This is a genomic window from Streptomyces sp. NPDC002671, assembly GCF_053592475.1.
This window is the reverse complement of record NZ_JBSFVU010000037.1, coordinates 1-57,671: the sequence shown is the minus strand read 5'-3', so window position 1 is coordinate 57,671 and position 57,671 is coordinate 1. Positions and strand designations below refer to the sequence as shown.

Here is a 57,671-nt window from a genome sequence, read left to right as displayed (position 1 = left end):
GCCAATAAGGAGCACACGCACGCCAAGAACGTCGTCGCCGGCCGTGACTTCGAGGTCGACGAGTACGTGGACGTCGTCGTGGTGCAGGAGGGCGACCCCTGCCCGAAGTGCGGCACCGGCCTGAAGCTGGACCGCGCCATCGAGATCGGCCACATCTTCCAGCTGGGCCGCAAGTACGCCGACGCCCTCAAGCTCGACGTGCTCGGCCAGAACGGCAAGCCGGTCCGCGTCACCATGGGCTCCTACGGCATCGGCGTCTCCCGCGCGGTCGCGGCCCTCGCCGAGCAGACCGCCGACGAGCAGGGCCTGTGCTGGCCCAAGGAGGTCGCCCCGGCCGACGTGCACGTCGTCGCCGCCGGCAAGGCCCTGCAGACCGAGCTGGCCCTCGACGTCGCCGAGAAGCTGGCCGCCGCGGGCGTCCGCGTCCTGGTGGACGACCGGGCCGGGGTCTCCCCGGGCGTGAAGTTCACCGACGCCGAGCTGATCGGCGTACCGCAGATCCTGGTGGCCGGCCGCCGCTCCGGCGAGGGCGTGCTGGAGCTGAAGGACCGCAAGACCGGTGAGCGCGAGGAGCTGTCGGTCGAGGACGCGATCGCGCGTCTGACGGCGTAGTACGACTGCGACACAGCCCCGTGCCCGGAAAGGGCGCGGGGCTGTGTCGTATCTGCGGCTCCGCCGCGCGGGCGGCCGAAAGCCGTCCGGAGGCCGTTCTGCGGCCGTCCTAAAGCCACCCGGCGAACTCCAGCAACAGCTCCGCGTCGTTCGGCCGCCCCACGCGAAGCGCCCGCACACCGGACTCCACCGCCCGGAACAGCGTCCAGCCGCGCAGCCGCTCCTGGTCCACCTCCAGCGACTCCGCGAGCCGCTTGATCCGGCGCCGGGTGACGGCCGGTCCGGACGGCGCCGCGATCAGGTCCTCCACCCGGTCCCGCACCAGCCGCGCCAGGTCGAAGGCGCACTCGCCGACCACCGGGTCCGGACCCACCGCGAGCCAGGGGGTCCGCTCCCCGGCGAGCACCTTGCTCTGCCGGAACGTGCCGTGCAGCAGGCGGTGTTCGGGCGGCGCGGCCAGCAGCTCCTCGCGGGCCGCGAGCGCCGCGTCGACCAGCGGCGCCGTCTCGGGAGCGGCCTCCGCGCCCGCCCGCATCGCCGCCGCCTGCCGTTCGGTGCGCTCCGCCACCGTCTCGAAGGTGTGCCCGGCCGGCGGCTCGACCCACAGCCGGCGCAGCGTGCCCGACGCCTCCAGCAAGGCCTTCGGCTCCGGCAGCGACCGCACCGAGACGTCCGGGTGCAGCCGCTCCAGCAGCAGCACGCCCTCCTCGGGCTTCTCCGGGCCGGCCTCCAGCAGCTGTACGGCGCCCACGCCGCCCCAGTGCGCCAGCGCGGCCCGCTCGCTCTCCGGGCGGGCCCGGGGCGGGGCCAGCTTCAGCACGGCCGGGGTGCCGTCGGCGAGCAGCACCAGCACCACCAGGCTGCTCCGGCCGCCTGGAAGCTGGACCCGCTCGACGGTCAACTCGCGCCGGTCGACAGCCCGTTCGGCCGTCCGGGGCAGCTTCGCCAGCCAGTCGTCCCCGGCCGGTGCCGTCTCACCGAGCGCCCGCTCCAGGCGGGGCGGCGGTTCGAAAGCCATGCGCGAGTCGTTCCTTCCTGCAGTTACGGGATGTCGTAGGGGCGCCTACGGGGCCACCGAGGCGGTGGACGACGGTGCCACTCCCGCGGTCGTTCCCGCCGCACCGGTCCCCTCGCCGGAGCGCTCGGCGAGCCCAGGGAAGGCTACGCTCTCCCCGCTCCAGCGCACGGCCCGCACCGCTGCCTCGCGCAGCGCCGCCGCGGCGGAACCGCGCCGCGCGCCCGTCGCCGCCCGCACCAGGTCCGCGTACACCCCGGCCAGCCGCTCCTCCAACTGCGCGGCGAGCCGGACCGCAGCCGCCGAGTCCGGCACCGGGAACGGCAGCGCGTACCCGGCGTTCGCTGCCACGGGCCGGCCGCCCAGGTCCCGGACCTCGCGGGCCAGCGCGTTCCGGCGGGAGCGGTGCGCGTCGTAGGCGGCCCGTGCCTCGGTGCGCCTCGCCTCGCCGATCTGTCCGCCGACGACGCCGTACCCGTACACCGCAGCGTGCTCGGCGGCCAGCGCCGCCTGGAGCGCCGACAGTTCGGCCCGCTTCGCCTCGTCGCTCACTTGGCCCCCTCCGTCAGCAGGTACGCGTGCGCCACCCCGGCCGCCGACACCGACGCCAGCAGCCGCGCCAGCTCGCCCGGCACCTGCAGCAGGTCCCGTGCCCGCCGGTCGGCCACGCCCCGCTCGGCGTCGGCCAGCGAGGCCAGGGCGTCCTTCGGCCGGGGCGGGACGACCGGGGAAGCTGTGGGAGAGGCCGCGGGGGACGCGGACTTCGGGGCCGCGCCCGCGGCCTTGCCGCCGAACGCCTTCACGTGCGCGGCGACCGCCGCGCGCAGCGGGCGCAGCCGCTGCGCCAGCGCCGGATGCGCGGCGAGCACGGCGTCGTACTGCGCCAGCAGCCCCGCGCTGTCCCGCGCCGCACGCGCGCGTGCCCGTGTGGCCGTCGTCGAGCCGCCGCCTCCGGAGTCCGGATCGGCCGTACAGCCGGCCAGCAGAGCGGCCCCGGCGACGGAGGCGAGCAGGGTTCTTCTGCGCGGCCCCGAGGGGGTGCGCGGCGGCGGGGGGTACGGCACTGCAGACGTCCTCGGGGAACTCGTATGAAGGGAACAACAGGAGAAGGCCGGCCAACGGGCGGCACGCCCGTGATCACCGTACCCGCGCGCCCCGTGCACACCACTCACCGGCACCGCCCATACACAGGTGGACGGCAACACTCCCCGCGACCGGATACCCTTTGACCAGACACGCGACCCATCCCACAACAGCACACGCGGCCGAGGAGTCACCCGGATGAGCACCACCCAGAGCGAGAGGCTGCGAGAGCTGCTGGAACCGCTCGTCACCTCCCAGGGGCTGGATCTCGAAGAGATCGCCGTGGAGCTCGTCGGACGCAAGCGGGTGCTGCGGGTCGTCGTGGACTCCGACACCGGAGCGGACCTGGACCAGATCGCCGATGTGAGCCGTGCGCTCTCGGCGAAGCTGGACGAGACGAACGCGATGGGTGAGGACGCGTACGACCTGGAGGTCGGCACCCCCGGCGCGGAGCGGCTCCTCACCGAGCACCGGCACTACGTGCGCGCTGTCGACCGGCTCGTGAAGTTCCAGCTGACCGAGGGCGGCGAACTGGTCGCCCGGATCCTGACGGTGGACGACGAGGGGCTGGAGCTGGAGGTTCCCGGCGTCAAGGGGCGCAAGGCCACGACCCGTCGGCTCGCCTTCCCGGAGATCGCGAAGGCGCGCGTGCAGGTCGAGTTCAACCGCAAGGACAAGAAGGACATGAAGGAAGAGGAGGAGGCGTAGCCGTGGACATCGACATGAGCGCCCTGCGGGGCTTGGTTCGGGAGAAGGAGATCTCCTTCGACCTGCTGGTCGAGGCGATCGAGTCGGCCCTCCTCATCGCCTACCACCGCACCGAGGGAAGCCGCCGCCACGCGCGCGTGGAGCTGAACCGGGAGACCGGCCATGTGACCGTGTGGGCGAAGGAGGACCCCGAGGACCTCGAAGAGGGCCAGGAGCCCCGCGAGTTCGACGACACCCCGTCCGGTTTCGGCCGGATCGCCGCCACCACCGCCAAGCAGGTGATCCTGCAGCGGCTGCGGGACGCCGAGGACGACGCGACGCTCGGCGAGTATGCCGGCCGTGAGGGCGACATCGTCACCGGTGTGGTCCAGCAGGGCCGCGACCCGAAGAACGTGCTCGTCGACATCGGCAAGCTGGAGGCCATCCTGCCGGTGCAGGAGCAGGTGCCCGGCGAGTCGTACCCGCACGGCATGCGGCTGCGCTCGTACGTCGTACGGGTGGCGAAGGGTGTGCGCGGACCGTCCGTCACTCTTTCGCGTACGCACCCCAATCTGGTGAAGAAGCTCTTCGCCCTGGAGGTGCCGGAGATCGCCGACGGCTCGGTGGAGATCGCCGCGATCGCCCGCGAGGCCGGCCACCGCACCAAGATCGCCGTACGGTCCACCCGTGCGGGCCTGAACGCCAAGGGCGCCTGCATCGGTCCCATGGGCGGCCGGGTGCGCAACGTGATGGGCGAGCTGAACGGCGAGAAGATCGACATCGTGGACTGGTCGGACGACCCGGCGGAGATGGTGGCGAACGCGCTGTCACCCGCTCGGGTGTCCAAGGTGGAGGTCGTCGACATGGCCTCCCGGTCCGCCCGGGTCACCGTGCCGGACTACCAGCTGTCGCTGGCCATCGGGAAGGAGGGCCAGAACGCGCGGCTCGCGGCCCGGCTCACCGGCTGGCGGATCGACATCCGCCCGGACACCGAGCAGACCGCGGAGCGCCCCGGCGAGTAGCCGGGAATAGATCCCGGACGGTGCGCGCTGGCCTCGCTGGGATCATGGAGCTTGAATCGAGTAACTGTTCGACTTTTCCCCCGAAGGGGTGAGGTCGGTACGGGGAGGTAGACTAAGGAGTGTCTGGCCGGACGCGTGTCGGCGCATGCCCTGAGCGCACCTGTGTGGGGTGCAGGCAGCGAGCGGCCAAGGACGAGTTGCTGCGCACTGTGGCGGATGGAGAACATTGCGTTCCCGATCCTCGCGGTACGCTGCCCGGCCGGGGTGCCTATGTACACCCCGACCTGGTCTGTCTCGACCAGGCGGTACGCCGCCGGGCGTTCCCACGGGCGCTGCGCGTCCCGGGGCCGCTCGACATAAAGGCGTTGCGCCGGTACGTCGGGCAGGCGGACAGTTGCTGAGCAGGCAACACGATGCTGAGCAGGCAACACAGTAAGAAAGCGTGTCGTACGGAAGTCCCCCGTACGGCCTGGTACCTCGCGAGTCGAAAGCAGGTCGAGATTGCGATGAGCACTCGATGAGTACGCGATGAGTACGCCCATGAACTAGCGACGGTCCGGCTTCACCCGGACCTCAGAGGAGCGAAGTGGCTAAGGTCCGGGTCTACGAACTCGCCAAGGAGTTCGGTGTCGAGAGCAAGGTCGTCATGGCCAAGCTCCAGGAACTCGGTGAATTCGTCCGTTCGGCGTCTTCGACCATCGAAGCGCCCGTAGTACGTAAGCTGACCGACGCCTTCCAGGGTGGCTCCGGCAAGTCCGCCGGCAAGCCCGCCCCGCGCAAGGCTGCCCCCAGGCCCGCCGCGCCGTCCCCGGCGCAGGCGGCCCGTCCGGCTGCCCCGAAGCCGGCGGCCCCCAAGCCTCCGACGGCCCCGCAGCCCGCCGCTCCGGCGGTGGCTTCGACCCCGTCGGCCCCGTTGACCCCCACGCCGGTGACCCCTGCGCAGGGCCCGCGTCCGGTTCCGGGCCCGAAGCCCGCGCCGCGTCCGGCTCCGGCCGCCCCGGAGTTCACCGCTCCGCCGGCTGCCCCTGCCGCTCAGGCCCCGCAGGCTCCGGCCGCCCAGGGCCCGCGTCCCGGTGCCCGCCCCGGCGCCCCGAAGCCCGGTGGCCGTCCGGCCGGTCCGGGTCAGGGCCAGGCCGCGGCCCGTCCGGGCCAGGGTGGCCAGCGTTCCGGTGGTCAGGCCCCGCGTCCGGGTGCCCGTCCGGCCGGTCCGCGCCCGGGTAACAACCCCTTCACCTCCGGTGGCTCCACCGGCATGGCCCGCCCGCAGGCCCCGCGCCCGCAGGGCGGTCCGCGTCCGGGTGGCCCCGGTGCTCCCGGCGCCGGTCCCCGTCCGCAGGCGCCCGGCGCCCAGGGCGGCGGTCCGCGTCCGCAGGCTCCGGGCGGTTCCCGTCCGAGCCCGGCGGGCATGCCCCGCCCGCAGGGCGGTCCGCGTCCCGGCCCGGCCGGTCCGCGTCCGAACCCCGGCATGATGCCGCAGCGTCCCGCTGCGGGCCCGCGTCCCGGCGGCGGTGGTCCCGGTGGCCGCGGTCCCGGTGGCGGCGGTCGTCCCGGTGGTGGCGGCGGCGGTCGTCCGGGTGGCGGCGGCGGCTTCGCCCGTCCCGGTGGCGGCGGTGGCGGTTTCGCCGGTCGTCCCGGTGGTCCCGGTGGCGGTGGCGCCGGTGGCGGCTTCGCCGGCCGTCCGGGTGGTCCCGGTGGCGGTGGCGGCGGTGGCCGTCCCGGCTTCGGCGGTCGTCCCGGTGGTCCCGGTGGCCGCGGTGGCACGCAGGGTGCCTTCGGCCGTCCCGGTGGTCCCGCGCGTCGTGGTCGCAAGTCGAAGCGGCAGAGGCGCCAGGAGTACGAGGCCATGCAGGCCCCGAGCGTCGGCGGCGTGATGCTGCCGCGCGGCAACGGCGAGGCCATCCGTCTCTCCCGCGGCGCGTCGCTCACCGACTTCGCGGAGAAGATCAACGCCAACCCGGCGTCCCTCGTCGCGGTCATGATGAACCTCGGCGAGATGGTCACGGCCACGCAGTCCGTCTCCGACGAGACGCTGCAGCTCCTCGCGGGCGAGATGAACTACGCGGTTCAGATCGTCAGCCCCGAGGAGGAGGACCGCGAGCTGCTCGAGTCCTTCGACATCGAGTTCGGCGAGGACGAGGGCGACGAGGGCGACCTGGTGGTCCGTCCGCCGGTCGTCACCGTCATGGGTCACGTCGACCACGGTAAGACCCGACTGCTCGACGCCATCCGCAAGACGAACGTCATCGCGGGCGAGGCCGGCGGCATCACCCAGCACATCGGTGCCTACCAGGTCTCGACCGAGGTCAACGACGAAGAGCGCAGGATCACCTTCATCGACACCCCGGGTCACGAGGCGTTCACCGCCATGCGTGCCCGTGGTGCGAAGTCGACCGACATCGCGATCCTGGTCGTCGCGGCCAACGACGGCGTCATGCCGCAGACGGTCGAGGCGCTCAACCACGCCAAGGCGGCCGACGTCCCGATCGTCGTCGCGGTCAACAAGATCGACGTCGAGGGTGCCGACCCGACCAAGGTGCGCGGTCAGCTGACCGAGTACGGCCTGGTGGCCGAGGAGTACGGCGGCGACACGATGTTCGTCGACATCTCCGCCAAGCAGGGTCTGCACATCGACTCGCTGCTGGAGGCCGTGGTCCTCACGGCCGACGCCTCGCTCGACCTGCGGGCCAACCCGGCCCAGGACGCGCAGGGCATCTCGATCGAGTCCCGTCTCGACCGCGGCCGTGGTGCCGTGGCGACGGTCCTCGTCCAGCGAGGCACGCTGCGGGTCGGCGACACGATGGTCGTGGGCGACGCCTACGGCCGAGTCCGCGCCATGCTCGACGACAACGGCAACAACGTCGCCGAGGCGGGCCCGTCGACGCCGGTCCAGGTCCTGGGCCTGACCAACGTCCCGGGTGCGGGCGACAACTTCCTGGTGGTCGAAGAGGACCGTACGGCCCGTCAGATCGCCGAGAAGCGCGCCGCCCGCGAGCGGAACGCGGCCTTCGCCAAGCGCACGCGCCGTGTCTCGCTGGAGGACCTGGACAAGGTGCTCAAGGCCGGCGAGGTCCAGCAGCTGAACCTGATCATCAAGGGTGACGCTTCTGGTTCCGTCGAGGCCCTCGAGTCCTCCCTGCTCCAGCTGGACGTCGGCGAAGAGGTCGACATCCGCGTGCTGCACCGCGGCGTCGGTGCGGTCACGGAGTCCGACATCGACCTGGCGATGGGCTCCGACGCCATCGTGATCGGCTTCAACGTCCGCGCGGCCGGCCGCGCGGCGCAGATGGCCGAGCGCGAGGGTGTGGACGTCCGGTACTACTCGGTCATCTACCAGGCGATCGAGGAGATCGAGGCGGCCCTCAAGGGCATGCTCAAGCCGGAGTACGAAGAGGTCGAGCTGGGTACGGCGGAGATCCGCGAGGTCTTCAAGTCGTCCAAGCTGGGCAACATCGCCGGTGTCCTCATCCGCTCGGGCGAGGTCAAGCGCAACACCAAGGCGCGCCTCATCCGCGACGGCAAGGTGGTCGCGGAGAACCTCAACATCGAGGGCCTGCGTCGCTTCAAGGACGACGTCACCGAGATCCGCGAAGGCTACGAGGGTGGTATCAACCTCGGTAACTTCAACGACATCAAGGTCGACGACGTCATCGCGACGTACGAGATGCGCGAGAAGCCGCGGGCGTAATCGCAGGCGGTGTCTGAAGCTGGCCGGCGGGACCTCGGTCCCGCCGGCCAGCGCCGCGTTCCTGGAGGCGGAGCCCCCAGGGCGGTGCGCGGGAAACCCTGTCGAGCCACCGGCAGGTAAGCGGTACGGTTCTTGATGTCCCCGGCCACACGGACCCGGGGCCATCGATCCCGTACCGGCGGGTGAACCGGTTACACACATGTACGTGGGGACTCTGTCCTTCGACCTCCTCCTCGGCGACGTCCACTCGCTGAAGGAGAAGCGTTCCGTCGTCCGCCCGATCGTCGCCGAACTCCAGCGGAAGTACGCCGTGAGCGCGGCCGAGGTGGACCATATGAACCTTCACCGGCGGGCCCTCATCGGCATTGCCCTGGTCTCCGGTGACGCGGCGCACGTCATCGACGTACTCGACCGGTGCGAACGGCTGGTCGCCGGGCGCCCCGAAGTGGAGCTGCTGTCCGTACGACGGCGGCTGCACGGCGACGACGACTGACCACAGAACCCACAGAACGCAGACAGGAAAGAACGGGAGACGGACCAGTGGCCGACAACGCGCGGGCGAAAAGGCTGGCGGACCTCATCCGAGAGGTGGTGGCCCAGAAGCTGCAGCGCGGGATCAAGGACCCGCGGCTCGGCTCGCACGTCACCATCACGGACACTCGGGTCACAGGTGACCTGCGGGAGGCGACCGTCTTCTACACGGTCTACGGGGACGAAGAGGAGCGGACGGCCGCCGCGGCCGGACTGGAGAGCGCCAAGGGCATCCTGCGCTCCGAGGTCGGCCGCGCCGCCGGCGTGAAGTTCACGCCCACCCTCACCTTCGTCGCGGACGCCCTGCCGGACACCGCCCGGACCATCGAGGACCTCCTCGACAAGGCCCGGCAGTCCGACGCGAAGGTCCGCGAGGCCTCCGCCGGCGCGGCGTACGCGGGCGGAGCCGACCCGTACCGCAAGCCGTCCGACGAGGACGCGACCGAGACGGACGGCGACGCCGCGGAATGACCCAGAAGCACACCACGCCCGACGGCCTTGTCATCGTCGACAAGCCGTCGGGCTTCACCTCTCACGACGTCGTCGCGAAGATGCGCGGGATCGCGCGCACGCGGCGCGTCGGTCACGCCGGCACCCTCGACCCGATGGCGACGGGCGTTCTCGTCCTCGGCATCGAGCGCGCCACCAAGCTCCTCGGGCACCTCGCCCTCACGGAGAAGGAGTACCTGGGCACCATCCGCCTGGGCCAGAACACCCTCACCGACGACGCCGAAGGGGAGATCACCTCCTCCGCCGACGCGTCCAAGGTGAACCGGGCCGCCATCGACGCGGGCATCGCCAAGCTGACCGGCGACATCATGCAGGTGCCGTCCAAGGTCAGCGCCATCAAGATCGACGGCGTGCGCTCGTACAAGCGGGCCCGCGAGGGCGAGGACTTCGACATCCCCGCCCGGCCGGTGACCGTCTCGTCCTTCGCGGTCTACGACGTCCGCGACGCCGTCGCCGAGGACGGCACCGCCGTGCTCGACCTGGTCGTCTCGGTGGTCTGCTCCTCCGGCACCTATATCCGCGCCCTCGCCCGCGACCTCGGCGCCGACCTGGGCGTCGGCGGTCATCTCACCGCACTGCGCCGGACCCGCGTCGGGCCGTACAAGCTCGACTCCGCGAAGACGCTGGACCAGCTCCAGGCAGACCTGACCGTGATGCCGATCGCCGAGGCCGCCACGGCCGCGTTCCCGCGCTGGGACGTGGACGCCAAGCGCTCCCGGCTGCTCGTCAACGGCGTCCGGCTGGAGATGCCCGAGGAGTACGCGGGCGCCGGACCCGTCGCCGTGTTCGACCCCGAGGGGCGCTTCCTCGCGCTCGTCGAGGAGCACCGGGGCAAGGCCAAGAGCCTGGCCATCTTCGGCTGACGCCAAGGCGCACCCGCCTCCGCCCGTGGAGCGGCGGCCGGCCGCGGGGTGGGCCCCTGCCGCCGCTCCACGGTCCCCCCTCGGTTCCCCCATCCTTAAGGTGTATCCAGCCGCCCCCTGCTGTTCACCCGTCCGGGCAGGCGCTCGGAGTGAACCGGGGGAGCGGAAGGGGGCGCTTTCGCCGCGCGACCTGTCCCGCTGATCACCGCGCGCCTACCGTCGAAAGACAGAGCACGGCGCGTGTGTACGGGCACGGGGTGCACGGGCGGGGAGGTACGGCCATGGCGGGACGCGGCCCGCGGACCGGAGGCGGTCGCCGGGCGGCGGCGGACGGGACGCGGGAACAGACGAGCGGTGCCGGCCCTGCGGGCGGCACGACGCGGACGAGCGGGACCGCGCGGATGCGCGGCGCCGGCCGAACTGGCGGTGTCGGCCCGGTGGGCGGCACCGGCCCGGTGGGGGGTGCCGCATCGGCCGGCGGCAGCGCCGGGACGGCCGACGCCGTCGCCCTGGTCCGCATCCACGATCTCGCCGGACGCCCCCGCGGGGTCGGTTTCCTCGCCGACCACCAGGGCACCCTCCTCACCAGCCACGAGACCGTCGACGGTCTGCCCCGGCTGGTCCTGCACGCCGCCGGGGACCGTACCTGCGTGGTCGACGCCGACGCCGTCACCCCGCTGCCCGCCCTCGACCTGGCCCTGGTCCGCACCGAGGGCCTGGACGTGGAGCCGCTGCCGCTGACCGTACGGGAGCGGATCGCGGCCGGCACCTACGTACGGATCCTGGCCGGCTGCTGGCGCGAGGCGCGGGTCCTGGCCGCCACCCAGGTGACGTACACCGCCACAGACCGCTTCCACCTCGTGGACGACGCGCTGGAGCTGGCGATCGGCACGGCCGGCCGGGACGCGCTGCGACTGGGCGGCGGCGCGGCCGGGGGGCCGGTGCTCGACGCCGACACCGGCGCGGTGCTCGGCGTCCTGGGCACCGCCCTGCACTCCGCCCAGCGCGACACGGGCTTCGCGGTGCCGCTGCGGCCCGCCGACGGCCCCCTCGCCGAGCTGCTCGCCCGCAACGCGGCCACCGTGCCCGGGTACGGCGCCGACCTCAACCTGGCCGGCGTGCTGGAACTGACCGCCACCTCGGTCGGCCAGGACGGCTCGCCCGGCGCCCTCGCCCGCTCCGCCGGCCGGACCGGGGGCGCCGTACCGTGCCCCCTGGAGCCCGTCGAACGAGCCGATGTGGCAAGGGAGTTGGACGCCTTCGGCGACGGCGGACGGGCCGTGCTCGGCCTCGTCGGCGCCCCCGGCAGCGGTCGTACGACGGAACTCGCCGCCCTCGCCGCCCGCCGCGACCGGGCCGAGCGGCCCGCCCCTACGCTGTGGCTGCGCGGCGCCGATCTGCGGGACGCCGACGACTCCGTGGCCGACGCGGTGCGCCGCACGCTGGAACGCGCCGCCCGGATCGTCGTCGCCGCCCGCTCCGCCCACCCCGCGGACGTCGGCGACCTCGCCCCCGAGCGCCTGGCGCGGCTCGCCGCGCGGGCCGGCCGACCCCTGCTGCTGCTCCTCGACTGCCCCGAGGAGATGCCACCCGTCCTCGCTCACCGGCTGCCCCAGTGGACCAAGGGGACGGCCGACTGGTTGCGGGAGACGGGGGCGCGGCTGGTGGTGGCCTGCCGGGAGGAGTACTGGGAGCGAGCCGGGGCGGAGTTCCCGGCGGGGCTGCTGCATACGCCTGCCGGCGCGTTGCCCGCCTCTGACGGCTTGTCAGGCGCTCCTGCCGGCTCGCTGCACGCCGCCGGTGGCCTGTCGCACGCCGCTGTCGGCGCACCGCACGCCCCTGCCGACCTGTCGCATGCCTCCGGTGGCTTGTCGCACGCCGCTGTCGGCCCGCCGGACGCTTCCGGTGGCTTGTCGCGTACCTCTGTCGGCGGGCCGCAGGCCTCCGCCGATCTGTCGCAAGTCTCCGGTGACTTGTCGCAGACCCCTGCCGACCCGCCGCACGCCCCTTCCGGCCCGCTGCACGACCTCGCCGGCCCGCTGCACGACCTCGCCGGCCCGCCGCACGCCCTCGCCAGCCCGTCGCACACCTCCGCCGACCAGCCGCACGCCCCCGCCGACCCACCGCACGACCCCGCCGACCAGCCGCACGCCCCGCCACACCTGCCCCGCACCCCAGCCGAACGGCACGGCCCCCTCCCGCCCTGCGTGCGGCTCGCCGACCTCACCCCGGACGAGGCCCGTCGGGCCCGCTCCCGCCACGACGTCCCCGACGGTGCCCTCGCCGACCGGGACGCCCGGCATCCGCTCACCCTCCGGCTGTACTCCGAGGTCCGCGCCGCACTCCCGGACGCCCAGGCCGCCCGGCCCGTCGACCGGCATGAGGTCTTCGCCGCCTACCTCGACCTCATGTGTCTGCGCATCGCGGTGCGCCTCGCCGTAGAGGGCGGCCTGCGTGGCACGGCCGTACGGCGGCTCGCGGCGCGGGTGGCCGGGCAGGTGCACGAGGCCGCCCGGCGCAGCCTCGGCCCCGGGCAGGGCGAACTGGACCGTGAGTCCTTCGAGGCCGTGTTCCCGTGGGGGCCCGCCCCGGCCCGGCTCGGCGGCGGGACCGGGTGGGCCTCCGCCGTGCTCACCGAGGGCCTCCTGGTCCCGGCCGGCGGCGGCTACCGCTTCGCCCACGAGGAACTGGCCGACTGGATCCAGGGCATGCACCTCGACCTGGACGAGGCCCTGCACGCCCTGGTCCACCGCCCCCGCGGCCCCCGGGGTGCCCACCCGGTCCCCGTGCCGTACCACCGCGTCGGCCCGGTCGTCCAAGCCCTGCTTCTCCTCGGCCGCCAGCACAGTCCCCGCCAACTCTCTTTCAAGCTGAGGGACTTGGTGGAAGCCCTGGACCAGGATCCCGGCTCCTGGTGGGCCGCTCGGCTACTCGCCCGGACCCTGCTGCAGGTGCCCGACGCGACCCCGTACACGGAAGTGCTGCGCCTGCTCGCCGACCGTGTCGTCGCCTGGAGCCGGGAGCAGCAGACCGTACCCGCCGAGTTCGGGCCCGTCTTCTGGACCGCTCTGGCCGTCTCCGGCACCGAGCGCCTCGACCTGCTGCGCCGGCTCGTACCGGCCGACCAGGCCCCGTCGGAGGCCCCTGCCCAGGCCGAGCGCTACCTCGACGCCGTCGCCCGACTGCTCGCCACCGAGCCCGCCGCCGTACAGCCACGGCTGACGGGATGGTTCGACGACGAGCGCCCGCTGCCCGCGACCCCGCACGCCACCGTGGCGACCGCCGCGCAGGCGCTGCTGCACACCCACCGGCACGGCGCCCTGGACGACCTCACCGAGGCGCTGGTCGACAGCGCCCACCGGCGGGCCGACGAGCTGCTCGACATCCTCGCCGAGGAAGAGCCCTCGGCCGTCTGCCGGGCCGTGGACCGCTGGGCGCACGACGAGCGCCCCGCCCGCCGGGTCGCCGCGGTCGCGTTCGGGCTCCGTACGGCCCCCCACGTCCGCTCGGCGGCCGACCGCGAGCTGCTGCGCTACGCCGCGCTCGCCGCGCTCGCCCACCCCGCCGACCGCGCCCTGCACGGCGGCGCCCTCGCCCTCCTGGTGCACGATCCGCGCACCCGCGACCGGTATCTCACCGAGGCCCTGCGGCACTTCGCCGACGGCGACCCCCGGTTCCCGCCCGCCGCCCTGGTCCCGGCCCTGGCCACCCACACCGGACCGGTCCTGGAGGCCTTCCGCGCCCGGCTGCGCGGCCCGGAGGCACCCGCGGCGCTGCGCACCCTCGCCGACGTCACCACCCCCGACCTGGCCCGCCGTATCGCCGCCCTCGTGCGGGAGGCGGTGGAGCTGCGACCGGAGACCGCAGGGGACGTCGCCGCCCACGTCGACCGCCGCCTCGAGCAGGGCCCCACCGCGCGTCCCGTGCTGCTGCCCCTGGTCACGGGGCTCCTGGACGGCGGCCCGGAACAGGTCCGGGCGGCCCTCGCCACTGTCCTCAGCGCCCCCGGCACGCCCGCCTCCCGCCCGGTGCGCCGCGAACTCCTGGAGGTCCTGCTCGCCCACGAGCGGGAACCGGCCGTCCTGGCCGCCGTGCTGCAGACGGCGGTCCGGCATGTCGACACCTGCGTGGACGAGGTCCGCGGCCTTGTCCACCGCACCGGTCTGCTCCTCGTCCGCACCCCCGACGGCGCCACACGCTTCGACCGCGGCCTGGTCGATCTTGGCCGCCAGGTGCCCGGCTTCGCCGCGCTGATGGCCCGCTGGCTGGCCGACGCCCCGGACGACTGGGCCGCCGTGGTGGGCCCCAGCACCTGCCGCATGATCGAGAACCTGGCGGGGGCGGGCGTACCGGCCTGAATCGATGCGCCGAACGTGCCCCCCGTCACAGCGACGATGCCGATGCCGACGCGGGCCACCCGGCATGGCACCCTTAGACCTGCACAAGAGGTCAAGGTAGGCACGAGCACGGGTTCGAGGAGCGGTGACAGTGCAGCGCTGGCGTGGCTTGGAGGACATCCCCGAGGACTGGGGGCGCAGCGTCGTCACCATCGGTTCCTACGACGGTGTCCACCGAGGCCACCAGCTGATCATCAAGCACGCGGTCGACCGCGCCCGCGAGCTGGGCGTTCCCGCCGTCGTGGTCACCTTCGACCCGCACCCCAGCGAGGTCGTCCGCCCCGGCAGCCACCCGCCGCTGCTCGCCCCGCACCACCGGCGCGCCGAGCTGATGGCGGAGCTGGGCGTCGACGCATGCCTGATCCTCCCCTTCACCACCGAGTTCTCGAAGCTGTCGCCCGCCGAGTTCGTCGTCAAGGTGCTGGTCGACAAGCTGCGCGCCAAGGCGGTCGTGGAGGGCCCGAACTTCCGCTTCGGCCACAAGGCGGCCGGCGACGTGGAGTTCCTCGCCGAGCAGGGCAAGATCTACGACTTCGAGGTCGAGGTCGTCGACCTGTACGTCACCGGGGATGCGGGCGGCGGCCGTCCGTTCTCCTCGACCCTGACCCGGAACCTGGTCGGCGAGGGCGACGTCGCGGGCGCCCGCGAGATCCTGGGCCGCCCGCACCGGGTGGAGGGCATCGTCGTGCGCGGCGCCCAGCGCGGCCGTGAACTGGGCTTCCCCACGGCCAACGTCGAGACGCTCCCGCACACCGCGATCCCCGCCGACGGCGTCTACGCCGGCCTGCTGCACGCCCAGGGCGAGGTCATGCCGGCCGCGATCTCCGTCGGCACGAACCCGCAGTTCGACGGCACCGAGCGCACGGTGGAGGCGTACGCCATCGACCGCGTCGGCCTCGACCTGTACGGCCTGCACGTCGCCGTCGACTTCCTCGCCTATGTGCGCGGCCAGGCCAAGTTCGACTCCTTGGAGGCCCTGCTGGAGCAGATGGCCGTGGACGTCCAGCGGTGCCGGGAGATCGTGGCCGCGGAGAAGTAGGCCGACGGAGCAGCAGGCCGAGGGAGCAGCAGGTCCTCCTCGCGCAGCGAAAGGGCGGCCGGTGCGGAAGACGCACCGGCCGCCCTTCTTCATGCCGCCCTACTGCTGGGGCGGCTGCTGCCCCTGAGGAGGCTGCGGAGGCTGCGGGTGACCCTGCTGCGGCGGGTAGGGCTGACCGGGGGCCTGCGGCGGGTAGGGCTGGCCCGGGGCCGGCGGGGCCGGCGGGGCCGGCGGGTGCGGCTGCTGCGGCTGTGCCGGATAGGGCTGCGGCGGCCCGGTGTACAGCTCCTGGACGGGGACCGGCGCGTACGGCTGGCCCTGCTGAGGCGGATACGGCTGTCCCTGCGGATAGGGCTGACCCGGCATCGGCTGGCCCGGCATCGGCGGGGCGGCCACCGGTGGCGGGTTGCCGTCGCTGGTCCACAGCCCGTGCGACTGCTGGTGCCGTACGAAGTCCTCGGCGACCATGGCCGCGAGGTTGAAGTACGCCTCCCGCACCTTGGGCCGCATCATGTCCAGGTCCACCTCGGCACCGGCGGCCAGGTGCTCGTCGAACGGCACCACGACGACCCCGCGGCAACGGGTCTCGAAGTGCGCCACGATGTCCTCGACCTTGATCGTCTTTCCGGTCTCGCGGACCCCGGAGATCACCGTGATGGAACGGGAGACGAGGTCGGAGTACCCGTGCGCGGACAGCCAGTCCAGCGTCGTACTGGCGCTGCTCGCACCGTCCACCGACGGCGTCGAGATGATGATGAGCTGGTCGGCGAGGTCGAGCACGCCGCGCATGGCGCTGTACAGCAGGCCCGTGCCCGAGTCGGTGAGGATGACCGGGTACTGCCGGCCGAGCACGTCGATGGCGCGCCGGTAGTCCTCGTCGTTGAACGTGGTCGACACGGCCGGGTCCACGTCGTTGGCGATGATCTCCAGACCGGAGGGCGCCTGCGAGGTGAACCGGCGGATGTCCATGTACGAGTTGAGGTACGGGATCGCCTGGACGAGGTCACGGATGGTGGCCCCGGTCTCCCGGCGAACCCGCCGCCCGAGCGTACCGGCGTCCGGGTTCGCGTCGATGGCGAGGATCTTGTCCTGCCGCTCGATGGCGAGAGTGGAGCCGAGGGCGGTGGTGGTGGTCGTCTTGCCGACGCCACCCTTGAGGCTGATCACCGCTATCCGGTAGCAGGAGAGCACCGGCGTGCGGATCAGCTCCAGCTTCCGCTGCCGTTCGGCCTCTTCCTTCTTCCCGCCCAGCTTGAACCGGGACGAGGCGGCGGTAGGCCGGCCGCTCCTCGCCTTCTGCCTCTTGTTGTTGAGCAGCCGGTCCGAGGACAGCTCCACGGCCGCCGTGTAACCCAGCGGCGCGGCACCGGGGTTGGTCGGCTGCCGCTGGTCGTGCTGCATCGGCTGCGGCCATGCGGCACCGGCCCGGGGGTCGACCGGTTGCTGCGGGGCCTGAGGGGCCTGCGGGACGGCGGCGGCGTCGACACCCTGCGGGTTCTGGGGGTTCTGGGGGGCCTGAGGGGCCTGCGGGTTCTGGGGTGCCGGGGCCTGCGGGAAGCCGTATCCGCCGGGCTGGGGCTGGGGGTTGGGCATGCCGGGCTGCGGGAAGCCGTAGCCGCCTTGCGGGGTGGGGCCGTTGGGGGCCGGCTGGGGCGCCGGGGGCTGGGGGAAGCCGTATCCGCTGGGCTGGGGCTGGGGCTGGGGGTTGGGCATGCCGGGCTGCGGGAAGCCGTAGCCGCCTTGCGGGTTCGGGCCGGCCGGGGGCTGCTGCGGTCCCGGAGCGGGGGCACCGGGGACGGGAGTGCCGGGGGCGTACGGCTGACCGGGCTGGCCCGGCTGGTTCCAGGCGGCGGGCGCGGGCTGCGGCGCCTGCGGCTGGAACGGCGGCTGCTGGCCGGGCACGCCGCCGGGACCCTGCGCCTGCGGCTGCGGCTGCGGCTGCGGCTGGGGCTGAGCGGGCATCGGGCCCGGCTGCTGCGGCGCGGGCTGCGCGGGCCACTGGGCCGCCGGGCTGGGGGCGGCGGGCTGGTAGGAGGGCGGCAGCGGGGGCACGCCGGCCTGCGGCGCGGGCGGCGGCGTCCACGCCGGCACCGCGTCCTGGGGCACGGGCGGAGCGGGCTGAGCGGGCGGTACGGCGGCGGCCTGCGGGACGCTGTCCTGGGGCGTGCTGTCCTCGGGCGCGCCGGTCTGCGAGGCGAGGGCCGGGGACTCCGGTACGGCCGACTCGGTGACCTCGGCGGAGTCGTCCTGCGACACCGCCGCCTCCGGAGCCTCGGGAGCCCCGGCCGCGGCGGCGCCATCGGGCTCGCCCTCGCCCTGGTCCTCGCTCGCTTCCTCGGCGTTGTCCTTCTCGGCGTCCTCGACGGTGCCGTCGGCCGATGCGGCGGCCTCGTCGGCCGTGGTGACGTCCTCGGCCTCCTCGGCGCCGTCAGCGCTCTCGGCGTCCGCGTCCGCATGCGCGTCAGCGATCGCCTCGGCGGAAGCCTCGTCCTGCGCCGGGCCCTCGCCCGCCGCGCCCTTCTCCATGGCGGCGGCGCGCTCCGCGATCTCGGCGATCTCACGCTTCAGCGCGACCGCGGAGAACCGCATGGTCGCCCCGCTCTCCAGGTCCCCGTTGCTGGACTCTGCCTCGGCCTCACCCGAAACAGAAGGCACGGAAGGCACGGAAGGCGCAGACGGCGCGGAGTAGGCGGACGGAGCCGGAGCCGGAGTCGGACTCGGAGCCGGAGTCGGAGCCGGAGCCGGAGCCTCCGGCTGGGGCACCGGCTGCTGCAGCTCGAAGCCCTCGGGCAGCTTCGGCATCGGGACCGGGTTCCCGACGGGCGGCGCGGGCGGCGCGGGCGGCGCGGGCGCCACGGGCGGTGCCGGGGGCGCCACGGGCGGTGCCGGGGGCGGCGGGGCGTACGGAGTCCCGGAGGGCGGCGTGCTCTGCTGCTGGGCAACGGGTGCGCCCGGGAACGGCGTCATACCGGAACCGTTCGAGTCGCCCATACCGCCCGCGGGCGTCCCCGGCTCGCCGGACGTGCCGGACGCGTTCTGCGTGTACCAGGCCGGGGGAGCGTAGTCGATGGTGAACTCGCCGGTGGTCTCGACGGCCTCCGCGTCGGGCTGGTCATCGCCGGGTGTGGCCCAGCCCCCGCGCATCCCGTCCCGATCGCTGCTCACAGTTCCTCCTGGTGTGGTCGAGCACCCTCATGCCGTGCCGGGGCGACCATGTCGTGTCGTTCCGAGTCGTCCGTAGTCGTTTCGAGGCAGTCCGCATCCACCGGTCTTCCCCCTGGGACACCGACGCCCGGTCACGGGTTCTGGCATCGCTCCCGATCCCAGCCTAATCATCCGGAGCCGTACCCCGGCAGGCCCGCCCACCTCTCGGCATGCACCCACCGGTCACAGCGCAGGCCGAAGTGCCCTGCACGCCTTCCGTATTGTCGACCGGATCGCCGAAGGAACCGTAAACAAATCGTGGAGCAAATCGGGTGGCAGTGGTGGACAGGCGACGAAACCAGACCTGCCCGACCAGCGAACAAACGGGACGGGAAAGGTCAGTTCAGTCCATCCGGCGCGGCGTGCCCAGCAATCCGGTCTCGGCGTCGGTGGGTTGGGTCAGCACGTACTGCCGGTCACGGTCCGTGCACCACAGCGTGACGCCGTCGGGCAGCGCCGGCAGCGACTCCACCTCGGTCCGGGACAGCCCCATCGTGCGCCCGAGTTCCGCGGCCTCGTCCGGTGAGACCCGCTGGATACCGGTGAGCCGCGACTGTCGCAGCAGCCGGGGCGCGACCGGGCTCAGATACGGCAGCAGGGTCAGCACCGACTGCCACGGCCCCGACACCACCCGGCCGCGCGGCGGACGCATACCGCAGTCCCGCACCACCAGCACGGGCGTACCGGCCGAGGCGCCCTGCGGCGGCACCCGGCCCACGTCGTACACCGAGAGGCCGTTCTGGCCACCGCCCATGGCGTGCACCATCTGCATCCAGGCCTGTGGCCGGCCCGTCTCCACCGCGACCCGGGCGCCCGTGGCCGCCGTACGCAGCGCCAGCACCTGCGCGGTCCACAGGCCGCCGATGAGCACGACGTCGTACGGCGTGGGCCGGTTGATGCCCAGGACGGCCGGCTGACCCTCGGCGTCGACGCCGGCCACCACACCGTCGTCCCCGATGGGCAGGGCGAGCGACTCCAGTTGCGGGACGGGCAGCGAGTGCCGGCCGTGCCGGGGGCCGATCAGCCCCAGCCCGTGCCGCAGCCGCTCCACCGTCCCCCGCAGGCCGGACGCCGCCGGTGCCTGTCCCGGGCCGGCGCCGGGAGCGCCGGGGGCCTGGGGATTCATCGTCGGGATCGTCGTCACCGCGCACCTCCGAGGGGCAGCGTGGCCAGCATGCCGGGCAGTTGCTCACGGTCGAGCCGGGCGAGCCCGGCACCGGCCTGGCGTGCCGCGGCCTCCAACGCCCGCCGGGCGGCCACGAGTTCGTCGTCGCTGCGGCCGGTCACCCGCAGGTGCCCGCACAGCGAGACCTCCTGCCGCTCCCCGTGCGCGAGGGTGAGGCTGAAGGTCGTGGCCAGGGCCGGTATCGCCGTGACCCGGGCGACGAACTGCGGGAGCGACTCGCCCCGTCCGCCGCCCAGTTGGGGCCACCGCCGGACCCAGTACGTCGTATGCCGCCGGTTGTCGCAGCGCCAGCTCCGCCCGGACTCCTCCGTGCGCCGCTCGCGCGTCTCGCTGCGGCCCGCCTCCGCGGTGACCAGCGGGTTGGCGCAGGCCGAGGTGGCGAGCGCGGCGACCAGCTCCTCCTCGTCCAGCACGCGCGCGCGGAAACCGGCGCCGCTCAGCCGGCTCGCCAGATGGTCCGCGGTCCGCACTACACACTTCTGCGCGCCGAGCAGACCGCCCCCGCGCGCGGCCACCGCCTCCGCACACAGCTCGGGGTCGAGCTTCAGCGCGATCCAGGTGATGCGCACCGCCGGGGCGCCCGTCTGCTCCTGCAGCGGCTGGTAGTTGGAGACGGCCACGGACTGCTGGGGCAGATGCAGCGCGGGCGCCGGCTGCGTGTGCAGCACGATCTGCGCCGACTCCAGCCGGATGCCGTCCACCTCCAGCGCGTCGCGCACCAGGCCCAGCGGCAGCGGCTGCCGGCTGCGCTCGGCGCGCAGCGCGGTCGCGTCGGCCTCCACCTGGAGCACGGCCGTGACGAACGTCCCGTCCCCGACGATGCCGACCGGACGCCGGTCGCGGACGCCGTACGAATGGGTGCGCAGGGCCGGCTCGCACTCCACCGCCGGGACCAGGCCGGGCTCCGTGCCCGCCGGTATCGGCGTGCTCGCGGCCCGCTTGCGGCGCGCGCGCAACTCCCGCGCGGTGGAGAGCCACTCCGGCACGGAGCGCCCGCGCCGCGGCACGAAGGCCAGCAGCACCAGCGCCACGGCCACGACACCGGCCGGCACCAGCGCCAGCGTCCCGATGACCCAGCCGACGAGGAGGACGGCGAGCGCCAGCTCCACCAGTACGAGCCGTTGCAAACGGAACGAACCGGCCTGACCCGGCCGGGACCTGAGGCCGGGCGTGACAGCCGGCGACGCCGCGCCGCGCTGCTCCGGCCCTCCGCCGGGCACCGGCGCGGACCCGGCCGTACGACCGCGTGCCGCCGAACGGCCGCGCGCTCGCGTCCGCGTTCCGGAAGCCATCACTCCATCCCCCCGATTTGCTCACAACTCCTGGGAACCAGGCCACTGATCAAGGCCCTTGAGGGCCCAGGTACCCTACCCGCTCCACGAGACTCGCTCTGTACCAGGCATAGTAGGGGCCGGGTCCGACAACGGAGGGCGGGGGAGCGTGGTCCCCGGGCGCGCTCCGCTTGAGACACGGGGAGAAACAGGCACAGATGGCATCTCGGCGGGACCAACTCAACGCCTACACCTTCGCGAAGCGCCGCATGCTCGCGTCGTTCGTGCAGTCGTCACCGGATGCCTCGGACGAGGGGGCGCCGCGACCGCTGCGCGCGATCGTGCCCGGCGCGATCGTCGGCGCGGTCGTTCTCGCGGCCTTCGGGGCCTGGGGCATGTTCAAGCCGACCGCACCCGAGGGCTGGGACGAACCCGGCCAGAAGGTGATCATCGCCAGCAAGTCCACCACTCGCTATGTGGTGTTGACGACGGACCACAAGACCCAGCTCCACCCGGTCCTCAACATGGCGTCCGCCAAGCTCGTCCTCGACACGCAGGGCGGCGGCGGTGTCGACGTCGTCACCGTCGACGAGTCGATCCTCGACAGCGGCAAGATCCCGCACGGGGTCACCATCGGCATCCCGTACGCCCCCGACCGGCTGCCCTCCGACAAGGAGGCGGGCGCCAAGAAGCACTGGGCCGTCTGCGAACGCCCCAGCGGCAGCGGCAGCTCCATCCAGAAGGCCGCGTTCGTCCTGGCCAAGCGCGACCTGGACCGGACCGAGGGCGCCAAGCAGAAGCTGCACGGCGGCGAACTGCTGTACGTCACCACCCCGTCGGACGGCAAGCAGTACGTCGTGGACGCGCAGGGCTGGGCGTACCAGGTGGACGGCACGGACACCCTGCTGCTGCGCACCCTCGTGGGCGACGACCGCCGGCCCCAGAAGGTGACGCAGGCGTGGATGGCGACCCTGCACACGGGCGAGGAGATCAGCTTCCCGACGATCCCCGGCGCCATCGGCGCCCCGGCGAACGCCCCCGGCCAGCTGGACAGCACCGCCAACCGCGTCGGCATGGTGCTCCGGGCGCCGGTCAACGGCCAGGAGCAGTACTACGTGGTGCTGAAGGGCCGCGTCGCACACGTCTCCGACTTCGTCGCACAGCTGCTCCTGGCCAGCCAGGACCTCGTGAAGCTGGGCCAGAACGGGCACCCGCAGGAGGTCAGCTCGGGCGCGATCCAACCGGGGGCACCCTTCGCCACCGACCACAAATGGCCCACCGAAACCCCCAGCGCGGTCAACGAGGCCTCCACGGCCGAGGGCAGCCGCAACACCGTCTGCAACGTCCTGCGCGACGTCGACGGCAAGGACGGCGGTACGACCCTGAGCACCTGGGCGAGCACCGACTTCCCGGCGGTCCTGGCCACCGGTTCCTCCAGCGCGTACGTCACCGCGGGCTCCGGCCAGCTCTACCGCCAGTTCCAGGGCAAGGAGACCAAGGCGGGCCCCGTCTTCCTGGTCACCGACACCGGCCTGCGCTACGCCCTCCAGTCCAACGACGACAGCGCCACCGACGACGCCGGCATCGGCATCACGCCCAAGCAGCGCAAGCAGCTCCAGCAGGAGGCCAAGCTGGCGCAGACCCGCCTCGGCTACGCCGGCGTGGACCCCACCCCGATTCCCGCCGCCTGGTCGGAGTTCTTGCCGACGGGCCCCCGCCTGTCGACGGCGGCGGCCCGCCAGCCGCAGGGCTCGTGAGATGGGGACCCTGACGCGACTGCGATCGCGCTCCACGTATGCGCGGCGCCGTACCGCCCTGTGGGCGGCGGCCCTGGCCACGACGGCCACGACGGCCACCGTGCTCTCGGCGCCGGCGGCGTCCGCGGACTCGGTCTCCGACGAGTGCACGTTCTCCAAGTCGAACCACAAGTACACGGGGACCCCCTGGGCCCTGCAGCGCGTCAACCTCGACGAGCTGTGGACCCAGTCGAAGGGCAAGGACGTGAGGGTCGCGGTAATCGACACGGGCGTAGACACGACGAACCCCCAACTCACGCACGCCGTGTCGTCATCCCTGGGCGCGAACTACCTGCCCGCCAAGGACAGCAAGGGCCAGAAACTCGAGCGCGGCAAGTCCAACGGCACCACGGACACCGTGGGCCACGGCACGCGCGTGGCCGGCATCATCGCCGCCCGCCAGATGACGGGCACCGGCTTCGTGGGCCTGGCCCCCAAGGCCACGATCATCCCGATCAAGCAGAACGACTCCGAGGGCCACGGCACGGCCCTCACGCTGGCCCGCGCCATCCGGCACGCGATCGAGGTCAAGGCCCAGGTCATCAACATCTCGCAGGACACCGCGAACGCCGTGGCCCCTGCGGTCGACCTGCACAACGCGATCAACGAAGCGCTGGCGAAGCAGATCGTCGTCGTCGCCTCGGCGGGCAACGACGGCCTGGGCGGCAACGTGAAGAAGACCTATCCGGCGTCGTACGAAGGCGTCCTGGCCGTAGCTGCCTCGGACCGCAACAACGAGAAGGCGGCCTTCTCCCAGTCGGGCGACTTCGTAGGCGTAGCGGCCCCCGGCGTCGACATGATCTCCACGGTCCCCAAGGGCGGCCACTGCTCGGACAACGGCACGAGCTTCTCCGCGCCGTACGTGGCCGGCGTGGCCGCGCTGATCAGAGCGAAGCACCCCACCTGGACGGCCCGCGAGGTCGTCGCCCAGATCGAGCAGACCGCCGAACGCTCCATCGCCGGCCACGACCGCCTGGTCGGCTGGGGCGTCGTGGACCCGGTCCGCGCCCTCACGGAGGACGACCACCCGATCGAGTCACCCCACCCCGACACAGGCCTCACCCACGCGGAGGCCCCCACCGCCGCCAAACTGACCCTCGGCGAAACCCCCGAGGAACGCAACGCCCGCCTCGCGACGTACGTCGCCATCGGCGCGGGGGTCCTGGTGGCGGGCCTCGGCGGGGGAGCGGTGGCGGTACGGGACGCACGCCGCAGGAAGCTGAGGACGAGCACCGGAGCATGACGAAGATGTCACTGATCGGCTTCGCCGTGGCCGCCGCACTCCTTGTGGCGGCCTGCGTCCCCGACGCGGCCTCGAGGCTGTGACCCAGCGCCGTCAGGATGCTGTTGAGCGGTTCGTTGCCGGTGCCGAGTTGGCCGGAGGGGTTGGGAGCTGCTGGAGTGTGGCTGAGTCCGAGTGAGTGCTGGCATGCATGAGTGTGTGCCGGTGGTTCTGTGTTGCGGCGCGCGAGTGCCTGGAAGGGGACAGAGATTCTTGCGTCGAATGTGTGACCTTTCCGGGCGGTGGTCGTTGGATGCGATGAAAGGATCTTCGGCGCAGGTACGGGGGTGAGGGTTGGGCGGGCTGCGGGAGCTGGCTGCGTCGTTCGTGGTGCCCGGCCCGGCGGGGGTGGCCGTCCGGACCCGGCTGCGTGCGTCGGCGACGGATGCTGCGGTGCTGGCCGAGGTGGGAGCGCTCCTCGGCTCCCTGGCCGCCGCGGATCTCGCGGTGCGGTCCCGGCAGGGCCTGGGCCACGACGCGGGCGCGTGGGCGGCGCGGAAGCGGGCGCTGACGGGGGTCTCGTCGGCCCGCTGGGCGGGCAGCATCACCAAGGCCACGCACGACCAGTGGGCGCTCGCGCGGCGTGGGCAGGCGGTGGAGATGGCCTGGCTGCGCGGGCAGATCACGTCCATTGAGGCCCGCCTCGCCCGGCCGCTGGGCGCCAAGGCCGACAAGCAGGCGGGTCTGCCGCGCGGCTACGGCTCGCGGGCGGAGTGGCATGCCAAGTCCCGGCGCGTGCACGTACTCAAGGACCGGCTGGCCACGGCGGAGGCGGACTGGGCGGCGGGCCGGGTGCACGTGCTGCGCGGCGGCAAACAGCTCGCCCGGCTGCGCCATCACCTGGACCAGGCCGGGCTGGACGAGCGGGCGTGGCGGCAGCGCTGGCAGGCCGCACGGATGTTCCTGGCCGCCGACGGGGAGTCCGGCAAGCGCCTGGGCAACGAGACCATCCGCATCACCACCACTGGGCACATCTCGATCAGGCTCCCCGCCGCCCTGGCCCGTCTCGCCAACGCCCCGCACGGCCGGTACGTGCTGGACGCGGTCGTGGAGTTCAAGCACCGGGCCGGAGAATGGCTGGACCGGATCACCGCCGACCGGGCGGTGGCCTACCGCATCCACCACGACACCGTACGAGGCCGCTGGTATGTGACCGCCTCATGGCAGCGCGCCCCCGTCCCCGTGCTGCCGCTAGAGGCGGCCCTCGCCCGCGGTGTGGTGGCGGTGGACATGAACGACGACCACCTCGCCGCCTGGCACCTGGACGTGCACGGCAACCCCGTCGGCGAACCCCGGCGCTTCTTCTACGACCTGTCCGGCAGCACCCAGCATCGCGACGCCCAGATTCGGCACGCGCTGACCCGGCTGCTGCACCACACCCGCCACAGTGGGGCCGCGGCGATCGCGATCGAGGATCTGGACTTCACCGACGGCACATCCCGGGAGAAGCACGGCCGCAACAAGCGCTTCCGACGGCTGATCTCCCGTTTCCCGACCGCGCGGCTGAAGGCCCGGCTGGTGGCGATGGCCGCCGAGCAGGACATCGCCGTCGTCGCGGTCGACCCCGCCTACACCAGCCGCTGGGGCGCCCAGCACTGGCAACAGCCCCTCACCACGAAGACCCGTAAGACCACTCGCCACGACGCTGCGGCCGTGGCGATCGGACGACGCGCCCTCGGGCACCCGATCCGGCGACGGACGGCACCGCCCCGCAACGACCGGAGTGATCGTTGCGGGCATCGGACCGCCCAGGCCGGACCGGGTGCCCCGGGGCGTGAGGGACCCCGCCCCCGCATTCCCGGACCACGCACCAGATGCGTGCCGCCCGGACGCGGAGCGAAAGCGGGCGACCAGCGTGCCCAACACCGTTCGGAGCACGCGGCTGAGCAGCTGTCCTGGCAACAGGACTCGCTCCCGCTCAGTCTTTAGGAACGGTTGAAGCCGTAGGTGAGTCGTAGTTGCCGTAACGCAGCAGACTGCCGAGTACCTGGTAGCTGTACGGCTTGTTTCATTGCCCCTCTCCCACCCGATGTGCTGGGTACCGAGGCGTCTGAACTCCGCGCCCCAGTTGGCGTAGAGATGTTGGGCAGCCCCGTCTGCGGCCCGCCGAGCCCCTGGCGAACTAACCGTCCGTTCGGCGGAGTTGAAGCGCAACAGCTCGTTGACCTCACGAGGTCCCCCACCACCGTCCGCTGGTAACTGGTTGACGCGCATGTGAGTCGATCGCTGTCCGGCTGCCTGGGCCTTGAGTTGCTCCCGCTCGTCCCATGATGAAAGTTCGGAAGGGGGCTGCATCCGGTGTCTCGAGCAACCTGTGGGTCGAACTGTTCGGCAACGCGGCAACTGCCTGTACAGGGGGAGGTTTTGTGGTTGCAAAGTTCCCATGTTGCCGGGCCGGAGGCGCGGGCCGAACGGGGTGGATGTGAAGCTTCTGCGCAGATGCCTACAAGCTTCTGCCCCGATTGACCCTGTTGTCGGTCTTGAGTGGTCCGGAGTCGGTCAGTTCGGGACGGCATTGCAACTGAACTGTCGCAGAGCTCAGTTGGCCGCGATTTACACAGTGACTACAGTGGTCGACGAAAGATGCGGGGAGCGCGGGTGTGTGCTCCCTGGTCTGTCAAGAGCTGTACAAACGGGGATACGGGGAAGGGATCGCGGTGGGTGACGGTGGCCGCTCGGATCTGAGGCGTGGCGTCGAAGCGCTGTCCAAGTTCAAGGAAGACGTCGACAAGGCCCTGACCAAGTTCGATGAGTCTCCGGGCAGCGCGTCCAAGATCGCGCATCACGCTCTCAGTCGTACCTCGTTCAGTGGTACCCAGATCCCGTTCGGTGAGGCGCACGACCTGCACTCGCAGTACGAACATGTCCACGAGCGCCTCGTGTACCTGTCGAAGACCCTGGGGTTGCATATCGAGGCTCTGACGCTCGCCGCGCACGCGACCGATGCCACGTACGACCTCACTGAGGACGAAGTGAGGCGCCGGTTCTGGAAGATCAAGTCGCAGCTCGACGAGGAGTACCAGAAGGCGACGAACAAGCACGAGCCGAAGGACGAGCAGCCGCGGAAGGACACGAGGAAGCACACTGACCAGAAGTCTGCGGGGGTGAGTACCAAGTGAGCGACAACTGGCAGCAGAAGCCCCAGTACAAGACCGGCCTGAAGCAGGCGAACGCAGAAGCCGTTGCGGCCAACGCGGTCGGCGGCGTCGAGAACTTGCTCAGGGGTACACCGCTCGGCTCGACCCAATTCGATGACACCGATCTCAACGACATGATCGATCTGGTCGAGCACGCCAACCCCGAACATCTGGAGCTGACCGGCAAGGGTCTGTGGGACGCCCGCGACGCCATCAGTACTGCTGCGTCGGACCTGCGCGGGAACATCAGTAAGGTCTTGGCCGAGTGGGAGGGAGAGGGCGCCACACAGTTCCAGACGTGGACCAAGGGCCTCCTCGATTTCGCCAAGGACCTTGAGACCTACGCACACGTGGCCGGCACCGAGATCACCACCGCCGCCTCAGGCCTGGCCTCCGTGCGCAGTTCCATGCCACCCCGGGACACCCGGCCCGCCGACGAGCAGAAGCGGCCCTGGACGTTGCCCAAGGCCAAGCAGGTCGAGAGCAACACGGACTATGTGCTCGCCAAGAAGGTCGAGAAGGATCGTCAGGACGCTATCAATCAGATGGTCCGGTTGGGGTCGTTCTATTCGGTGGCTGCAGGGGGGTTGAGGGCGAACCCTGAGCCGAAGGCGATCGAGGGGATTCCGGATGTGGGGGTGCCCCGGCCGCCATCCTTCTCTGGCGGTGGGCGTAACGCATATGGCTCTGGGGCATCGACACCACGGGCAACGGTTCGAGAAAGCGTGACAGGTGGTCACGGCACGGCAACCGACCCCCACGGCACGGCAACCGACTTCCACGGAACAGCGACCGACCTCGACGGAACAGCGACCAACCCCCACGGCACAGCGACAGGCGGTGTGGTGCCGCCCCTAAAGGAAGTTCACGAGCCCAGCGGGCATCCGGGCATCGATGTCGGTACGGAAATCAACACCGTGAACACATTGCCTCCCCCGGCACACACCACACAGCCTGGCCCCCCTGCGCCCACCCTTCCGACTGTCGGCGGTGGAGGTCAGACGCCTCCGCCGCCCCCCGGGCCAATGGCGCCTCCGATCGCGCCGACCGTCGGACGTTCTCCCGGCTATGGCCCGAGCAACCGCCTGCCCCTGTCCGCGCAGGGCCGAACCGGTCCGACAGGCACAGGAGGCGGGCGAACGCCGCAAGGTCCTGTGGGGCGAGCCACCGCCAGCGGGCGAGTGCCCCAGGAGCCCCTGGGGCAAGCTGCTCGTGCCACTGGACGTGCGACTCCGGCCGGTCAGGCGGCCACAAGAGGGATCACTCAGCAGCCCGGACGATCGCCTGTGGGGCGCAGTGTCACCGGCGGAACGCCAAGGGTGACCAACACGCCAACCGGACGGGCCGGAACAACCGGACCCGTCGGCGCGGCGCGCAGCGGTGTCGTAGGCGGCAAGCCAGTCCCTGGTCGTACGCCTGGAGCGGCGTCCAATACCCGTGTGCCACGCGGTATGGTCGTCGGCTCCGAGGAACCAGTCTCCGCCACGCCGCCGAAGGGCGCTCTTGGGCAGCGAGGGGTTGTCGGGGCGTCCACGGCCAAGACGGAACCTGGTGCGGGCCAGGCGGTGTTGCGCTCGGCAAGCAGTCCCGACGGCGTGATCGGCGCGCGCCGGAACAATGCCGGCTCGACGCTCAAAGACTCCGAGACCAGCGCCGGTGGCTCGGCACTCGGCCGAGATGCGGTCGGCAACCGCCAGAGTCCGAACGGTGAGGCCAGTCGCACCGGTGGGTCTGCCGAGAAGGAACAGTACCGGCCGCCGCAGAAGCAGCGGCGTGATGTGCCACAGCAAGCGACTGAAAACCAGCGAGGACGTACACAGGCATGAAGCCAGGGACCGGCCGACGCGGCAGCAGAACTGCCCTCCTGGCGAGGCGCAATGTGAGACGTCTGGCGGCAGTGTGTTCGGCGCTGGGCACATTGGTCATCGTGTCGACCGGCCTGGCTCCCGGCGCGGCGGCCTCCGATATTCAGTCGAAGCAGTGGTATTTGGACGCCATGGGTGCCGACGAGATATGGAAGTATAGCACCGGTAAAGGGGTGAAGATCGCCGTTATTGACTCGGGGGTGAATCCGGCGACCTCATCGCTCAAAGGTCAGGTGCTGGTCGATGAAGTGCCGAAATCCGTCGCGTACCTTGCTACGAAGGACTACGACGGTCATGGCACTTCCATGGCTGAGGTCATTGCCGGTACAGGTGCGGGCGGCGGCATCAAGGGGCTGGCGCCGGGAGCGAAGATCGTTCCATACCACATCCTGGCGCTTGGGGCGAAGGGCGGAAAAGAGGAGGCGAAAACCGCCTCTTCCGCCGAAGCGATAAGGGCTGCTGCAGACAGTGACGCGAAGATCATCAATATGTCTTTCGGTAGCCCGTACCCCGACTCTGAAGAGGAGGACGCCATCAAGTATGCCGCCTCCAAGGGGAAACTGATGTTTGCCGCAGTTGGTAACGACGGGGACAAAAAGAAACAGGGCAACTATCCGGCCGTCGACCCGTACGTTGTCGGTGTGTCTGCCATCGACAAGTCCGGAACGGTAGGCAAGTTCTCCACGCGCAGCGACTACGTCGACTTCGCGGCGCCGGGCCTCCACATTCCCGGCTGGTGCGACGGCACATTCACCACGTACTGCGACACCTGGGGAACCAGCCCCGCCTCCGCCATCGCCTCCGCCTCCGCCGCCCTGGTCTGGTCGGTGCACCCCGACTGGACGGCCAACCAGGTCCTCCGGACGCTCCTCGACACTGCGGGTCGTTCCTGGCCGAAGGACAAGCCCAGCACGTACCTCGGCTACGGCATCATCCGCCCGCGTCGAGTGCTCATCAACAAGAACATCAATCCGGGCCCGGCCAACAGGGATCCCCTGTACGCCGAGAACGGAACGGACGCGGACGAAGACGTCACGGCCACCCCGAGCCTGTCGGTCGCGCCGTCCGACGGCCAGCCGACCAAGGACATCGGATCCTCCGGCGGTTCCACCTCCGCCGCCGCGAAGGAATCCGGTTCCGGCAGCAACTCCCAGACCTGGGTGATCATCGGCGCCGCAGCAGCTGTACTGGTCATCGGGGGCACCGGTTTCGCCGTGCTGCGGGCACGCCGAAACACCTGAGTGCTTTCCCTAATGCCTGCTCAATCACCGAGTGAGCAGGGGTCCGCTTGCCATCAGTGCTGACGCCTGACTCAGCGCCTGGCAAGGTCAGTTCACAAAGAAAGGCATCGAAATGGCAACAGGGCGCCAGAAGGTAAGTGACAAGGACATTATCCTCCTCGAAAAGGAGCTTCTGCACCGTTTCGAGGGCATCAAGGGCCAGCTGAAGGAACTCCAGGGCATCATCGACAGCCTTGAGGGTCACTGGAAGGGCATCGGTGCCGGCGCGTTCAACGCCAAGCAGACCGAGATCAACGAGCGCATGGTCCGCATCGGCAACATCCTCGCCAAGTTCATCGAGGCGATGACGGCCACCCGCAAGATCAAGGACGGCACGGAAGACGAGGTCCGCGCCCAGGTCCAGTCCATCGACGTGGACTTCGGCGGCGCGCACTCGGCGCTGTCCGGCTACTGATCCCACCCAGGCCACCACTTCTCAGCAACGGAGTAATCATGGGCGTCAACAACAGCGGTGAGCTGGAAGTCTCGTACCACGGTCTCGACCAGACCGCCACGCAGCTCGCCGACCACGCCAAGCGGCTCGAGGAGAGCCTCGAGGCCATCAAGCAGAAGGTCGCCGGTGTGGCCAGCATGTGGGAGGGCGAGGCCCACACCGCGTACACCGAGCAGCAGGCCGCCTGGGACCGCGAGGCCACGGGCATCCACGAGGCCCTGATGGCCATCGGCAAGGTCGTGCACGCGGCCGGCGGTGACTACCTCGGTGGCGACAAGAAGGCCGCCAGCTACTACATGTAAGGCTGACCGGCGGAATGCCGTGGCGGGGTGGGCACGCACGGGAGGTGCCCACCTCCAGTCTTGCCCGTACAGCCGACTGAACAGCGACCGATGAATCAGGATAGGGACACGAGCACGTGCACGCCACGGGTGGCGCCGCAGCCGTAGACGCCGGTGAGGGGAACGGCAGACCCGCCAAGTCACGCCGCGTGGGCCCGTACACCCTCATCACCGCGTTCGACGATCCCCGCAGCAAGATCTCCGTCCCCGAGCGGCGCTACATCGCCCGCAGCGTCGACGGCGTACACACCGTCCTGCTCTCCCTCCCGCACCTCGGCTCCGATCCCCAGCATCCCCAGCGCTTCCTGGCGGAAGCCGAAGCCTCGCGCTACCTCCTCGGCCCCTGCGCGGCCCCCGCCACCGCGGTCGCCTCCTCGGCGGAGCCCGCTGCCTGGTACTCCCATCCCTATGTGCCCGTCCTGCCGCTGCCGACGGCCCTCGCCGTACACGGCGGCCCGCTGCCCGAGCGGACCGTACGCGCGCTCGGTGTCGCCCTCGCCGAAACCCTGGCGATCGTGCACGGACAGGGGCTGACCTTCGCTGGAGTGTCCCCAGCGGCCGTCCTGCTCGCCGGCGACGGGCCGCGTCTCACTTGCTTCGGAGCCGTACGCGCAGCCGCGCCCGACGGCACGTCCCGTTCCGGCCTGCCGGGGCTGGAGGCAGGCAGTCTGCCGCCGGAACAGGCATCTGGCGGGCGCCCGCGCCCCCTTGGGGACGTGTACGCCCTCGGGGCCACGCTCGCCTACGCGGCGACCGGCCATACGACACCTGAACGGGACGAACTTCCCGCCGTTTTCCGCGCGGTCATCGCCCGGTGCCTCTCGGGCGATCCAAGCACCCGCCCTCAACTGGTCGAGCTGATCGACGCCCTGTCCGACGACAGCGGGACGAAGAACCCCTCCGCCTCCCTCCTCAGCCCTGGCTGGCTTCCCGGTCGCGTCATCGCCGCCCTTGCCCATCAGTCGGCGGCCGTCCTGACGGCAGAGATCCCCGTCGCATCCGCGCTCGCCGCCGCTCCCGCCCATCCCTCCCGCAGCCAGAACTGACGACGGCCCATGCCTTCCCCTCTCACCCACGACGACCCACAGGCGTTCGGTCCCTACCGCCCGATCGCCCGCCTCGGCAGCGGAGGCATGGGCACCGTCTACCTCGCCCGTACCGCAGGCGGCCGTACCGTCGCGCTGAAGACGATGCACGCTCGCATCGCCTCCGACGCGGCCTTCCGCACCCGCTTCCGGCTGGAGACCGACGCGGCCCGGGTGGTGGGGGAGCGATTCGGCGCCGGGGTCGTGGACGCAGATCCGCGGGCGGAGACGCCCTGGTTCGCCACCGAATACGTGCTCGGGCCGCCGCTCGACGAAGCCGTGGAACTGTGCGGCCCACTGCCCGAGGCATCCGTACGGGCGTTGGGTGCGGCGCTGTGCGGGGCGCTGGGGCAGTTGCACGCGTCCGATGTCGTCCACCGCGACCTCAAGCCCTCCAACCTCCTCGTCACCGCCTACGGGCCGAAGGTGATCGACTTCGGTATCGCGCGTGCGGCCGGGGACGACCACCTCACCCGGGTCGGGGTCGCCGTCGGCACCCCCGCCTTCATGTCGCCGGAGCAGGCGAGCGGGCAGGAGCACACGGCCGCGGGCGATGTCTTCGCGCTCGCGGGTCTGCTCGTCTTCGCCACCACCGGACGTCCGCCCTTCGGACATGGGCTGGCGGCGGATCTGCTCTACCGGGTGCAGTACGCGGAGCCCGATCTGAGCGGTGTGCCGGACAGTCTCGTGCCGGTGCTCGCGCAGTGCCTGGACAAGAATCCCTTCCGACGGCCGACAACCAGCTGGCTCGCCTCCCAACTGCACGATGGAACCGGCGAGTTCTCCGATCATCTGCCGGACGTTCTCCTGGCCGACATCGCTCGGCGGGCGACCGAGGTCTGGCAGATCACGCCACAGCGACTGCCGGCTCCTGCCGAGGATCCGGACATAGCCGCGTCGGCAGTCCCCGTACGGTGGTCCCGTCGGCGGCTGCTGCTGACCGGCGGAGGCGCGGCGCTCACCGTCGCGGCCGGGACGGCGGGAGCGCTGACCTGGAGCGAGTGGACCGGTGGCCCGAAGACACAGCCTGTGCCTGGGCCCAGCAACAACCTGCTGCCAAAGAAGCAACTGGACTCCCTCTGGCAGATCCAGGTGGCCGACCCGGACAACGGATATTTCTCAGAGGAACCTTTGTCCTCCTTTCAGGCGCAGTTGCACGCCGTTGCCAACCTGGTAGTACTGATGGCCGGGAGCAGCCTGAACGGTGTCATCGCGCGAACCGGAGAGGTCGACTGGAAGTCGGACGACTCGGAGTGGACCTGGCAGTCCACCTCCGACGGTGATCGCATCATCCTGACAACGGACGTAGACGACGGTTACATCGGATCCGACCTCGAAGACGACGCTTCCCATGCGAACCCGCTGGCCCTGGCCTCGGTCGACATCCTCACCGGCAAGGCGAAAGAGCCTTTCGCGCAGTTCTCCGACCTCAATGGCCTGCCGGTCAACCAGGCACTGTGCGTCGCGGACGGGGTGGCCTACGCGGTCGCGGGGCGGGGCAAGTTTTCCCTCAGCTTCCTCGCCTCCCAGTCCTGGTATGTGCTCGCGGTCGACATCAACACGGGCAAGCGGTTGTGGATGGCACCGCTGCCCAGGCGGCGCGACGGTTCCTCGGAGTTGTACTTCCTCGCTGCCGGTGTCGTGGGGAACGGTCTCGTCGCGCTCCAGGTGGCGAACGACGGCAGTGTGCATGCCGTCGTACGCGACACCCGGACGGGCACCGTCCGCTGGGACCGTAAGCTCGACGGGGTTGCTCCGGACCAGGTACGGCAGCAGCCTCTGGTCACCGACGCGCAGCATTTGTACGTGGGTGCCGGCCGGCTCAGGGCTCTGCGGCTCAGCGACGGCGGCATGGCATGGGACTCCAAGTCCGAGCGTCCGGGCCGCACCTACGGCCTGCCTGCGCTCAAGGACGGGACCCTGTACGCCGTCGAGAAGGGCCTTGGGCTCGCCGCCTTCGACCCGGCAAACGGGCGCGCAAAGTGGCAGGAGAAGGGTGAGCAGGGGACGAAGGCGGACCTGAAGGCCGCGCCTGTGATCGGCTCCGACTACGCGTACAGCAAGCGAGGATCGCGGCTGTGGGCGGTCGATCTGTCCTCTCACGCCCCGGCCCACTCCTACAGGACCACTGGCGACCGCTTCGTGATCCATGAGAAGGCGGGGGAGATCATCGCGCTGGGCGGCCACTTCCTCGCAGCCTTCCCGCTGCGGTGAGCTGATCGGTACCGAGAAGAGAAGGCGACAAGCGATGAGACCCCTGGGGACCGGTGACCCGATTCGGCTCGGCCCGTACCGGCTGCTGGGTGTGCTGGGCGAGGGCGGCATGGGCAAGGTGTACGTGGGGCAGGACCACGCGGGCACCGTCGCAGCCGTCAAGGTGCTCCGGCCCGAACTCGCTCATGACACCGGGCTCGCCCAACGGTTCGTGCGCGAGGCGCTGGCGGCCCAGGCCGTGCGGAGCCCCGGTGTGGCGGCGGTGCTGGGCGCGCAGACCGAGGGCGGGCGGCCGTGGATCGCCACCGAGTTCCTCGCCGGACCGACCCTGGACCAGGTCGTGGATCAGCACGGTCCGCTGGACGAGGCGAAGCTGCGTGCCCTGGCCGCCTCCGTCGCCCGCACCCTGCGCGACATCCATGCCGCCGGCTTCGTCCATCGCGACCTCAAGCCGCCGAACATCGTGCTCACCTCCGGCGGCCCCCGGGTCATCGACTTCGGCATCGCCCGCCCGGAGCACGGTCTCACCCTCACTACCACCGGGCAGATCCCGGTCACTCCGGGGTACGGCGCTCCCGAGCAGGTGCTCGGCCAGCGCGTCACCCCGGCCGCCGACGTCTTCTCCCTCGGCGCCGTCCTCGTGTACGCGGCCACCGGTCATCGGGCGTTCGAGGGCACCCACGTGGCCGCCGTCCAGTACGAGGTCGTCCATGGCGAACCGCGTTGGCACGGCCTCTCACCTGAGCAGCACGCCCTGATCGCCCCATGCCTTGCCAAGGAGGCGGCGGGACGGCCCACGCCCGAGCAGATCGCAGGGGCCTTTGCGCTGCCCAAGAAGTCCGACACGGTGTGGAAGCGCGGGCCCGTGGCCGATGCGATCAGGGACCGGGAGCGTGAGGTACGGGAACTGACCGCACCGCTGCTGACGACGCAGACCGGGACAGGGCCGAGTCGGCGAAGACTGCTCACCGGGTTCGCGGCTGGTGGCGCGCTGGTCGCGGCTGCCGGCGGCACGGGGTGGTGGCTGCTGCGAGACAGCGGCCCGAGCAGGAAGGACCTGTTCACCATCCCGCCTGCGGTGAAGACACCAGCGGCACGTATCCTTTCGGCCGACGACGGCGACTACATCGTCGGTGACCAGGTGAAGCCGCTCTGGGTACACGATGCGGCGGTGGGAACCCATTCGCCGGCTCCGCTGCCGATCCGGGACGTCATCATCGCCGGTGCCGCGGCCAGTGGCATCGCGGCATTCAACGTCGTCGACGGCAAGCGCCGCTGGCAGGCCTCGGACATGGATATGACGAGCCGCTATCTCTCACTCTCCGATCGTCTGCTCGTGGCTGCCGACAAAGAAGGAACGCTGCATACCTTCGTCCCGTCCACGGGTGAGCCCAAGTGGACGGCGAAGGCCGACGCCAAGGCGCTGCTGGCGGCCGATGAGGAGGCCGTGTACGTGGTGACCGAGGACCACCGGCTGCGCTCGGTGGGCCGCACCGACGCGAGGGTCCGCTGGACCGTGCCGATACCGGACCAGTTCCGGACGAGCGTCTACCCCCAAGGCGCGGCCGACAGCGGAACACTGGTCGTCTCGACTACGGGCGGACACGCTTTGGCGGTCAGCACGAAGACCGGCCGTCCTCTGTGGACGATGTACAACCAGGCGAGGAAGAAACAACTCGTTCCGGTGGTACGGAACGGTGTTGTGTACCTCAATGGCAAGTCGCTCTCCGCACGGGGAATCTCGGACGGCAAGGAACTCTGGCAGGAGACGGACTCATACGCGAGCCCGCCGGAATGGGGCCCTGCCGCCATCTCAGGCAACTCCGTGTACTCGACCATCGGCGGCAACGTCAGGCGGTTCCCCATCCGCGGAGGCCAAGACCAGTGGTCGTCGTTGGAGAGTGGCCAGGGACCGGTTCTGGTTCAGGGCAGCGGTGCATGGGTGATCGACGAGTCGTACAACGGCACCACGGTACGCACCCTGAGCATCAAGGATGGCTCGGAGATCTGGACCTACGACTTTCCCTCGCTCTTTGGTCTCAAGATCAAGGTCAGCCTCGCGGTCGGCGGCAATCGCGCCTTCGCCGCGGCCAACGGTTCCCTGTTGGCGTTCCCGGTTTTCTGACCGCACCCCGTCGAAAATGCCGAATCCGGTGGCTGGCCCATGCGACCGCCGGATTCTCCAATCCCTGGGCATCGTCAGCCGCGCCACCAGCTGCGGTCCCGCAGTTGCTGCGAGGTGACCTCGGCCGTCGGCGTGCGGCGCTGCATCAGGTCTGCGAGGTCTGTCATGTGGTGGTCCACCTGGCTGGACATGGGGGCGGTGCTGTCATGGGCGGAGCCGGAGTTGGGGGCGGCGGAGGCAACGGCGGCTCGCCGTCCGCCAGTACCGGTCCACCCGCCCGCAGCCGCTCGATTGTCTGGTCGGCGCGTCGGCGCGTCGGCGGGCCCGGGGGTCGTCGTCGCGCCGGAAGAGCAGCCGCACGGTGACGGGGCCGCGGTACCCGAGCAGCACGTAGCCCGCGCCACGCAGATGCTCGGTCGAGACAGCAGGTACCCGAGTGCGTGGGCGATCTCCTCGACCCGAGCCTTCATCGACTCCGCGCCCCGGATCTCAACCAGTCCTCGGCCGTCTAAGCGGGACCGTATCTCGTCGTCCTTCATCAGCGGCTCTCGTAGCGAGGCAGTTCCTGGGGGAAATCGCGGGGTCCCTGACACTCGGCCAGTTCGTAGGCGTGTCGGGTGAGCTGGTAGGCGAAATCGGTCAGGGCTTGGCGTAGGGCCGCTCCCGAAACCCTGCTTTTCCCGATCACGCCGGCCTCCGCCACCAAGGCATGGGGCCGGGATGCATCAGCTTCCTCCTCGCCCTTCGGCTCACAGGGGACGTACACGGAAGCGGAACCTCCGTCGGCGTCGATCTGTGCCAACGCCTCCACGCGGCCCGCCGAGGCCTTGACGACGTGGACGCCCGCGAGAGACCCGTAGTGGTTCTCCCAGGCGGTTTCCGATGACTCTTGAAGGTTCACTCGCCCCGACAGAATCGAGTCGCCGCTGGTGGACACATTGCAACCGAAGTAGAAATTACGTCCGGTGCCCCCTTGATCCGCCCGTTCGTCCGCCGCTCGTGCACGTGGCAGAGTCCGGATCACGACGTCCCGATGCACGGCAGCGTCGCACACCTTGTCCGGGAGCAGGTATAGCCCTTTCACGAAGAACAGAAAGAGGCTGCCACATACCAGCCCGAGGATCGTCACGGCGATGAAGAATCCCTTTATGGAATAGGTCATCCGAACCCGTTCCGACAATCCCTCACCCATATTTCACCTCGGATCGGTTCAAATAGTAGTCGCTGTCTTTCCAGCCATCGTTGACGGCCTGCCGCACGGAGTCACTGATTTGGCCCTTCGGCATGTCCACGTGGTTGCGAGCCAGGGCGTCGTCCACCGACCAGATCGTCTGCTGGCTGACCGAGTCCCGCATCTTGAACAGATCTTTGCTGGAGTGGTACAGAGCTTCGTCCTCGGCGCCCTGCAGTTGCTGCCCTTCGAGTAGGCGGTCAACCGCAGCACCGGCAACGGCTCCGGCCCCTCCCCCGACCACGGACCCCATGAGTTCGCCGCCGTACTGTTCGGGGAGCTTAAGGCCGGTGAAGCCGATTGAAACCCAACTCTTGGCGAAGTCCCCCTTCGCCTTCAAGGCCTCGTTGTAATCTGTCTCGCCCTGGATGGCCTTACCGACTTCCGAGTTCGCGGCAGAATGCCCGACGATTCCCTCGATGATTCCCGCATTTCTGCCGATGTCGGTAAGAACCTGCTTGGGGTCTCCGTCAAACAGGGAGGGATTCGAGAGGTGCTCCTGAAGTAGGCTTCCGGTGTAGATGCTTTCCCCGTAGATGATCCCGGCCCGGCCGGCAGGATCTGCAGACGCGGCCGAAAGAAATCGGGTGACATCCGCGAGGTTGAGCCCTGCGGGAGATTCACTGTTCGTAAGGAAGACGATCTCAGAATTAGAGCCCTCGAAAGCGTGGCTGATCTCCGGCATATAAGAAGCCGCCATGTCCCCGAAACTCTCGCCCATCCCCTTGGCCACCAGATCCGCGCCTCCGCCGGGCTGGGCCACCGCATTCATGATGTTGGCCATGATCCTGACCTGGGCCGCACTATGCGGCGGGGCCATGGAGCTGGTGTCACCGTCGGCGACCCCGGTGACGGCGCTTTCCAGAGCATGCCCAAGCGAAGTACCCCGGTCCGTGTACCGCGTGGTGTTCAACATGTGGTCCAGATCCGACTTGGACTCGAAGGCATGAGTCGCCGCCTCCGGATTGTGGGACAGGGCGTCGAAGAGCCCCTCCAACGGGTCGCGGCCGTTCCCGTCCCCGAAGACCAGGTCGATGTGGTCGTAGCCCTTCACCCACAGAGCATCGGTGTTGTCGTAGCCCGCACCCTTGTCCTGCTTGAACAGCTTGGCCCGGTACTCGTCCAGGAACTCGGTGTCGAATTCGCCCTGCCGCATGAGGCTGCTCAATACCTGGGAACCGAGAGCGCCGACGGGGTTCTGGTACAGCTCCTTGGAGTCGGACAGGAAGCGTGTGTTCGTCTCCTTGAGGAGATCCCTCTTCCACGCCGCCATGCCGTCCGAGTCCGAGAAGGATGCCGTGGCCAGCGTCAGGCTCAGGTTCCTCTGCAGCTCCTCCATGCGTTCCAGTTCCGTACCCCTGGCGCCGGCATGGGAATTGACCATGTCCGTCCAGAACTGAAGCGTTCCCTTGGCACCCAGACCCCTTGCGAACCGCTCCGCGAACAGGGGGTCGTCGTGGTACTTCTCCAGGTAACGGTTGAACTCGGCGATGTCGTTGAGGGACATCCGGTCCGGGTGCTTGGCCATCTTTGCCAGCTTGTCGGCTGCCTCCAAGGCCTCGGCGGCGGAGTCCCGGTCCTTGTAGTGAGCATCCGAGAAGCCGTACTTGGCCTGATCCACAAGGAGCCTGAGAACCTTCGCCGCGCTGTTGTCGCTCTCGGTGGCCTTGCTGAGGATGCGCTGGATCTCGTCGCGGAGGCCGTCCACATCCTGCTGGCTGTGCTCGGGGACGTTCACGCCCTTCGCAGCACGGTCAGGGTGAACATTCATGTTGACCGTGAACGTGCCGTGGCCTGTGTCCATCACTGTGAGGTTCTTCTTCTCACCCCGCGCGATGGCTTCGTTCAGCTGGGTGCGGTAGTCGATGAGTTCGCCGCGGGTGTCCCTGAGGATCTGTGTGATGGAGTCCGCCTGGGTGTGGGCGTCCGCGAACTCCTTCGCGGTCTTGTCGATGAATTCGCGACTCACCTGGGCGTTGACGCCGGCCCAGTTCGCCTTGTCCGCCCTTCCCTTCAGGTTGCGTTCGGCATCTTCCTTGAGGGTGGCGAGCTTCTTGGTCATCTCCTCCCAGTCGGTGACGGCTTCGCCGAGCTGCGAGAAGTTGCCGTGGCGTAATGCGTCGAGATCCATGTCCGTCAGCCGTCCGTCCGCTCGTCGAAGCCCTTGTCCAGCTGGGAGATGCTGCTGAGCGTGCCTGCGATGCAGGACTCGTCGGCAGCGTGCTGGTTCTTGGTGTATCGCAGGTGGTTGGAGATGTGGGCGCAGGCGTCCAGAAGGGTCTGCACCTGGTCGACCCAGTGCTCGGCGACGTGATCGAGGGCGGCTCCGAGAGCGAAGCCCTCGCTCTCGAGACCCCCGGCCGCCTTCATGGAGGAGATGCGGGCGTGGTCGCTGTACCGTCCGAAGTCCTCGAAGAGTTCGTGCGCCGCCGATCCGATCGCGGCGAGGTCCTTCTGGTGGACGGTCAGGTCACCGCGCGTGTTGCCGCCACCACCCCCGGAGTCGGTGGGTAGTTGATTGAGCTGCATGTGCGTCGACCCACTCTTCGTGGCCTCCGCCTTCAGTTGCTCCCACTCGTCCCACGGCACCCGCGATTCCTCCGTCTACTCCGCTACTCCGACGACCGCCCCGAGGCGGCAAGCTCGTCACATGCCTGCCGCCGGCCCGCCTCAGTACTCCACATCCACCAACCCCGTCTGAACCAACGGCTTCCCCCGCTTCCGGGACACGAAGATGCCCCGCCCCGCGGGCATCGGCCGGGGCCGGACGCCGTTGAGGATGTCGCCCTCCGCGGGGTCGCCGGCCAGGACGAGGCCCTGGGCGCCGAGTTCCTTCATGCGCTGCATGAACGGCTCGTACGAGGCGCGGCCCGCGCCCGCGGAGGAGCGGGCGATGATGAAGCGGACGCCGACGTCGCGGGCGAAGGGAAGGAGTTCCGTCAGGCCGGAGAGCGGGTTGCCGCTGGACGTGGAGACGAGGTCGTAGTCGTCGATGACCACGAAGACCTGCGGGCCCCGCCACCAGCTCCGGTCCCGCAACTGCTGCGCGGTGACGTCGGCGGTCGGGGTGCGGCGCTGCATCAGGTCGGCCAGAGCGGTCATGTGGTGTTCCATCTGGCTGGACATCGGGATGTACTCCGCCAGGTGCGTGGGCGGGGTGATGTCCAGCAGGGAGCGGCGGTTGTCGACCACGAAGAACTTCGCCTCGTCGCCCGAGTACCGCAGCGTCAGCTGCTTGAGCAGCAGCCGCAGCAGGTTGGACTTGCCGGACTCGCTCTCGCCCAAGATCAGGAAGAACGGGTCCTGTTCGAAGTCGACGAACACCGGCTCCAGGTTGTCCTCGTCCAGCGCGAAGGCGACGCCCCGCTTCGGGAAGCGGTCGCCCGGCGGGAGCTGGAGCGCCTCCAGCTGACGCGGGAGGAGGCGGACCTTGGGCGCGCCGGGCGCCTGCCAGTGTCGTACGACCTCGGTGGTCAGCGCGGTCGTGGCCTCGGCCAGGTCGGTGTCGGAGGTCAGGCCGTCGATGCGCGGCACCGCCGCCATGAAGTGCAGCTTCTGCGGAGAGAGGCCGCGGCCCGGGACGCCTGCGGGGACGTTCACCGCCACCTTGCGGTCGATCTCGGAGTCCATGACGTCACCCAGGCGCAGCTCCAGGCGGTTCATGAGGTGGTCCTTCAGGTTCGCGCGGACCTCCATGGAGCGGGACGCCGTGATGATCACGTGGATGCCGTAGCCGAGGCCGCGGGCCGCGATGTCGAGGACCGCCGTCTCCAGGCCCTCGTAGTCCGTGCGGAAGTTGCCCCAGCCGTCGACGACCAGGAAGACGTCGCCGAAGGGCTGTTCGGTGACGGAGATGTCGCCGCGGGCGCGGCGGGCGCGGTAGTCGGCGATCGACGCGATGCCGGCCGTACGGAAGTACTCCTCGCGGTGGGTCATCACGCCGTACACCTCGGAGACCGTGCGGCGTACGCGTTCGGGGTCCAGGCGGGAGGCGATGCCGCCGACGTGCGGCAGGTCGGCCACCGCGGCCATGCCGCCGCCACCGAAGTCGAGGCCGAAGAACTGCACCTCGTACGGGGTGTGGGTGAGCGCGAAGGACGCGATGATCGTCCGCAGCAGCGTCGACTTGCCGGACTGGGGGCCGCCGATGATCTGCATGTGGCCCGCCGCGCCCGAGAAGTCGAGCATCAGGCGGTCGCGGCGCTGCTCGTACGGCTTGTCGACCAGGCCCGCGGGGACCACCAGGCGGCCGGCGCCCTCGTAGCCCGGCTGGGTCAGACCGCGGCCCTGTACCGCCGCGAGGCCGGGCAGCAGGGCGTCCAGCGACGGCGGGCTCTCCAGCGGCGGCAGCCACACCTGGTGCGCCGCCGGGCCCTGGGCCTCCAGCCGGCGCACGATCACGTCGAGGACGGTGTCGGCCAGCGCGTCGTCCACCTCGGGTGCGGACTCCGTGCGCTGCCGCGGCACGGCGGTGTACTGCACCGGCACCTCCGTCGCCGTGAACAGCACCGGACGCCGGTCCAACAGCAGCGGGCCGCCGTCCAGGGCCGCGCGCTCCGCGCCCGAGCGGTACACGCCGGAGACGTACGCGGCCTTGAAGCGGACCATTTCGTCCGTGCCGAACTTCAGGAAGCCGGAACCGGGGACGTTGGGGAGTTCGTAGGCGTCGGGGACGCCGAGGGCGGCGCGGGACTCCGCCGCCGAGAAGGTCCGAAGGCCGATGCGGTACGACAGGTACGTCTCCAGGCCGCGCAGGCGGCCCTCCTCCAGGCGCTGCGAGGCCAGCAGCAGGTGCACGCCGAGCGAACGGCCGATACGGCCGATCTGCACGAACATCTCGATGAAGTCCGGCTTCGCCGTCAGCAGTTCGCTGAACTCGTCGATCACCAGCACGAGAGAGGGGATGGGCTGGAGCGGGGCGCCCGCCGCGCGTGCCTTCTCGTAGTCGTGGATGTTGGCGTAGTTGCCCGCGTCGCGCAGCAGCTCCTGGCGGCGGTTCAGTTCGCCGCGGATCGAGTCACCCATACGGTCGACCAGGGTCAGGTCGTCCGCGAGGTTCGTGATGACCGCCGCCACGTGCGGCATCTGCGCCATGCCGGCGAAGGTCGCGCCGCCCTTGAAGTCGGCGAGGACGAAGTTCAGGGTCTCGGAGGAGTGCGTGACCGCCAGGCCCAGCACCAGGGTGCGCAGCAGCTCCGACTTGCCGGAACCGGTCGCGCCGACGCACAGACCGTGCGGACCCATGCCCTCCTGGGCGGCCTCCTTCAGGTCCAGCATCACGGGGCGGCCGTCCTCGCCGAGACCGATCGGCACCCGCAGCCGTTCCGCGAGCGCGCGCGGGCGCCAGGTCCTCTTGGTGTCGACGGACGCCGCGTCCCCGAGCCCCAGCAGGTCCGTGAACTCCAGGTTGGCGAGCAGCGGTTCGTCGTCGTCGCCACCCGAGGCCATGCGCAGCGGCGCCAGTTGCCGGGACAGCGCCTCCGCCGACGCGTAGGACAGGGCGTCCGGGGTGCCCTCGTAGACCATGCCGTGGCCGGAGTCCAGGCGCAGCATGCCCGGCTGGACGACGACGGAGAGGTCGCCGCCCGCGCCGGTCAGCTCGCCCTGCACCACCTCGACGATCGTGACGCCCTGCAGGCCCTCCGGGTTGGCGAGCACCGAGTCGGGCAGCAGCGACAGTTCGTCGAGGACGATCACGATGTGCGGCTCGTCCAGCAGTGGCGCCGCGCCGGGGTGGAAGCGGGGGCGGCCGGTCAGCCGGGTGGACAGCAGGTCCTCCAGCTCACGGGTGTCGTGGCCGATCAGGCGGCGGGTTCCGGCGCCGTCCAGCGCGCCGGGCGCCTGCACGTGCGGCAGCCACTTCGCCCAGTCCCAGTGCGGCAGCGCCTCGCGGCCCGCGGCCACGGCGATGATCAGGTCCTGGGGGGAGTGCAGCGAGGCGAGCGAGCCGACCAGGGCACGGGCCGAGGCGCGTACGGACTGCTGCTCACCGCTGAGGGTGACGTGGTAGAAGGCGCGCAGCGACACCGCCATCGGCAGGTCGCCGATCGAGCCGTGCGTGGCGAGGAAACGCTGCATCGCGCCCGCGGTCAGCGGCTCCAGCTGCTCGACCGGACCCGTCTCGGGGGCCACCAGCTGGGTGGCCAGCGGCTGCGGACCCAGACCGATCCGCACGTGCGCGAAGTCCTCGTCGCCCGGCCGCCGTTCCCACACCCGGCTGCCCTCGGCGACGAGCGCCCACAGCTGTTCGGGGGAGGGGTGCAGGTAGTACTGCGCGTCACGCTGCGCCTTCGCCGTCCGTACGGCGGACTTGCGCGTCTGCGACAGATAGCTGAGGTAGTCGCGGCGCATGTCCGCGAGCTGCCCCTGGGAGCCGCGGCGGAAGCGGACCACCATCGCGATGGACATCGCCACCGTCGAGGCGATCATGATCATGCCCATGATCTTCATGAACGGCTGCCCGTTCGTGAAGAAGAAGACCACCGAGCCGCCCATGCCCAGCGTGGGCAGGAGCTGCATCAGCACGCTCTCCTGATGCCCCCGCGGCAGTTCGGGCGGCGGCTGGACAACGATCTCTTCCGTGGGCACTTCGGACGGCAGCGCCCGAGGGGGGCGCTTGACGACAATCTGGCTCACTGCTCACCAATTCCCTTGCCCGACCCAGGCTTTCCGCTCACCGCCCCGTGTCCGGCGGGCGCAGGCCGCCGCGTGATCCTACTGAGTCCACAGGACACGGGTGAGCGGTAGGGTGCCGGATGTTCGCGTGAGCACACGCCGAACAGGCCGGAAATACCCGGGCATTCCACCGGGTGTCGGGGCGGCAGCGCCCCGGAATCCGGCCGTACGGCGCCCGTGCCGCCGCCGTCGTGCAGGGCACGGGGCGAAGCGGCACGGAACCTTCACCGCGCGAACGCACCATCACCACCGAGACAACCGGTGCAGACGCACCACCACCACTGAGGGGGAGCAGCAGGTGAGCATGACGGCCACCGCTACCGGCGGACCCGGGACGGGAGCCCCTTCGGGAGCCGGCAGCGGACTCGGTTTCTGCCGGGTGACCATCGTCGCGCCGGACAGCCGTATCGACGTGGCACTGCCCGACGACGTCCCGGTCGCCGACCTCTACCCGGAGATCCTCCGACTGTCCCAGCAGAGCCCCGAGGCGGGCGCCCCGGTCGGCTACCACCTCGTCCGCACCGACGGCACCGTGCTGGACAGCGCCCGCTCCTTCGCCGCCCAGCGCATTCTCGACGGCGAACTCCTCACCCTGCGCCCCTTCGCGGAGTCCCTGCCGCCGGCGGTCTTCGACGACGTCGCCGAGGCGGTCGCCTCCGCCGTCACCAAGCAGCACAAGCTGTGGAGCGGAGACCTGACCCGGGCCGCGGGCCTCGTCGGCGGCGGCGTGCTGCCGACGCTGCTCGCGTTCGTCGCCTGGACCGCCGATCCGCGCCACGACATGCACGGCCTGGCCGGCATCCTCGCCGCCGTCACCGGCATCCTGCTGGTCGTGCTCGCCGCGGTCCGCGCCCGCGTCTACGACGACCGCGGCTCGGCCGTCGCCCTCGGCCTCGGCGCCCTGCCCAACGTGGGCGTCGCGGGCAGCGGACTGCTGCCGCTGCACGGCGGGGAGGGAATCGGCAGGCTCCAGTTCCTGCTGGCCTGCACGGCCGTGCTCGTCGCCGCCCTGATCCTCACCCTGTGCTCACCGCACGGCGACGGCCCCTTCGTGGCCTTCGTGTTCGCCTCGGCCGTCACCCTGGTCGTCGTCTTCATCGGAACCCTCACCGACTGGGCCCCGATCGAGATGGCCGGCGCGTGCGCCCCGGTCGCCGTGGGTGCCCTCGCCTTCCTGCCCGGCATGTCGATGCGCTTCGCCCGGCTGCCGATCGGCTTCGAGAACCCCAGCAGCGGCGGCGGCGGCACCACCCGTTCGGCCTACGGCACCGAGACCGCCGCTCAGGAGCCGGTGGACACCGAGCGCATCGAGGCCCAGACCCGGCGCGGCCACGAACTCCTCGTCGGCCTGGTCGGCGGCTGCGCCCTGCTCGCCGTCGGCGCCTCCGTGGTGCTGGGCTTCTCCGACAACGTCTGGGCGCAGCTCCTCGCGCTCGCGACCGGGATCGCGATGCTGATGCGCGCCCACCTCTTCCGCTACACCGCCCAGGTCGCTCCGGTCCTGGCCGCGGGTCTGGCCTCCCTGGTCCTGCTGGGCCTCGGCCTCGCCCTCAACCCGCCGCAGAACGTGGTGCGCGCGGCGCTGGGCGGCGACCGTACCGACCTGGACATCCGGACCATCTGGCTGATCGCCGTCATCGCCGTGGCCACCGGCCTCGTCACCGCGCTCGGCCTGATCCTGCCGCGCGGCGGGCTGACCCCCTTCTGGGGCCGCTTCCTGGAGATCTGCGAAGGCTTCGTCCTGCTGACGCTGATCCCGCTGGCCCTCGCCGTCTTCGACGTGTACGCGACGGCGCGGTCGATGACCAGCAAGTAACCCTCACGTACGACAGAGCCCCGGCGCCACGTCCTCGAAGACGCGGAACCGGGGCTCTGTCACAGCTCACCGCACGCACAACTACTCACTGCACGTCGAGTCACTGCACGTCGAGCCCGCCGTTGTGCGCCGTCGGCTTCAGGTCGAACTCCCCGTCCCGCGCGCCCAGCACGAACGCCCGCCACTCCGCCTCCGTGTAGCGCAGCACGGTGTCCGGGTCCAGGGAGGAGCGCATCGCCACCGCACCTTCCGGGAGGTATGCGATCTCGACCCGCTCCTCGTGCTCCTCCGTGCCCGGAGCGCAGTGCCACTCGACGCCCGAGATGTCGAGGGCGTACAGCTCGTCGCGCTCGCGCTCCTTGCGTGCCTTGATCTCCTCCGCCGTCTCCGCCATCGCGCAGCGACCCCTTCCCGACGTACGAATGGTCCGGGCGCTCACCCTAGTGGCCGGTCCGGCCCTTCCGGGCGGATCGGAATACCCTGGCGAGGGCGCCCGCAACTGCCTGGTACCCTGAGTGACGGCCGTTTGTGTACGCGTTTCCGGACAGGTCCTAGGACACAGTGTTGGGACACAGTCTGGAAACCGCGCTCAGCGGATCCCCGCCTCCCGAGTAACGGAAGCTCCCCCGAGCAGCAGACCGGGGGCACTCGGTGGCACTCACAGACTATTGAGGAGTACGCGTGTCGCTCGACGCCGCTACGAAGAAGCAGATCATCACCGAGTTCGGTACCAAGGAGGGCGACACCGGCTCCCCCGAGGTCCAGGTCGCCATGCTCTCGCGTCGGATCTCCGACCTGACGGAGCACCTCAAGACCCACAAGCACGACCACCACTCCCGCCGCGGTCTGCTGATCCTGGTCGGTCAGCGCCGTCGCCTGCTGCAGTACCTGGCGAAGAAGGACATCCAGCGCTTCCGTACGCTGGTTGACCGCCTCGGCATCCGCCGCGGTGCCGCGGGCGCGAAGTAAGACGCCGTGAAGGGAGCGGTTCCCGAGAAGATCGGGGGCCGCTCCCTTTGCCGTACGTGCGGAAACGTGCGGAGTATCACACACCCTTTGTAGTGTGGTAGCACAACGCAATACGCAGGACACAGAACACGTACGACCCAGAACGAGGAGAAGCGCACCTAGCCGCCGCCGGTCCTCGGTAGTGGCCCCCGGGGGGAAGCGAGCCCCGGGTGCTTCGATCGAAGACCGGCCCGCACAGCACGGCGCGCTTCTCCACAACCGTCCCCCTGCCACACGGGCAGCCCAGGGACGAAGACGAGGAGAAAACGCTAGTGGAGAACGAGACCCACTACGCCGAGGCCGTCATCGACAACGGCGCCTTCGGCACCCGTACCATCCGCTTCGAGACGGGCCGCCTGGCCAAGCAGGCCGCCGGCTCCGCCGTGGCGTACCTGGACGACGACACCATGGTGCTGTCGGCCACCACCGCATCCAAGAACCCCAAGGACCAGCTCGACTTCTTCCCCCTGACGGTGGACGTCGAGGAGCGGATGTACGCCGCCGGCAAGATCCCCGGCAGCTTCTTCCGCCGTGAGGGCCGTCCCTCCGAGGACGCCATCCTCACCTGCCGTCTCATCGACCGCCCGCTGCGCCCGTCCTTCAAGAAGGGCCTGCGCAACGAGATCCAGGTCGTCGCCACGATCATGGCGCTCAACCCCGACCACCTGTACGACGTCGTCGCGATCAACGCCGCGTCAGCGTCCACGCAGCTGGCCGGCCTGCCCTTCTCCGGCCCGATCGGCGGCGTCCGCGTCGCGCTGATCCGCGGCCAGTGGGTCGCCTTCCCGACGCACACCGAGCTCGAGGACGCCGTCTTCGACATGGTGGTCGCCGGCCGCGCCCTGGAGGACGGCGACGTCGCGATCATGATGGTCGAGGCCGAGGCCACCGAGGGGACCATCAAGCTGGTCGAGGGCGGCGCCGAGGCGCCGACCGAGGAGGTCGTCGCCGCCGGCCTGGAGGCCGCGAAGCCGTTCATCAAGGTCCTGTGCAAGGCCCAGGCGGACCTCGCCGCGAAGGCTGCCAAGCCGACCGGCGAGTTCCCGATCTTCCTGGACTACCAGGACGACGTCCTGGAGGCCCTGACGGCCGCCGTCAAGCCCGAGCTGGCCCAGGCGCTCACCATCGCCGGCAAGCAGGAGCGCGAGGCCGAGCTGGACCGCGTCAAGGGCCTGGCCGCCGAGAAGCTCCTGCCGGAGTTCGAGGGCCGCGAGAAGGAGATCTCCGCCGCGTACCGCTCGCTCACCAAGCAGCTGGTCCGCGAGCGCGTGATCAAGGAGAAGAAGCGCATCGACGGCCGCGGTGTCACCGACATCCGCACGCTGGCCGCCGAGGTCGAGGCCATCCCGCGGGTGCACGGTTCCGCCGTGTTCGAGCGTGGCGAGACCCAGATCCTGGGCGTCACCACCCTCAACATGCTCCGCATGGAGCAGCAGCTGGACACCCTCTCCCCGGTGACCCGCAAGCGCTACATGCACAACTACAACTTCCCGCCGTACTCCACCGGTGAGACCGGCCGCGTCGGCTCCCCGAAGCGTCGCGAGATCGGCCACGGCGCCCTCGCCGAGCGCGCGCTCGTGCCGGTGCTGCCCGCGCGCGAGGAGTTCCCCTACGCGATCCGCCAGGTGTCCGAGGCGCTCAGCTCGAACGGCTCGACCTCCATGGGCTCGGTCTGCGCCTCCACCATGTCGCTGCTGAACGCCGGTGTGCCGCTGAAGGCCCCGGTCGCCGGTATCGCCATGGGTCTGATCTCCCAGGAGATCGACGGCGAGACGCACTACGTCACCCTCACCGACATCCTCGGTGCGGAGGACGCCTTCGGTGACATGGACTTCAAGGTCGCCGGCACGAAGGACTTCGTGACCGCCCTCCAGCTCGACACCAAGCTGGACGGCATCCCGGCCTCCGTGCTGGCCGCGGCCCTCAAGCAGGCCCGCGACGCCCGCCTGCACATCCTCGACGTGATGATCGAGGCCATCGACCGGCCCGACGAGATGAGCCCGAACGCCCCGCGGATCATCACCGTCAAGATCCCGGTCGACAAGATCGGTGAGGTCATCGGCCCCAAGGGCAAGATGATCAACCAGATCCAGGAGGACACGGGCGCCGAGATCACGATCGAGGACGACGGCACCATCTACATCGGTGCCGCCGACGGCCCGTCCGCCGAGGCCGCCCGCACCACGATCAACGGCATCGCCAACCCGACGATGCCCGAGGTCGGCGAGCGCTACCTCGGTACGGTCGTGAAGACGACCACCTTCGGTGCGTTCGTCTCCCTGCTGCCCGGCAAGGACGGTCTGCTGCACATCTCGCAGATCCGCAAGCTGGCCGGCGGCAAGCGCGTGGAGAACGTCGAGGACGTCCTCGGCGTGGGCCAGAAGGTCCAGGTCGAGATCGCCGAGATCGACTCCCGCGGCAAGCTCTCCCTCATTCCGGTGATCGAGGGCGAGGAAGCCGCATCCGACAGCGGTTCCGAGAACAAGGACGACGCCGAGCAGTGACGTCCCGTAGCTCCAAGGCGACGGCCCGCACCTCTTCGGAGGCGCGGGCCGTCGCCCGTACCCAAACCCTGATCAAGGGCACGAACGGCATCGGCACCGTCCGCAAGACCACCCTCCCGGGCGGTCTGCGCGTTGTCACCGAGACCCTGCCCTCCGTGCGGTCGGCGACGTTCGGCATCTGGGCGCACGTCGGCTCCCGCGACGAGACCCCCTCGCTCAACGGCGCCACGCACTACCTGGAGCACCTGCTCTTCAAGGGCACGTCCCGCCGCTCCGCGCTGGACATCTCCGCCGCGCTCGACGCCGTCGGCGGCGAGATGAACGCGTTCACGGCGAAGGAGTACACGTGCTACTACGCGCGCGTGCTCGACACCGACCTGCCGCTCGCCATCGACGTGGTCTGCGACATGCTGACCGGCTCGCTGATCCTCGAAGAGGACGTCGACGTCGAGCGCGGCGCGATCCTCGAAGAGATCGCCATGACCGAGGACGACCCGGGCGACTGTGTGCACGACCTGTTCGCGCACACCATGTTCGGCGACAGCCCCCTCGGCCGCCCCGTCCTCGGCACGGTCGACACGGTCAACGCCCTCACCGCGGACCGCATCCGCCGCTTCTACAAGAAGCACTACGACCCGACGCACCTCGTGGTCGCCTGCGCCGGCAACATCGACCACAACAAGGTCGTACGACAGGTCCGCGCGGCCTTCGAGAAGGCGGGCGCCGTCCGCAGCCTCGACACGGCGCCCATCGGCCCCCGCGAGGGCAGCCGTACGATCCGCACGGCCGGCAGGGTCGAGCTGCTCGGCCGCAAGACCGAGCAGGCGCACGTCGTCCTCGGCATGCCCGGCCTCGCCCGCACCGACGAGCGCCGCTGGGCCATGGGCGTGCTGAACACGGCGCTCGGCGGCGGCATGTCCTCCCGGCTCTTCCAGGAGGTCCGGGAGAAGCGCGGCCTCGCCTACAGCGTGTACTCGTACACCTCCGGCTTCGCCGACTGCGGCCTGTTCGGCGTCTACGCCGGCTGCCGCCCGAGCCAGGTGCACGACGTGCTCCAGATCTGCCGGGACGAGCTGGACCACGTCGCCCAGAACGGTCTGTCCGACGACGAGATAGGCCGCGCCATCGGCCAGCTCCAGGGCTCCACGGTCCTGGGCCTGGAGGACACGGGCGCGCTGATGAACCGTATCGGCAAGAGCGAGCTGTGCTGGGGCCGGCAGATGTCCGTCGACGACATGCTCGCCCGGATAGCCGCGGTCACCCCGGACGAGGTCCGCTCGGTCGCCCGCGACATCCTGGGACAGCGCCCGTCGCTGTCGGTCATCGGCCCGCTGAAGGACAAGCAGGCCGCACGGCTGCACGACGCCGTCGCCTGACACCCGTCTTCGGTAACACCCGTCTTCGGTAAGGAAGCAAGAGATGAGCAAGCTGCGCGTGGCGGTTCTCGGCGCCAAGGGCCGGATCGGGTCCGCGGCGGTGAAGGCGGTCGAGGCCGCCGAGGACATGGAGCTGGTCGCCGCCCTCGGCCGCGGCGACAAGCTGGAGACGCTGGCGGAGACCGGCGCCCAGGTCGCCGTCGAACTGACCACCCCCGCCTCGGTCATGGGCAACCTCGACTTCTGCGTGCGCCACGGCATCCACGCGGTCGTCGGCACCACGGGCTGGACCGAGGAGCGCCTCGCGCAGCTGCGGGGCTGGCTCGCCCAGTCCCCGGAGACCGGCGTGCTCATCGCGCCGAACTTCTCCATCGGAGCCGTCCTGACCATGAAGTTCGCGCAGCTCGCGGCGCCGTACTTCGAGTCGGTCGAGGTCGTCGAACTGCACCACCCCAACAAGGTCGACGCCCCCTCCGGCACCGCCACGCGCACCGCCCAGCTCATCGCCGAGGCCCGCCGGGCAGCCGGCACGGCTCCGGCGCCGGACGCCACCGTCACCGCGCTGGAGGGCGCGCGCGGCGCGAACGTCGACGGAATCCCGGTCCACGCCGTCCGGCTGCGCGGCCTCCTGGCCCACCAGGAGGTCCTGCTCGGCGGCGAGGGCGAGACCCTGACGATCCGTCACGACTCCCTGCACCACAGCAGCTTCATGCCGGGCATCCTGCTCGGCGCCCGCCGCGTGGTGTCGGCCCCGGGCCTGACCCTGGGCCTGGAGCACTTCCTGGACCTGGGCTGAGCAGGAGCCTTGCGGAACATGCGCGCGAAGATCAACTACCTCATCACGGCCGTCGTCCTGGTCTTCTACTTCGTCCTGGTCGGCAGCCGCGGCGTCATGCTCATCCAGTCCGGCACGCTCGTCACCGTGACCTTCGGGATCGCGGTGCTGATCCTGCCGGTCATCGGCCTGTGGTTCCTGTGGAAGAACACCCAGTTCGTCCGCAAGGCCAACCAGCTCGCCGCGAAACTCGACGCCGAGGGCGGCCTGCCCGTGGACGAGCTGAAGCGCACCGCCGGCGGCCGGATCGACCGTGACTCGGCCGACGAGGTGTTCGCCCGGCGCAAGGCCGAGACGGAGGCGGCCCCGGACGACTGGCGCTGCTGGTTCCGGCTCGCCGTCGCCTACCACGACGCCCGGGACACCCCGCGCGCCCGCAAGGCCATGCAGCGCGCCATCGCCCTGCACGACGGCAGACCCGTCCAGGCCTGAGCCGTACCCGGACGCGAAAGGGGCCGGTCCGCAGCACAGCGGACCGGCCCTTCGGCATGTCTGCGACGGTCAGCGCCGCACGTACTCCGCGGCCCACGCCTCCACCACGTCCGCCGCCCGGTCGAAGGCCGCGGGGCGGTTCAGGAAGTCCAGGCCGTGCGTGGTCAGCAGCGGCGGCGTGTCCTCGGGGCCCCGGTCCTTGCGGACGAGCGCCAGGGCCTGCCCCTGCACCGTGCGCGGCAGACCCACCCAGCGCACCGGCTGCTGCACCGTGCGTACCGAGACCACCCGCGACCAGCGCACCGTACGCGTCACCCAGAACCCCACGTGGCGCAGTCCGCGCGCGCTCACCCACACGCCCATGCGCAGCACCCGCAGCGCGCCGGCGATGGCGGCCAGGGCCACGGCGAGGACCACCCCGGCGGAGGACACTGAGCCGGTCAGAGCGATGGCGACCCCCGCGAACAGCACGAACGCGGAGAGCAGCAGCCCCAGGGCCGCCCCGCCCACCCGCCAGGGCCCGGGCCGGTAGGGGCGCCGCCAGCGGTCCCGGTCGTCGTACGGCAGCGGGCTCTCGGATGCCGCCTCGAAGGTGCGGTCGGCCGTCAGGAAAGACAGGGGCACGGCTGGTCCTCACTCAAACCTTGCGTGGGTTGTGCCCGGTGAGGCTATCCGCCCCCGTATCTGCTCACCACCCTAGGGCGGCCGGAAGGGTCAGCGTCCCTGGTCCGGCTGGGACGCCTGGGACTGCTGGACCGGCGTACTGGCGGGGGTGGACAGGGCCGGCGTACCGATGACGACGGCGCCTATGAGCCCCGCGACGACCGTGACGCCCAGCAGCCAGCGCCCGGCCCTCTGGCCGGCGGACGCCCGCTCGCGGGGCGGGGGAGTGACATTGCTCAGGTACATCGCGGGTGCGTCTCCTTTCGGCGCTCGAACCAAGATCGAACGAATGGGGCTCACTGATACAGACGAGCGAGTATCGCAAAAGGTGCCCATGTCCGAAAAATTCCTCGGTGAAGCGGCCGGCTCGGCTCTGTCGGTCGTCCCCCGTACAGTGGGCGCGAACCTGAAGAAGTGATGGGAAGGACCCCCGTGACCACCCCCGAGTCGCTCACCCTCCGCAGTGACGTCACCGTCGAGCTGGTGAAGTCCAGCGCTTCGGACACTGACGTGCTCTTCGCCGCGCGCGTTTCGACCCTCGGTGAGCAGTCCCTGGACGAGCTGAAGAAGGACCCCGAGCGCTCCAAGGGCCTGATCAACTACCTGATGCGCGACCGGCACGGCAGCCCGTTCGAGCACAACTCGATGACGTTCCTCATCAGTGCCCCGATCTTCGTCTTCCGCGAGTTCATGCGGCACCGGGTCGGCTGGTCGTACAACGAGGAGTCGGGCCGCTACCGGGAGCTCGAGCCGGTCTTCTACGTCCCCGACGCGTCCCGCAAGCTCGTCCAGGAGGGCCGCCCCGGCAAGTACGTCTTCGTCGAGGGCACCCCGGCCCAGCACGATGCCATGCGCAGCACCCTCGCGGAGTCCTACGAGCAGGCGTACGCGGCCTACCAGAAGCTGCTCGCCGAGGGCGTCGCCCGGGAGGTCGCCCGTTCGGTCCTCCCCGTCGGCCTCTTCTCCTCGATGTACGCCACCTGCAACGCCCGCTCCCTGATGCACTTCCTCGGCCTGCGCACCCAGCACGAGCTGGCCAAGGTGCCGTCCTTCCCGCAGCGGGAGATCGAGATGGTCGGCGAGAAGATGGAGGCCGAGTGGGCCAAGCTCATGCCGCTCACGTACGCCGCCTTCAACGCGAACGGGCGTGTGGCCCCATAACGAAGCCCTGTTCCCCCACCAGGGACAGATGTACGGATCAGCCTCGCGAAGTGTCCGTATTGCGGCATTTAGAGAAGTTCATCTAGCCTGATCAAACGGACCCGGCACTGCTTGAACCCCCGAGCAGGCAGTGCCGGGCTCCATATTTGTCCGGACTTACCAGGCACCCCACGGGCAGACCCCACATGGAGCACCGAGTAGCGTGTTACCCATGGCTCCGACCTCCACTCCGCAGACCCCCTTCGGGCGGGTCCTCACCGCTATGGTCACGCCCTTCACGGCGGACGGCGCACTCGACCTCGACGGCGCGCAGCGGCTCGCCGCCCACCTGGTGGACGCAGGCAACGACGGCCTGATCATCAACGGCACCACCGGCGAGTCCCCCACCACCAGCGATGCGGAGAAATCGGACCTCGTACGAGCCGTCCTGGAGGCAGTCGGCGACCGCGCCCACGTCGTGGCCGGCGTCGGCACCAACGACACCCACCACAGCATCGAGCTGGCCCGCGAGGCCGAGCGGGTGGGCGCACACGGCCTCCTGGTCGTCACGCCGTACTACAACAAGCCCCCGCAGGAGGGCCTGTACCGGCACTTCACGGCCGTCGCCGACGCCACCGGGCTGCCGGTCATGCTGTACGACATCCCCGGCCGCAGCGGCGTCCCGATCAACACCGAGACGATCGTCCGCCTCGCCGAGCACCCCCGGATCGTCGCCAACAAGGACGCCAAGGGCGATCTCGGCCGCGCCAGCTGGGCCATCGCCCGCTCCGGCCTGGCCTGGTACTCCGGCGACGACATGCTGAACCTGCCGCTGCTCTCCGTGGGCGCGGTCGGCTTCGTCTCCGTCGTCGGCCACGTCGTCACCCCCGACCTGCGCGCCCTCGTCGACGCGTACACCTCGGGCGACGTCGTCAAGGCCACCGAGATCCACCAGAAGCTGCTCCCGGTCTACACCGGCATGTTCCGCACCCAGGGCGTCATGACCACCAAGGCCGCGCTCGCCCTCCAGGGCCTGCCCGCGGGACCCCTGCGCGCCCCCATGGTCGAATGCTCGCCCGAGGAGATCGCTCAGCTCAAGATCGATCTTGCCGCCGGCGGGGTACAGCTCTGACAACAGACTTCGGCACCACCTGAGCTTCATAACTGAAGAGACAACCGAAGAAACAACTGAACAGCGACAACCGAACAGGCGGGCCACCGGTGCCCGCAACCCACAACGACAACTGCTTATGCACGAACGTCATGCGCGCCACGTGCCCGACCGGTACGTGGCGTGTGTGGTGAGGAGAGTCTTTTGAGTCATCCGCATCCTGAACTCGGCCCGCCCCCGCCGCTCCCCGAGGGCGGCCTGCGGGTCACCCCGCTCGGCGGCCTCGGCGAGATCGGCCGAAACATGACGGTCTTCGAGTACGGCGGTCGCCTGCTGATCGTCGACTGCGGAGTGCTCTTCCCCGAGGAGGAGCAGCCTGGAATCGACCTGATCCTGCCGGACTTCTCGTCCATCCGGGACCGCCTCGACGACATCGAGGGCATCGTCCTCACGCACGGCCACGAGGACCACATCGGCGGCGTCCCCTTCCTGCTCCGCGAGAAGCCGGACATCCCGCTGATCGGCTCCAAGCTGACCCTCGCCCTCATCGAGGCCAAGCTCCAGGAGCACCGGATCCGCCCGTACACCCTGGAGGTGGCGGAGGGGCACCGTGAGCGCATCGGCCCCTTCGACTGCGAGTTCATCGCGGTCAACCACTCCATCCCGGACGCCCTGGCGGTCGCCATCCGCACCCCCGCGGGTATGGCGGTGCACACCGGCGACTTCAAGATGGACCAGCTCCCGCTGGACAACCGCCTCACCGACCTGCACGCGTTCGCCCGGCTGAGCGAGGAGGGCATCGACCTCCTCCTCACCGACTCCACGAACGCCGAGGTCCCGGGCTTCACCCCGCACGAGCGCGACATCTCCAACGTGCTGCGCCAGGTCTTCGCCGCGGCTCGCAAGCGGATCATCGTGGCGAGCTTCGCCAGCCACGTGCACCGCATCCAGCAGATTCTGGACGCGGCGCACGAGTACGGCCGCAAGGTCGCCTTCGTCGGCCGCTCCATGGTCCGCAACATGGGCATCGCCCGCGACCTCGGCTACCTGAAGGTCCCGGCGGGCCTGGTCGTGGACGTCAAGACGCTCGACGACCTCCCGGACGACGAGGTGGTCCTGGTCTGCACGGGTTCCCAGGGCGAGCCGATGGCGGCCCTGTCCCGGATGGCCAACCGAGACCACCAGATCCGCATCGTCGAGGGCGACACGGTCATCCTGGCCTCGTCCCTCATCCCCGGAAACGAGAACGCGGTCTACCGCGTGATCAACGGCCTGACCCGCTGGGGCGCCAACGTCGTCCACAAGGGCAACGCCAAGGTGCATGTTTCCGGCCACGCGTCCGCGGGCGAGCTGCTGTACTTCTACAACATCTGCCGCCCGAAGAACCTGATGCCGGTCCACGGCGAATGGCGCCACCTGCGGGCCAACGCCGAACTGGGCGCGCTCACGGGCGTCCCGCACGACCGGATCGTCATCGCCGAGGACGGCGTGGCGGTGGACCTGATCGAGGGCAAGGCCAAGATCTCCGGCAAGGTCCAGGCGGGTTACGTCTACGTCGACGGCCTCTCCGTCGGCGACGTCGGCGAGCCGGCCCTGAAGGACCGCAAGATCCTCGGCGACGAGGGCATCATCTCGGTCTTCGTGGTGGTGGACGCTTCCACCGGCAAGATCACCGGTGGTCCGCACGTCCAGGCCCGCGGCTCCGGCATCGAGGACTCGGCGTTCGCCGCCGTCATCCCGAAGATCACGGAGACGCTGGAACGGTCCGCCCAGGACGGTGTCGTGGAACCCCACCAGCTGCAGCAACTCATCCGGCGCACCCTCGGCAAGTGGGTCTCGGAGACGTATCGCCGCAGGCCGATGATCCTGCCGGTGGTCGTGGAGGTCTGACACCTCGTCTGACACCTCGTCGGTGTGAGTCCGGAGCGGGGCGCCTCGATTTGCATCGGGCGCTCCGCTCCAGTACGTTTACGGCTCCGCCCAGTTGGGAACCCCAGTGCTTCATGTGCTGGACACAGGTGCCCCGGACCGGGTGGGAAATCCGACTCAGAGCTTCTGATAAAGTCGGAACCGCCGGAAAGGAAACCGCGAAACAACGCGGGAACCTGGAAAGCGCCGAGGAAATCGGATCGAGAAAAGATCTGATAGAGTCGGAAACACCGAAGGGAAGCCCGGAGGAAAGCCCGAGAGGGTGAG

Annotated in this window: 43 protein-coding genes (1 of these 43 running past the window's edge); 30 read left to right on the top strand and 13 right to left on the bottom strand. The window is 70.5% G+C overall.

From position 1 onward, the window contains the following. A protein-coding gene (locus ACWD35_RS37415; protein ID WP_451355833.1) for a proline--tRNA ligase crosses the window boundary here: on the top strand, positions 1 to 612 show its 3' end. The gene continues 1,092 nt to the left of window position 1, outside the view; only the last 612 of its 1,704 coding nucleotides appear in the window; its start codon lies beyond the left edge, outside the window; its stop codon occupies positions 610 to 612. 109 nt (positions 613 to 721) lie between these two features. Here the strand turns inward: ACWD35_RS37415 and ACWD35_RS37410 are convergent, their stop codons facing one another. The 3 genes from ACWD35_RS37410 to ACWD35_RS37400 are packed head-to-tail and all read right to left on the bottom strand — an operon-like array spanning position 722 to position 2,691. Further along, a complete protein-coding gene (locus ACWD35_RS37410) occupies positions 722 to 1,630 on the bottom strand; it encodes an aminoglycoside phosphotransferase family protein (RefSeq protein ID WP_451355832.1) in 909 nt (302 codons plus the stop codon). A 45-nt stretch (positions 1,631 to 1,675) separates the two neighbouring features. Then, positions 1,676 to 2,179 (bottom strand): ferritin-like domain-containing protein, encoded by a 504-nt coding sequence (locus tag ACWD35_RS37405; RefSeq protein WP_451355831.1) that lies wholly within the window; start codon positions 2,177 to 2,179, stop codon positions 1,676 to 1,678. Then, on the bottom strand, positions 2,176 to 2,691 hold the full coding sequence (locus ACWD35_RS37400) for a hypothetical protein (protein ID WP_451355830.1): 516 nt from the start codon (positions 2,689 to 2,691) through the stop codon (positions 2,176 to 2,178). Before ACWD35_RS37400 ends, ACWD35_RS37405 begins: the two co-directional genes overlap by 4 nt. Positions 2,692 to 2,908: 217 nt before the next feature. Between ACWD35_RS37400 and rimP the strand changes: the two genes are divergently transcribed. The 9 genes from rimP (at position 2,909) to ACWD35_RS37355 (ending at position 15,444) form a co-directional block, all read left to right on the top strand. Then, the gene (gene rimP, locus ACWD35_RS37395) at positions 2,909 to 3,418 is read left to right on the top strand and encodes a ribosome maturation factor RimP (protein WP_451355829.1); all 510 of its coding nucleotides are present in this window, start codon (positions 2,909 to 2,911) and stop codon (positions 3,416 to 3,418) included. Between the two features lie 2 nt (positions 3,419 to 3,420). After that, on the top strand, positions 3,421 to 4,419 hold the full coding sequence (gene nusA / locus ACWD35_RS37390) for a transcription termination factor NusA (RefSeq protein ID WP_451355828.1): 999 nt from the start codon (positions 3,421 to 3,423) through the stop codon (positions 4,417 to 4,419). Between the two features lie 119 nt (positions 4,420 to 4,538). Next, complete coding sequence (locus ACWD35_RS37385; RefSeq protein ID WP_451355827.1) at positions 4,539 to 4,820, top strand: YlxR family protein; 282 nt, start codon at positions 4,539 to 4,541, stop codon at positions 4,818 to 4,820. Between the two features lie 185 nt (positions 4,821 to 5,005). Further along, positions 5,006 to 8,104 (top strand): translation initiation factor IF-2, encoded by a 3,099-nt coding sequence (infB, locus tag ACWD35_RS37380; protein ID WP_451355826.1) that lies wholly within the window; start codon positions 5,006 to 5,008, stop codon positions 8,102 to 8,104. 199 nt (positions 8,105 to 8,303) lie between these two features. Beyond that, positions 8,304 to 8,597: a DUF503 domain-containing protein gene (locus ACWD35_RS37375; RefSeq protein ID WP_451355825.1), complete on the top strand. Its 294-nt coding sequence runs from the start codon at positions 8,304 to 8,306 to the stop codon at positions 8,595 to 8,597. A gap of 47 nt (positions 8,598 to 8,644) precedes the next feature. After that, a complete protein-coding gene (rbfA, locus tag ACWD35_RS37370) occupies positions 8,645 to 9,106 on the top strand; it encodes a 30S ribosome-binding factor RbfA (protein WP_451355824.1) in 462 nt (153 codons plus the stop codon). Continuing rightward, complete coding sequence (gene truB / locus ACWD35_RS37365) at positions 9,103 to 10,008, top strand: tRNA pseudouridine(55) synthase TruB (protein WP_451355823.1); 906 nt, start codon at positions 9,103 to 9,105, stop codon at positions 10,006 to 10,008. The genes rbfA and truB overlap by 4 nt, the downstream gene beginning before the upstream one ends. 401 nt (positions 10,009 to 10,409) lie before the next feature. Then, the gene (locus ACWD35_RS37360) at positions 10,410 to 14,366 is read left to right on the top strand and encodes a trypsin-like peptidase domain-containing protein (RefSeq protein ID WP_451355839.1); all 3,957 of its coding nucleotides are present in this window, start codon (positions 10,410 to 10,412) and stop codon (positions 14,364 to 14,366) included. 130 nt (positions 14,367 to 14,496) lie between these two features. Continuing rightward, on the top strand, positions 14,497 to 15,444 hold the full coding sequence (locus ACWD35_RS37355; protein ID WP_451355822.1) for a bifunctional riboflavin kinase/FAD synthetase: 948 nt from the start codon (positions 14,497 to 14,499) through the stop codon (positions 15,442 to 15,444). A gap of 99 nt (positions 15,445 to 15,543) precedes the next feature. Here the strand turns inward: ACWD35_RS37355 and ACWD35_RS37350 are convergent, their stop codons facing one another. The 3 genes from ACWD35_RS37350 to eccE form a co-directional block, all read right to left on the bottom strand. Continuing rightward, positions 15,544 to 18,609, bottom strand: a complete 3,066-nt coding sequence (locus ACWD35_RS37350; protein ID WP_451355821.1) for an SCO5717 family growth-regulating ATPase — start codon at positions 18,607 to 18,609, stop codon at positions 15,544 to 15,546. Positions 18,610 to 18,991: 382 nt separating this feature from the next. Next, positions 18,992 to 19,774: a hypothetical protein gene (locus tag ACWD35_RS37345; protein WP_451355820.1), complete on the bottom strand. Its 783-nt coding sequence runs from the start codon at positions 19,772 to 19,774 to the stop codon at positions 18,992 to 18,994. Positions 19,775 to 19,788: 14 nt separating this feature from the next. Then, a complete protein-coding gene (eccE, locus tag ACWD35_RS37340; protein WP_451355819.1) occupies positions 19,789 to 21,126 on the bottom strand; it encodes a type VII secretion protein EccE in 1,338 nt (445 codons plus the stop codon). Positions 21,127 to 21,323: 197 nt separating this feature from the next. On the opposite strand from eccE, the gene eccB reads away from it, so the two are divergent. The 11 genes from eccB to ACWD35_RS37285 all read left to right on the top strand — a co-directional run bounded on the left by eccB (position 21,324) and on the right by ACWD35_RS37285 (position 36,684). Continuing rightward, the gene (gene eccB, locus ACWD35_RS37335) at positions 21,324 to 22,862 is read left to right on the top strand and encodes a type VII secretion protein EccB (RefSeq protein WP_451355818.1); all 1,539 of its coding nucleotides are present in this window, start codon (positions 21,324 to 21,326) and stop codon (positions 22,860 to 22,862) included. Between the two features lies 1 nt (position 22,863). Beyond that, a complete protein-coding gene (gene mycP, locus ACWD35_RS37330) occupies positions 22,864 to 24,144 on the top strand; it encodes a type VII secretion-associated serine protease mycosin (protein ID WP_451355817.1) in 1,281 nt (426 codons plus the stop codon). A 333-nt stretch (positions 24,145 to 24,477) separates the two neighbouring features. Then, entirely contained in the window at positions 24,478 to 26,112 is a 1,635-nt protein-coding gene (locus ACWD35_RS37325; protein ID WP_451355816.1) for an IS200/IS605 family accessory protein TnpB-related protein, read from the top strand. 728 nt (positions 26,113 to 26,840) lie between these two features. After that, positions 26,841 to 27,302, top strand: a complete 462-nt coding sequence (locus ACWD35_RS37320) for a hypothetical protein (protein ID WP_451355815.1) — start codon at positions 26,841 to 26,843, stop codon at positions 27,300 to 27,302. Then, positions 27,299 to 29,146 carry a hypothetical protein gene (locus tag ACWD35_RS37315; RefSeq protein ID WP_451355814.1) on the top strand — a complete coding sequence of 616 codons (1,848 nt, stop codon included), beginning with the start codon at positions 27,299 to 27,301 and terminating at the stop codon, positions 29,144 to 29,146. The genes ACWD35_RS37320 and ACWD35_RS37315 overlap by 4 nt, the downstream gene beginning before the upstream one ends. A 170-nt stretch (positions 29,147 to 29,316) precedes the next feature. Further along, positions 29,317 to 30,426: a S8 family serine peptidase gene (locus ACWD35_RS37310; protein WP_451355838.1), complete on the top strand. Its 1,110-nt coding sequence runs from the start codon at positions 29,317 to 29,319 to the stop codon at positions 30,424 to 30,426. A 112-nt stretch (positions 30,427 to 30,538) separates the two neighbouring features. Beyond that, positions 30,539 to 30,880, top strand: coding sequence for a WXG100 family type VII secretion target (locus tag ACWD35_RS37305; RefSeq protein WP_451355813.1), 342 nt, complete (start codon positions 30,539 to 30,541; stop codon positions 30,878 to 30,880). A gap of 38 nt (positions 30,881 to 30,918) precedes the next feature. Further along, positions 30,919 to 31,221 (top strand): WXG100 family type VII secretion target, encoded by a 303-nt coding sequence (locus ACWD35_RS37300; protein WP_451355812.1) that lies wholly within the window; start codon positions 30,919 to 30,921, stop codon positions 31,219 to 31,221. A 116-nt stretch (positions 31,222 to 31,337) separates the two neighbouring features. Further along, entirely contained in the window at positions 31,338 to 32,306 is a 969-nt protein-coding gene (locus ACWD35_RS37295; protein WP_451355811.1) for a serine/threonine protein kinase, read from the top strand. A gap of 9 nt (positions 32,307 to 32,315) precedes the next feature. Further along, entirely contained in the window at positions 32,316 to 34,559 is a 2,244-nt protein-coding gene (locus tag ACWD35_RS37290) for a protein kinase domain-containing protein (RefSeq protein ID WP_451355810.1), read from the top strand. 34 nt (positions 34,560 to 34,593) lie between these two features. Then, complete coding sequence (locus tag ACWD35_RS37285) at positions 34,594 to 36,684, top strand: protein kinase domain-containing protein (protein WP_451355809.1); 2,091 nt, start codon at positions 34,594 to 34,596, stop codon at positions 36,682 to 36,684. Between the two features lie 538 nt (positions 36,685 to 37,222). Here ACWD35_RS37285 and ACWD35_RS37280 read toward each other — a convergent pair. The 4 genes from ACWD35_RS37280 to eccCa all read right to left on the bottom strand — a co-directional run bounded on the left by ACWD35_RS37280 (position 37,223) and on the right by eccCa (position 44,551). Beyond that, entirely contained in the window at positions 37,223 to 37,846 is a 624-nt protein-coding gene (locus tag ACWD35_RS37280) for a hypothetical protein (RefSeq protein ID WP_451355808.1), read from the bottom strand. Positions 37,847 to 37,868: 22 nt separating this feature from the next. Beyond that, positions 37,869 to 40,046 (bottom strand): hypothetical protein, encoded by a 2,178-nt coding sequence (locus ACWD35_RS37275; protein WP_451355807.1) that lies wholly within the window; start codon positions 40,044 to 40,046, stop codon positions 37,869 to 37,871. A gap of 5 nt (positions 40,047 to 40,051) precedes the next feature. After that, on the bottom strand, positions 40,052 to 40,504 hold the full coding sequence (locus tag ACWD35_RS37270; RefSeq protein WP_451355806.1) for a hypothetical protein: 453 nt from the start codon (positions 40,502 to 40,504) through the stop codon (positions 40,052 to 40,054). Positions 40,505 to 40,585: 81 nt separating this feature from the next. Beyond that, positions 40,586 to 44,551: a type VII secretion protein EccCa gene (gene eccCa / locus ACWD35_RS37265; protein ID WP_451355805.1), complete on the bottom strand. Its 3,966-nt coding sequence runs from the start codon at positions 44,549 to 44,551 to the stop codon at positions 40,586 to 40,588. A gap of 343 nt (positions 44,552 to 44,894) precedes the next feature. Between eccCa and eccD the strand changes: the two genes are divergently transcribed. After that, positions 44,895 to 46,406, top strand: coding sequence for a type VII secretion integral membrane protein EccD (gene eccD, locus ACWD35_RS37260; RefSeq protein ID WP_451355804.1), 1,512 nt, complete (start codon positions 44,895 to 44,897; stop codon positions 46,404 to 46,406). Between the two features lie 100 nt (positions 46,407 to 46,506). Here the strand turns inward: eccD and ACWD35_RS37255 are convergent, their stop codons facing one another. Next, the gene (locus ACWD35_RS37255; RefSeq protein WP_451355803.1) at positions 46,507 to 46,800 is read right to left on the bottom strand and encodes a DUF397 domain-containing protein; all 294 of its coding nucleotides are present in this window, start codon (positions 46,798 to 46,800) and stop codon (positions 46,507 to 46,509) included. 287 nt (positions 46,801 to 47,087) lie between these two features. Here ACWD35_RS37255 and rpsO point away from each other — a divergent pair, with 287 nt between their 5' ends. From rpsO to ACWD35_RS37230, 5 genes are all read left to right on the top strand, one after another. Continuing rightward, entirely contained in the window at positions 47,088 to 47,375 is a 288-nt protein-coding gene (rpsO, locus tag ACWD35_RS37250) for a 30S ribosomal protein S15 (protein ID WP_020138875.1), read from the top strand. 311 nt (positions 47,376 to 47,686) lie between these two features. Further along, complete coding sequence (locus ACWD35_RS37245) at positions 47,687 to 49,918, top strand: polyribonucleotide nucleotidyltransferase (protein ID WP_451355802.1); 2,232 nt, start codon at positions 47,687 to 47,689, stop codon at positions 49,916 to 49,918. After that, entirely contained in the window at positions 49,915 to 51,294 is a 1,380-nt protein-coding gene (locus ACWD35_RS37240) for a M16 family metallopeptidase (RefSeq protein WP_451355801.1), read from the top strand. The genes ACWD35_RS37245 and ACWD35_RS37240 overlap by 4 nt, the downstream gene beginning before the upstream one ends. A 43-nt stretch (positions 51,295 to 51,337) precedes the next feature. Further along, positions 51,338 to 52,090: a 4-hydroxy-tetrahydrodipicolinate reductase gene (gene dapB, locus ACWD35_RS37235; RefSeq protein WP_451355800.1), complete on the top strand. Its 753-nt coding sequence runs from the start codon at positions 51,338 to 51,340 to the stop codon at positions 52,088 to 52,090. Between the two features lie 18 nt (positions 52,091 to 52,108). Next, positions 52,109 to 52,561, top strand: a complete 453-nt coding sequence (locus ACWD35_RS37230; RefSeq protein ID WP_451355799.1) for a hypothetical protein — start codon at positions 52,109 to 52,111, stop codon at positions 52,559 to 52,561. A 69-nt stretch (positions 52,562 to 52,630) separates the two neighbouring features. Here ACWD35_RS37230 and ACWD35_RS37225 read toward each other — a convergent pair whose 3' ends face one another. Then, complete coding sequence (locus ACWD35_RS37225) at positions 52,631 to 53,185, bottom strand: hypothetical protein (RefSeq protein ID WP_451355798.1); 555 nt, start codon at positions 53,183 to 53,185, stop codon at positions 52,631 to 52,633. 90 nt (positions 53,186 to 53,275) lie between these two features. Then, a complete protein-coding gene (locus tag ACWD35_RS37220) occupies positions 53,276 to 53,470 on the bottom strand; it encodes a hypothetical protein (RefSeq protein WP_451355797.1) in 195 nt (64 codons plus the stop codon). 171 nt (positions 53,471 to 53,641) lie between these two features. On the opposite strand from ACWD35_RS37220, the gene thyX reads away from it, so the two are divergent. The 3 genes from thyX (at position 53,642) to ACWD35_RS37205 (ending at position 57,365) form a co-directional block, all read left to right on the top strand. Then, positions 53,642 to 54,385, top strand: a complete 744-nt coding sequence (thyX, locus tag ACWD35_RS37215; protein WP_451355796.1) for an FAD-dependent thymidylate synthase — start codon at positions 53,642 to 53,644, stop codon at positions 54,383 to 54,385. Between the two features lie 211 nt (positions 54,386 to 54,596). Continuing rightward, on the top strand, positions 54,597 to 55,496 hold the full coding sequence (dapA, locus tag ACWD35_RS37210) for a 4-hydroxy-tetrahydrodipicolinate synthase (protein WP_451355795.1): 900 nt from the start codon (positions 54,597 to 54,599) through the stop codon (positions 55,494 to 55,496). Between the two features lie 183 nt (positions 55,497 to 55,679). Beyond that, a complete protein-coding gene (locus ACWD35_RS37205) occupies positions 55,680 to 57,365 on the top strand; it encodes a ribonuclease J (protein ID WP_451355794.1) in 1,686 nt (561 codons plus the stop codon). The last annotated feature ends 306 nt before the right edge of the window (positions 57,366 to 57,671 follow it).

What these genes read in the sequence shown, in the direction of transcription:
- ACWD35_RS37410 (WP_451355832.1), bottom strand. Translation starts at nt 1,630, where the DNA reads ATGGCTTTCGAACCGCCGCCCCGCCTGGAGCGGGCGCTCGGTGAGACG.
- rimP (WP_451355829.1), top strand. Translation starts at nt 2,909, where the DNA reads ATGAGCACCACCCAGAGCGAGAGGCTGCGAGAGCTGCTGGAACCGCTC.
- ACWD35_RS37375 (WP_451355825.1), top strand. Translation starts at nt 8,304, where the DNA reads ATGTACGTGGGGACTCTGTCCTTCGACCTCCTCCTCGGCGACGTCCAC.
- truB (WP_451355823.1), top strand. Translation starts at nt 9,103, where the DNA reads ATGACCCAGAAGCACACCACGCCCGACGGCCTTGTCATCGTCGACAAG.
- ACWD35_RS37360 (WP_451355839.1), top strand. Translation starts at nt 10,410, where the DNA reads ATGCGCGGCGCCGGCCGAACTGGCGGTGTCGGCCCGGTGGGCGGCACC.
- ACWD35_RS37345 (WP_451355820.1), bottom strand. Translation starts at nt 19,774, where the DNA reads ATGAATCCCCAGGCCCCCGGCGCTCCCGGCGCCGGCCCGGGACAGGCA.
- eccE (WP_451355819.1), bottom strand. Translation starts at nt 21,126, where the DNA reads ATGGCTTCCGGAACGCGGACGCGAGCGCGCGGCCGTTCGGCGGCACGC.
- eccB (WP_451355818.1), top strand. Translation starts at nt 21,324, where the DNA reads ATGGCATCTCGGCGGGACCAACTCAACGCCTACACCTTCGCGAAGCGC.
- mycP (WP_451355817.1), top strand. Translation starts at nt 22,864, where the DNA reads ATGGGGACCCTGACGCGACTGCGATCGCGCTCCACGTATGCGCGGCGC.
- ACWD35_RS37310 (WP_451355838.1), top strand. Translation starts at nt 29,317, where the DNA reads ATGGGTGCCGACGAGATATGGAAGTATAGCACCGGTAAAGGGGTGAAG.
- ACWD35_RS37305 (WP_451355813.1), top strand. Translation starts at nt 30,539, where the DNA reads ATGGCAACAGGGCGCCAGAAGGTAAGTGACAAGGACATTATCCTCCTC.
- ACWD35_RS37300 (WP_451355812.1), top strand. Translation starts at nt 30,919, where the DNA reads ATGGGCGTCAACAACAGCGGTGAGCTGGAAGTCTCGTACCACGGTCTC.
- ACWD35_RS37290 (WP_451355810.1), top strand. Translation starts at nt 32,316, where the DNA reads ATGCCTTCCCCTCTCACCCACGACGACCCACAGGCGTTCGGTCCCTAC.
- ACWD35_RS37285 (WP_451355809.1), top strand. Translation starts at nt 34,594, where the DNA reads ATGAGACCCCTGGGGACCGGTGACCCGATTCGGCTCGGCCCGTACCGG.
- ACWD35_RS37280 (WP_451355808.1), bottom strand. Translation starts at nt 37,846, where the DNA reads ATGACCTATTCCATAAAGGGATTCTTCATCGCCGTGACGATCCTCGGG.
- ACWD35_RS37275 (WP_451355807.1), bottom strand. Translation starts at nt 40,046, where the DNA reads ATGGATCTCGACGCATTACGCCACGGCAACTTCTCGCAGCTCGGCGAA.
- eccD (WP_451355804.1), top strand. Translation starts at nt 44,895, where the DNA reads ATGACGGCCACCGCTACCGGCGGACCCGGGACGGGAGCCCCTTCGGGA.
- ACWD35_RS37255 (WP_451355803.1), bottom strand. Translation starts at nt 46,800, where the DNA reads ATGGCGGAGACGGCGGAGGAGATCAAGGCACGCAAGGAGCGCGAGCGC.
- dapB (WP_451355800.1), top strand. Translation starts at nt 51,338, where the DNA reads ATGAGCAAGCTGCGCGTGGCGGTTCTCGGCGCCAAGGGCCGGATCGGG.
- ACWD35_RS37230 (WP_451355799.1), top strand. Translation starts at nt 52,109, where the DNA reads ATGCGCGCGAAGATCAACTACCTCATCACGGCCGTCGTCCTGGTCTTC.
- ACWD35_RS37220 (WP_451355797.1), bottom strand. Translation starts at nt 53,470, where the DNA reads ATGTACCTGAGCAATGTCACTCCCCCGCCCCGCGAGCGGGCGTCCGCC.
- thyX (WP_451355796.1), top strand. Translation starts at nt 53,642, where the DNA reads ATGGGAAGGACCCCCGTGACCACCCCCGAGTCGCTCACCCTCCGCAGT.
- dapA (WP_451355795.1), top strand. Translation starts at nt 54,597, where the DNA reads ATGGCTCCGACCTCCACTCCGCAGACCCCCTTCGGGCGGGTCCTCACC.